The organism is Actinomycetota bacterium (genome assembly GCA_030776625.1).
GTDB lineage: Bacteria > Actinomycetota > CADDZG01 > CADDZG01 > WHSQ01 > MB1-2.
In genome coordinates this window covers 59,234-107,631 of the sequence record JALYHL010000010.1, presented here as the reverse complement: position 1 = coordinate 107,631, position 48,398 = coordinate 59,234, and the positions used below count along the sequence as shown (strand labels likewise).

General features: G+C 65.8%; 59 protein-coding genes, 1 tRNA gene and 2 pseudogenes. 24 read left to right on the top strand and 38 right to left on the bottom strand.

Annotation, left to right across the window (positions count from 1 at the left end):
- Together M3N53_14310 and M3N53_14305 are read right to left on the bottom strand one after the other, a co-directional pair.
- On the bottom strand, window positions 1–416 hold a 416-nt coding region (locus M3N53_14310; protein ID MDP9069498.1), incomplete at its 3' end, for a hypothetical protein.
- A 216-nt stretch (window positions 417–632) separates the two neighbouring features.
- Window positions 633–1,580: a carbon-nitrogen hydrolase family protein gene (locus M3N53_14305; protein MDP9069497.1), complete on the bottom strand. Its 948-nt coding sequence runs from the start codon at window positions 1,578–1,580 to the stop codon at window positions 633–635.
- A 114-nt stretch (window positions 1,581–1,694) separates the two neighbouring features.
- Here M3N53_14305 and M3N53_14300 point away from each other — a divergent pair, with 114 nt between their 5' ends.
- The 4 genes from M3N53_14300 to M3N53_14285 all read left to right on the top strand — a co-directional run bounded on the left by M3N53_14300 (window position 1,695) and on the right by M3N53_14285 (window position 4,190).
- Window positions 1,695–1,901 carry a rhodanese-like domain-containing protein gene (locus M3N53_14300; GenBank protein MDP9069496.1) on the top strand — a complete coding sequence of 69 codons (207 nt, stop codon included), beginning with the start codon at window positions 1,695–1,697 and terminating at the stop codon, window positions 1,899–1,901.
- 3 nt (window positions 1,902–1,904) lie between these two features.
- Complete coding sequence (locus tag M3N53_14295; GenBank protein MDP9069495.1) at window positions 1,905–2,402, top strand: CBS domain-containing protein; 498 nt, start codon at window positions 1,905–1,907, stop codon at window positions 2,400–2,402.
- 163 nt (window positions 2,403–2,565) lie between these two features.
- Window positions 2,566–3,438, top strand: a complete 873-nt coding sequence (locus M3N53_14290; protein MDP9069494.1) for a hypothetical protein — start codon at window positions 2,566–2,568, stop codon at window positions 3,436–3,438.
- Complete coding sequence (locus tag M3N53_14285) at window positions 3,435–4,190, top strand: hypothetical protein (protein ID MDP9069493.1); 756 nt, start codon at window positions 3,435–3,437, stop codon at window positions 4,188–4,190. Before M3N53_14290 ends, M3N53_14285 begins: the two co-directional genes overlap by 4 nt.
- A 71-nt stretch (window positions 4,191–4,261) precedes the next feature.
- Here the strand turns inward: M3N53_14285 and M3N53_14280 are convergent, their stop codons facing one another.
- Window positions 4,262–4,711 carry a hypothetical protein gene (locus tag M3N53_14280; GenBank protein ID MDP9069492.1) on the bottom strand — a complete coding sequence of 150 codons (450 nt, stop codon included), beginning with the start codon at window positions 4,709–4,711 and terminating at the stop codon, window positions 4,262–4,264.
- On the bottom strand, window positions 4,712–5,044 hold the full coding sequence (locus tag M3N53_14275) for an AAA family ATPase (GenBank protein ID MDP9069491.1): 333 nt from the start codon (window positions 5,042–5,044) through the stop codon (window positions 4,712–4,714). It abuts the gene before it with no gap.
- 54 nt (window positions 5,045–5,098) lie between these two features.
- Between M3N53_14275 and M3N53_14270 the strand changes: the two genes are divergently transcribed.
- The 3 genes from M3N53_14270 to M3N53_14260 are packed head-to-tail and all read left to right on the top strand — an operon-like array spanning window position 5,099 to window position 6,627.
- Window positions 5,099–5,896 carry a hypothetical protein gene (locus M3N53_14270; protein MDP9069490.1) on the top strand — a complete coding sequence of 266 codons (798 nt, stop codon included), beginning with the start codon at window positions 5,099–5,101 and terminating at the stop codon, window positions 5,894–5,896.
- The gene (locus M3N53_14265) at window positions 5,893–6,204 is read left to right on the top strand and encodes an AAA family ATPase (protein MDP9069489.1); all 312 of its coding nucleotides are present in this window, start codon (window positions 5,893–5,895) and stop codon (window positions 6,202–6,204) included. Before M3N53_14270 ends, M3N53_14265 begins: the two co-directional genes overlap by 4 nt.
- A gap of 27 nt (window positions 6,205–6,231) precedes the next feature.
- The gene (locus M3N53_14260) at window positions 6,232–6,627 is read left to right on the top strand and encodes a hypothetical protein (GenBank protein MDP9069488.1); all 396 of its coding nucleotides are present in this window, start codon (window positions 6,232–6,234) and stop codon (window positions 6,625–6,627) included.
- On the opposite strand, the gene M3N53_14255 is transcribed toward M3N53_14260, so the two are convergent.
- Together M3N53_14255 and M3N53_14250 are read right to left on the bottom strand one after the other, a co-directional pair.
- A complete protein-coding gene (locus tag M3N53_14255) occupies window positions 6,624–7,013 on the bottom strand; it encodes a helix-turn-helix transcriptional regulator (protein ID MDP9069487.1) in 390 nt (129 codons plus the stop codon). The genes M3N53_14260 and M3N53_14255 overlap by 4 nt on opposite strands.
- A 9-nt stretch (window positions 7,014–7,022) precedes the next feature.
- Window positions 7,023–7,421 carry a hypothetical protein gene (locus M3N53_14250; protein ID MDP9069486.1) on the bottom strand — a complete coding sequence of 133 codons (399 nt, stop codon included), beginning with the start codon at window positions 7,419–7,421 and terminating at the stop codon, window positions 7,023–7,025.
- A gap of 81 nt (window positions 7,422–7,502) precedes the next feature.
- On the opposite strand from M3N53_14250, the gene M3N53_14245 reads away from it, so the two are divergent.
- From M3N53_14245 to M3N53_14230, 4 genes are all read left to right on the top strand, one after another.
- Window positions 7,503–8,018 carry a NifU family protein gene (locus tag M3N53_14245; GenBank protein ID MDP9069485.1) on the top strand — a complete coding sequence of 172 codons (516 nt, stop codon included), beginning with the start codon at window positions 7,503–7,505 and terminating at the stop codon, window positions 8,016–8,018.
- Window positions 8,019–8,049: 31 nt separating this feature from the next.
- Window positions 8,050–8,358, top strand: coding sequence for a hypothetical protein (locus M3N53_14240; protein ID MDP9069484.1), 309 nt, complete (start codon window positions 8,050–8,052; stop codon window positions 8,356–8,358).
- A gap of 9 nt (window positions 8,359–8,367) precedes the next feature.
- Window positions 8,368–8,619 carry a hypothetical protein gene (locus tag M3N53_14235; GenBank protein ID MDP9069483.1) on the top strand — a complete coding sequence of 84 codons (252 nt, stop codon included), beginning with the start codon at window positions 8,368–8,370 and terminating at the stop codon, window positions 8,617–8,619.
- A 77-nt stretch (window positions 8,620–8,696) separates the two neighbouring features.
- Window positions 8,697–8,825 carry a hypothetical protein gene (locus M3N53_14230; protein ID MDP9069482.1) on the top strand — a complete coding sequence of 43 codons (129 nt, stop codon included), beginning with the start codon at window positions 8,697–8,699 and terminating at the stop codon, window positions 8,823–8,825.
- A 10-nt stretch (window positions 8,826–8,835) separates the two neighbouring features.
- On the opposite strand, the gene M3N53_14225 is transcribed toward M3N53_14230, so the two are convergent.
- On the bottom strand, window positions 8,836–9,339 hold the full coding sequence (locus M3N53_14225) for a hydrogenase maturation protease (protein MDP9069481.1): 504 nt from the start codon (window positions 9,337–9,339) through the stop codon (window positions 8,836–8,838).
- 17 nt (window positions 9,340–9,356) lie between these two features.
- Between M3N53_14225 and M3N53_14220 the strand changes: the two genes are divergently transcribed.
- Window positions 9,357–10,592 (top strand): tetratricopeptide repeat protein, encoded by a 1,236-nt coding sequence (locus M3N53_14220; protein ID MDP9069480.1) that lies wholly within the window; start codon window positions 9,357–9,359, stop codon window positions 10,590–10,592.
- Entirely contained in the window at window positions 10,583–11,338 is a 756-nt protein-coding gene (locus M3N53_14215) for a hypothetical protein (protein MDP9069479.1), read from the top strand. Before M3N53_14220 ends, M3N53_14215 begins: the two co-directional genes overlap by 10 nt.
- Here M3N53_14215 and M3N53_14210 read toward each other — a convergent pair.
- Genes M3N53_14210 through M3N53_14200 form a run of 3 tightly spaced genes read right to left on the bottom strand, consistent with a single transcriptional unit; the run spans window position 11,308 to window position 15,289 of the window.
- A complete protein-coding gene (locus M3N53_14210) occupies window positions 11,308–12,069 on the bottom strand; it encodes a hypothetical protein (protein ID MDP9069478.1) in 762 nt (253 codons plus the stop codon). The genes M3N53_14215 and M3N53_14210 overlap by 31 nt on opposite strands.
- A gap of 16 nt (window positions 12,070–12,085) precedes the next feature.
- Window positions 12,086–13,987 (bottom strand): nickel-dependent hydrogenase large subunit, encoded by a 1,902-nt coding sequence (locus M3N53_14205; protein ID MDP9069477.1) that lies wholly within the window; start codon window positions 13,985–13,987, stop codon window positions 12,086–12,088.
- A complete protein-coding gene (locus tag M3N53_14200) occupies window positions 13,988–15,289 on the bottom strand; it encodes a hydrogenase expression protein HypE (GenBank protein MDP9069476.1) in 1,302 nt (433 codons plus the stop codon).
- 258 nt (window positions 15,290–15,547) lie between these two features.
- Between M3N53_14200 and M3N53_14195 the strand changes: the two genes are divergently transcribed.
- The 3 genes from M3N53_14195 to M3N53_14185 are packed head-to-tail and all read left to right on the top strand — an operon-like array spanning window position 15,548 to window position 16,481.
- On the top strand, window positions 15,548–15,943 hold the full coding sequence (locus tag M3N53_14195; GenBank protein ID MDP9069475.1) for a hypothetical protein: 396 nt from the start codon (window positions 15,548–15,550) through the stop codon (window positions 15,941–15,943).
- Window positions 15,940–16,221 (top strand): hypothetical protein, encoded by a 282-nt coding sequence (locus M3N53_14190; GenBank protein MDP9069474.1) that lies wholly within the window; start codon window positions 15,940–15,942, stop codon window positions 16,219–16,221. The genes M3N53_14195 and M3N53_14190 overlap by 4 nt, the downstream gene beginning before the upstream one ends.
- A complete protein-coding gene (locus M3N53_14185; protein MDP9069473.1) occupies window positions 16,218–16,481 on the top strand; it encodes a hypothetical protein in 264 nt (87 codons plus the stop codon). Before M3N53_14190 ends, M3N53_14185 begins: the two co-directional genes overlap by 4 nt.
- Here the strand turns inward: M3N53_14185 and M3N53_14180 are convergent.
- The 13 genes and pseudogenes from M3N53_14180 to M3N53_14120 all read right to left on the bottom strand — a co-directional run bounded on the left by M3N53_14180 (window position 16,478) and on the right by M3N53_14120 (window position 29,442).
- Window positions 16,478–17,740 (bottom strand): SIS domain-containing protein, encoded by a 1,263-nt coding sequence (locus M3N53_14180; GenBank protein ID MDP9069472.1) that lies wholly within the window; start codon window positions 17,738–17,740, stop codon window positions 16,478–16,480. The two genes, M3N53_14185 and M3N53_14180, sit on opposite strands and share 4 nt — an antisense overlap.
- Window positions 17,741–17,745: 5 nt before the next feature.
- Window positions 17,746–18,738, bottom strand: coding sequence for a hydrogenase expression/formation protein HypE (gene hypE / locus M3N53_14175; GenBank protein MDP9069471.1), 993 nt, complete (start codon window positions 18,736–18,738; stop codon window positions 17,746–17,748).
- Window positions 18,739–18,830: 92 nt separating this feature from the next.
- The gene (gene hypD, locus M3N53_14170) at window positions 18,831–19,952 is read right to left on the bottom strand and encodes a hydrogenase formation protein HypD (GenBank protein ID MDP9069470.1); all 1,122 of its coding nucleotides are present in this window, start codon (window positions 19,950–19,952) and stop codon (window positions 18,831–18,833) included.
- On the bottom strand, window positions 19,949–20,209 hold the full coding sequence (locus M3N53_14165) for a HypC/HybG/HupF family hydrogenase formation chaperone (protein ID MDP9069469.1): 261 nt from the start codon (window positions 20,207–20,209) through the stop codon (window positions 19,949–19,951). The genes hypD and M3N53_14165 overlap by 4 nt, the downstream gene beginning before the upstream one ends.
- A complete protein-coding gene (locus tag M3N53_14160) occupies window positions 20,206–20,481 on the bottom strand; it encodes a HypC/HybG/HupF family hydrogenase formation chaperone (GenBank protein ID MDP9069468.1) in 276 nt (91 codons plus the stop codon). The genes M3N53_14165 and M3N53_14160 overlap by 4 nt, the downstream gene beginning before the upstream one ends.
- Before the next feature lie 54 nt (window positions 20,482–20,535).
- Complete coding sequence (gene hypF, locus M3N53_14155) at window positions 20,536–22,848, bottom strand: carbamoyltransferase HypF (GenBank protein ID MDP9069467.1); 2,313 nt, start codon at window positions 22,846–22,848, stop codon at window positions 20,536–20,538.
- Window positions 22,849–22,962: 114 nt separating this feature from the next.
- Window positions 22,963–23,112 (bottom strand): hypothetical protein, encoded by a 150-nt coding sequence (locus tag M3N53_14150; protein MDP9069466.1) that lies wholly within the window; start codon window positions 23,110–23,112, stop codon window positions 22,963–22,965.
- Between the two features lie 137 nt (window positions 23,113–23,249).
- On the bottom strand, window positions 23,250–23,522 hold the full coding sequence (locus M3N53_14145) for a metal-sensitive transcriptional regulator (protein MDP9069465.1): 273 nt from the start codon (window positions 23,520–23,522) through the stop codon (window positions 23,250–23,252).
- Between the two features lie 51 nt (window positions 23,523–23,573).
- The gene (locus tag M3N53_14140; GenBank protein MDP9069464.1) at window positions 23,574–25,979 is read right to left on the bottom strand and encodes a heavy metal translocating P-type ATPase; all 2,406 of its coding nucleotides are present in this window, start codon (window positions 25,977–25,979) and stop codon (window positions 23,574–23,576) included.
- A gap of 338 nt (window positions 25,980–26,317) precedes the next feature.
- On the bottom strand, window positions 26,318–27,091 hold the full coding sequence (locus tag M3N53_14135; protein ID MDP9069463.1) for a hypothetical protein: 774 nt from the start codon (window positions 27,089–27,091) through the stop codon (window positions 26,318–26,320).
- A gap of 435 nt (window positions 27,092–27,526) precedes the next feature.
- Window positions 27,527–27,703, bottom strand: a pseudogene (locus tag M3N53_14130) (calcium-binding protein).
- A 1-nt stretch (window position 27,704) separates the two neighbouring features.
- Window positions 27,705–27,877 (bottom strand): annotated as a pseudogene (locus tag M3N53_14125) (hypothetical protein).
- Window positions 27,878–28,113: 236 nt separating this feature from the next.
- Window positions 28,114–29,442: a hypothetical protein gene (locus M3N53_14120; GenBank protein MDP9069462.1), complete on the bottom strand. Its 1,329-nt coding sequence runs from the start codon at window positions 29,440–29,442 to the stop codon at window positions 28,114–28,116.
- Window positions 29,443–29,567: 125 nt separating this feature from the next.
- On the opposite strand from M3N53_14120, the gene M3N53_14115 reads away from it, so the two are divergent.
- Entirely contained in the window at window positions 29,568–30,488 is a 921-nt protein-coding gene (locus M3N53_14115) for a hypothetical protein (GenBank protein ID MDP9069461.1), read from the top strand.
- A 20-nt stretch (window positions 30,489–30,508) separates the two neighbouring features.
- On the opposite strand, the gene M3N53_14110 is transcribed toward M3N53_14115, so the two are convergent.
- Genes M3N53_14110 through M3N53_14100 form a run of 3 tightly spaced genes read right to left on the bottom strand, consistent with a single transcriptional unit; the run spans window position 30,509 to window position 34,131 of the window.
- The gene (locus M3N53_14110; protein ID MDP9069460.1) at window positions 30,509–33,148 is read right to left on the bottom strand and encodes a penicillin acylase family protein; all 2,640 of its coding nucleotides are present in this window, start codon (window positions 33,146–33,148) and stop codon (window positions 30,509–30,511) included.
- A gap of 54 nt (window positions 33,149–33,202) precedes the next feature.
- On the bottom strand, window positions 33,203–33,649 hold the full coding sequence (locus tag M3N53_14105; GenBank protein MDP9069459.1) for a hypothetical protein: 447 nt from the start codon (window positions 33,647–33,649) through the stop codon (window positions 33,203–33,205).
- A 50-nt stretch (window positions 33,650–33,699) separates the two neighbouring features.
- Window positions 33,700–34,131, bottom strand: a complete 432-nt coding sequence (locus M3N53_14100; GenBank protein MDP9069458.1) for an ATP-binding protein — start codon at window positions 34,129–34,131, stop codon at window positions 33,700–33,702.
- A gap of 115 nt (window positions 34,132–34,246) precedes the next feature.
- Here M3N53_14100 and M3N53_14095 point away from each other — a divergent pair.
- Window positions 34,247–34,330: transfer RNA gene (locus M3N53_14095), tRNA-Leu, on the top strand.
- Window positions 34,331–34,402: 72 nt separating this feature from the next.
- Here M3N53_14095 and M3N53_14090 read toward each other — a convergent pair.
- A complete protein-coding gene (locus M3N53_14090; protein ID MDP9069457.1) occupies window positions 34,403–34,786 on the bottom strand; it encodes a PPOX class F420-dependent oxidoreductase in 384 nt (127 codons plus the stop codon).
- 142 nt (window positions 34,787–34,928) lie between these two features.
- Between M3N53_14090 and M3N53_14085 the strand changes: the two genes are divergently transcribed.
- Complete coding sequence (locus M3N53_14085; GenBank protein ID MDP9069456.1) at window positions 34,929–35,720, top strand: histidinol phosphatase; 792 nt, start codon at window positions 34,929–34,931, stop codon at window positions 35,718–35,720.
- Here M3N53_14085 and M3N53_14080 read toward each other — a convergent pair.
- The 8 genes from M3N53_14080 to selD all read right to left on the bottom strand — a co-directional run bounded on the left by M3N53_14080 (window position 35,717) and on the right by selD (window position 41,373).
- The gene (locus M3N53_14080; GenBank protein MDP9069455.1) at window positions 35,717–36,244 is read right to left on the bottom strand and encodes a non-canonical purine NTP pyrophosphatase; all 528 of its coding nucleotides are present in this window, start codon (window positions 36,242–36,244) and stop codon (window positions 35,717–35,719) included. The genes M3N53_14085 and M3N53_14080 overlap by 4 nt on opposite strands.
- Window positions 36,245–36,291: 47 nt before the next feature.
- Complete coding sequence (gene rph, locus M3N53_14075) at window positions 36,292–36,960, bottom strand: ribonuclease PH (protein MDP9069454.1); 669 nt, start codon at window positions 36,958–36,960, stop codon at window positions 36,292–36,294.
- A 59-nt stretch (window positions 36,961–37,019) separates the two neighbouring features.
- Complete coding sequence (locus tag M3N53_14070) at window positions 37,020–37,799, bottom strand: MBL fold metallo-hydrolase (protein MDP9069453.1); 780 nt, start codon at window positions 37,797–37,799, stop codon at window positions 37,020–37,022.
- A complete protein-coding gene (gene murI / locus M3N53_14065) occupies window positions 37,763–38,599 on the bottom strand; it encodes a glutamate racemase (protein ID MDP9069452.1) in 837 nt (278 codons plus the stop codon). The genes M3N53_14070 and murI overlap by 37 nt, the downstream gene beginning before the upstream one ends.
- Complete coding sequence (locus M3N53_14060; protein ID MDP9069451.1) at window positions 38,590–39,534, bottom strand: cysteine synthase; 945 nt, start codon at window positions 39,532–39,534, stop codon at window positions 38,590–38,592. Before M3N53_14060 ends, murI begins: the two co-directional genes overlap by 10 nt.
- 11 nt (window positions 39,535–39,545) lie before the next feature.
- Window positions 39,546–39,821, bottom strand: coding sequence for a MoaD family protein (locus M3N53_14055; protein ID MDP9069450.1), 276 nt, complete (start codon window positions 39,819–39,821; stop codon window positions 39,546–39,548).
- 95 nt (window positions 39,822–39,916) lie between these two features.
- Window positions 39,917–40,339, bottom strand: coding sequence for a M67 family metallopeptidase (locus M3N53_14050; protein MDP9069449.1), 423 nt, complete (start codon window positions 40,337–40,339; stop codon window positions 39,917–39,919).
- The gene (gene selD / locus M3N53_14045; protein MDP9069448.1) at window positions 40,336–41,373 is read right to left on the bottom strand and encodes a selenide, water dikinase SelD; all 1,038 of its coding nucleotides are present in this window, start codon (window positions 41,371–41,373) and stop codon (window positions 40,336–40,338) included. Before selD ends, M3N53_14050 begins: the two co-directional genes overlap by 4 nt.
- 97 nt (window positions 41,374–41,470) lie before the next feature.
- Here selD and M3N53_14040 point away from each other — a divergent pair, with 97 nt between their 5' ends.
- Window positions 41,471–42,754, top strand: coding sequence for a GAF domain-containing protein (locus tag M3N53_14040; protein MDP9069447.1), 1,284 nt, complete (start codon window positions 41,471–41,473; stop codon window positions 42,752–42,754).
- Between the two features lie 15 nt (window positions 42,755–42,769).
- Here M3N53_14040 and M3N53_14035 read toward each other — a convergent pair whose 3' ends face one another.
- A complete protein-coding gene (locus tag M3N53_14035; protein ID MDP9069446.1) occupies window positions 42,770–43,159 on the bottom strand; it encodes a plastocyanin/azurin family copper-binding protein in 390 nt (129 codons plus the stop codon).
- Window positions 43,156–44,199, bottom strand: coding sequence for a DUF2330 domain-containing protein (locus M3N53_14030; GenBank protein MDP9069445.1), 1,044 nt, complete (start codon window positions 44,197–44,199; stop codon window positions 43,156–43,158). Before M3N53_14030 ends, M3N53_14035 begins: the two co-directional genes overlap by 4 nt.
- A 70-nt stretch (window positions 44,200–44,269) precedes the next feature.
- On the opposite strand from M3N53_14030, the gene M3N53_14025 reads away from it, so the two are divergent.
- The 3 genes from M3N53_14025 (at window position 44,270) to M3N53_14015 (ending at window position 45,913) form a co-directional block, all read left to right on the top strand.
- Window positions 44,270–44,449 (top strand): hypothetical protein, encoded by a 180-nt coding sequence (locus tag M3N53_14025; protein ID MDP9069444.1) that lies wholly within the window; start codon window positions 44,270–44,272, stop codon window positions 44,447–44,449.
- Between the two features lie 90 nt (window positions 44,450–44,539).
- Complete coding sequence (locus M3N53_14020) at window positions 44,540–45,418, top strand: YihY/virulence factor BrkB family protein (GenBank protein MDP9069443.1); 879 nt, start codon at window positions 44,540–44,542, stop codon at window positions 45,416–45,418.
- A 33-nt stretch (window positions 45,419–45,451) separates the two neighbouring features.
- On the top strand, window positions 45,452–45,913 hold the full coding sequence (locus M3N53_14015) for a hypothetical protein (GenBank protein MDP9069442.1): 462 nt from the start codon (window positions 45,452–45,454) through the stop codon (window positions 45,911–45,913).
- A gap of 10 nt (window positions 45,914–45,923) precedes the next feature.
- Here the strand turns inward: M3N53_14015 and M3N53_14010 are convergent, their stop codons facing one another.
- The gene (locus M3N53_14010; GenBank protein ID MDP9069441.1) at window positions 45,924–47,144 is read right to left on the bottom strand and encodes an HNH endonuclease; all 1,221 of its coding nucleotides are present in this window, start codon (window positions 47,142–47,144) and stop codon (window positions 45,924–45,926) included.
- 223 nt (window positions 47,145–47,367) lie between these two features.
- On the opposite strand from M3N53_14010, the gene M3N53_14005 reads away from it, so the two are divergent.
- Window positions 47,368–48,321 carry a hypothetical protein gene (locus tag M3N53_14005; GenBank protein ID MDP9069440.1) on the top strand — a complete coding sequence of 318 codons (954 nt, stop codon included), beginning with the start codon at window positions 47,368–47,370 and terminating at the stop codon, window positions 48,319–48,321.
- Window positions 48,322–48,398: the final 77 nt, after the last annotated feature.

Genomic DNA, 48,398 nt, shown 5'->3' with positions numbered 1-48,398 from the left:
CTCGAGCCGTTGCTCCCCTGGCCCTCACTGTGGTTGTTCGACTGGTTCGAGTTGTCGTTGTTTCCCTGGCTGCCGTGACCCTTACTCATGTGGCGCTTGTGCATGTTGCCCTTGTTGCCGTGGCCCTTGTTGCCGTGGCCCTTGTTGCCGTGGCCCTTGTTGCCGTGGCCCTTGTTGCCGTGGCCCTTCTTCATGTGGCGCTTGTTCATGATGCCCTTGTTGCCGTGGCCCTTCTTCATGTGGTCCTTGTCCATGTCTCCAGCTTCGGAGCCCTCGCTCATAGAGCCGCTGCCCTGGCTCGTCATCCCTTGCTGCTCTGCCTCGTTGCCGGCCGCGCTGCTCAGAACCGGGAACGACAATGCTGCTATAAGCCCCATCACGAACAGCACCGACGAAACGGCGCTCGTCTTCTTCACTAACAACCTCCCTGGATCGACGTCTATGAACGACTCAGGGCTACGGTGCCCACCGATCCGGTGCCAATCCCGGACATTTGGCTTCAAATGTGCCGTGGCGCGCTTGAGCGCGTTCCGAAAGGCGATAGGAGACGAACCCTTTACTCCGGACGCTGATCGCGCGGCACGACCCGGACGGGGGTTCGAAGGGTCGGCGCGTAGCCTGCAGAGCCGCGATCAGTCGCTGAAGACGGCGGGGTCGCGGCGGCGCCGGTCGATGCGGACGTCGAAAACGTCCGGGCGGCTGTAGTGGCCGGTGGGGTCGAAGCTCTGTCGCTCCCGTCGAACCAGAGCCAGATCTATGTCTGCCACGATCAGCCGTTCTTCGTTCTCGACCGGCTCCACGACCCAGGTCCCGTCGGGGGCGGCGATGGCCGAACCGCCGTTGTAGTAGAGGTTGTTGTCTTGTTCCTCCAGTAGGTCCCGAAGGGGGAAGTCGGTGGGGACGTCCTCGAGCGCCAGCACGCCGCACGCAGCCAGCGAATAGACGCGGCCCTCCAGCGCGATGAATCTGGCGATGTCACGAGTTAAACGTGTGGCGCCCGGCCACACGCTCACGTGCAGGTCCTCGCCGCCGGCGTACAGCGCATGACGAGCCTGCGGCATCCAGTTCTCCCAGCAGTTCAGCCCGCCGACCTTCCCGCCTGCGAGGTCGTGGACCCGGAGTCCGTAGCCGTCACCATGCCCCCAGACCAGCCTTTCTTCATACGTCGGGACCAGCTTTCGATGGCGTGACACGATCCCGCGACTGGGATCTATGGCGAGAAGGGTGCAGAACACGGTCCCGTGGGCTGCTCCGCTACCTCTCTCGGTGATCCCGAGGTAGGTGAAAACTCCGAGATCGGCTACAGCTTCGGTGATCTCGACGATCTCCGGCCCGTCGATCTCGACCGCAGCGTCCAGGTAGTAGGCGTACGCGGCCTTTTGCCGGTCATCGTTGAAACGAGCGCCGTCGGTCTTCTCGACCCAGAACGGGTATCCGGACAAGAAGGTCTCGGGGAAGGCCAGGAGCTCTATCTCTTCGGCGGCCGCTTCCTGCAGGAACGACAAGACCTTCTTCGAAGTCGCGGCGGCGTCTAGCCATACCGGGTGAGCTTGCGCCGCGGCGACCCTCATCACGGACATGGCGTCCGATTACCCGCGACAGCGTCATGCGAATCCCGTCGCGACGAAACGTTGACAGGTCAACCGCGCGCCGCAAGACCTACGTCTAACTGACTCAGGAGGCAGAATGAGCCGATGCCAAAGGACGCGACGCTCAACGACGTACTGACGCTCATCCGCGAACGAGACGCTCAACTTGTCGAGGTTCTTCCGGAGCAGGAGTTCAAGGAAGAACACCTACCCGGCGCGATCAACATCTCTTTGAAGAAGTTGAGCCGACAGACGGCTTCGGTACTCGATCCTGACCGCCCGATCATCACGTACTGCTGGGACGACCTCTGAGACATGAGCCCGCGGGCTGCGTGGCAGCTCGAAGCGATGGGATTCAAGGAGGTCTACGACTTCGTCGAGAGCAAGGTCGAGTGGATCGTTAACGGGCTTCCACTGGAGGGAACGGGACCGCATTACCCGCTCGCGGGCGAGGTCGTGAACCGCGGCGCGGTGGCCCTCCCTCCGACAGCGTCGGCTCGCGACGCGGTCGAACTGATGGAGGCGCGGGGACAGTCGTACGCGGTAGTCGTGAACGATGCAGGGATCATCCTCGGCCGCGTCCGCGCCAACAAGATCGACCCCTCCGATCGGCCGGTGTTCGACGTGATGACGCCGGGGCCGACCACGGTGAGAACCGTAGAGCCGCTCGAACCTCTAGTCGAACGCATGCAGAAGGCCGGAGTCCGAACGATGCTCGTAAGCAACAAGCACGGACGTCTGGTTGGAGTCCTAGACCGCGACGAAGCTGAGCGATTCATCCAGCGGAAGGACGACCGCCTCAGCCATCCTTGATAACGCGTGGACATCCAGGACTTCGTCACCAGCGGCGGCGGTTCGCCCACCGTCGCCACCGGTCCCTTGACACCGGACCCGGTAAATGCGCGATGCATTTAGCGCGCGCTGCGTTCACTTCCTGTCCTAAGCTCTCGCAGGTCCGACAGAAGAGAGGGGGCTCATGCGCCGCAAGATCTTGCTGATCATGAGTTCGGTAGTGGTCGTACTCATCCTGATAGCAGCACCCGCGCAGGCGTGTGAGTCGGGGTCGTGGATCACGTCGGACCCGGGCAGTGGCGACAGCGGCACCGTCGTAACGGTTGAAGGAGGCGGATTCGAAGCCGGCAGTGTCACCTTGCGGTGGGACGCCTCCGCCGAGTCGGGTGGCGCGGTCCTGGGTCAGGCTCCAGTGGGACCCGACGGCAGCATCCGGACCGAAGTAACGATCCCAGAAGCATCGCCGGGGGAGCACAAGATCGTCGCCGAGCACGACCAGGCCGGCGGTCAGGTCACTCATCCCGAGTCGTGGGAGTACTTCACCATTCCCGGTGCCCCTCCCGCGCCCGCTGACGAGCGGCCGAACGAACAGCAACGACCTCAGCGGGCGGAACGTCCAGAGAAGCCCTCAGGCACCGAGGAGGAACCTGGGTCGGGAAAGCACGTGACGAGCCGCACCGGCATCCAGACACAGACGGTGGCGGAGCCGGCCGTCGTAACTCCTGTGGAGACCGGCATCATCGCGAACGAGCACCGGCACGAGACCAAAGTCGCGCGCCCCCTAGGACCTGTGGTTGAGAAAACGGTGCCGACGACGCCGTTTGATCGCCCGTTGCGGGAACCAGACATGGTGGCCGTGCCGGTGACGGAGGCCGCCCCCGCGGCGCGCGAGCCAGGAGGGAGTGACCGGAGTCTCCCCTGGTGGTTAGCCGCTGCCGTAGCCACGCTTCTTCTGCCTCTGATCGCTCGTCGCATGCGGTCGTCGCGCCCGGACGAAGCCGATGTACTCGCGATGCCGGTGCCAGGACCGAGACAGGAGGAAAGGGACGTCGCATGAACATGTTGAAGAGCAAGGGAAGGATCGCGGGGCGGCCAGTTCTCGTAGGTCTCGTGGTGATGGCGCTGCTGGGTGGAGCTCTGTCGGCAACAGCACGGATGACAAGTAACAAGGCGCCGCGAGGGTTCTCGGGAACCTTCAGCCTGTTGGCGATGGTTCACACGACCGAGTACAACAACGAAGGCCTGGAATCTGAGCAGCCCATCCCCTGGGACGGGACTCGGCGGCCCGGGGGGCCATTCGTCTACGCCTCGATCCCCTGTAACGGGAACGCGCCGCTCAACAACATCTCGACCGACCTGACCACCTACAACACGAGGCTCCCCGGCAGCCGTTCGCCCGCATCGACCCGAAACCACCCGTTGAAGTTCCATGTCGTGAAGAACCGCGACGGAAAGCTCCGCCTGCGGGGGCGTGTCGTCCTGACGGTTTGCCAACTGAAGCCTGGCGTAACACCTACACCCGACCCCGTTCCGGATGCGGAGAAAGAGAAGGTGTACTTCCGCTGGAACGCGAAGTTCAAGCGGACCTCACCGGAGGAGGTTCGCTGGATCGGAAAGTTCAGGCTCACCGGAGGAACCGGTACCTACCAGGACCTCACGGGTGAAGGCGACATCGCGGGCTACTTCTTCTGTTTCGCGGCTGAGGGATGCGCGACGCTCGGCGAGTTCCGCGACGCCCAGTACACGATGTCGGGGACGTACCACGACCCGACCATCCCCCAGCCGGAGCCGAGCTCAAGTCCCAGTTAGCCCGCGTAGAGCAAACGGCACAAAAGAGGCTGCCCCTCGGGGCAGCCTCTTTCTTTTCGGGACGATCTACATCAAGCGCTGGACGCGTTGACTCTCCCGATCATCTTCTCGGCGATCTCTTCCACGGCCTTCACTACGTCTGAGCTCGGATCGAATTCCAGTGGCGCGACGCCTGCTCGCTCAGCGCGCCCAAGAGTCGCGTCGAACGGGATGATCGCGAACAGCTCCATATCGCGCTGCTCACAGAACTCGGCGATCGCATCCTCGTCGGCTTGCGTTCGCACCTTGTTCGCCACAACGACGACGTTCGGGATGCCAAGCTCCTTCCCTAGCTTCGAGTAGCGCCGCGCCGTCTCCAGAGACTTGAAGTAGGGCTCGGCCACGACCAGTTGCAGGTCGGCGGCCTCGACCGTGGCGCGGCTGAGGTGCTCGGGCGACGCCTCGGCATCGACGAGCACGAAAAGGTCCTGCTCGGGTAGCTCGTGTAGGAGGCCACGGACCGTGGCGTGGGAGGAGCACATTCAGCCGGTGCCCGCGCCTCGCACCTCCCCCACCATCATCAGGTGGACGTTGTCGGGCCCCTCTAGGGAGAACTCCTCGGTGACCTGCGCGACCGGCCGCGACAAGCTCAGCCGCGTTTCACCGTTCACCCTCTTGTGCTCCATCAGGCCGTGCGGCAGCGGCACGAGGCGCTCGAACGCGTCCGGCCCCATCCCGAGAGTCAATGCGAGGTTCGGGTTCGTATCCGCATCTATCGCGAGCACCCGCAACCCGCTTCGACCGACGATGCGCGCGAGCGTGCCGGAGAGGGTGGTCTTTCCCGATCCGCCTTTACCCGATACGACGACCTTCATGAGCGGAGGATAGAACGGCGGAGCCAGGAGCCGGAACATCGTTAGGGTCACTTCGTGCGGGTGGCGGTGGTCGGCAAAGGCGGAAGCGGCAAATCCATGGTCGCCGGGACGATGGCGCGCCTTCTCGCGCGACGCGGACACCGGGTTCTCGCTCTCGACTCCGACCCCATGCCGGGGCTTGCGATCAATCTCGGGCTCGGCCCCCTCGACACGCCGATGCTCATCGACGCAGTCGAGAAGAACGAACAAGGTCGGTGGCAGCTGAAGAAAGGCATAGGTGCGGCCCGAGCGGTCCAGCGCTACGCGGTCACAGCACCGGACGGGGTGAAACTGCTGCAGTACGGAAAGGCGACCGAGGAGGGGCTGGGGCCGATCCTTGGCTCGATCAATGCGTTTAACGCGGTGGCTAGCCGCCTTGGACAGAGCAACGTCCTGCGAGGTTGGACCATCGTAGGAGATCTGCCTGCAGGTCCGCGGCAGACGGCGTTCGGCTGGGCGCCGTATGCAGACGCCGTGTTGGTGGTCGTGGAACCGACTTGGCAGTCGATCCTGACGGCCCGGCGTGTCGCTCGGATAGCTCGTCAGCGTGGAGAGGTAGAGGCGCTCTTCATTTTGAACAAGGTGTGCGACGAACAGGACGTGCTCACCATTCGGGAACGATTGGGCGAATCAGCTTTCGCTGCCGTCCCGCTTGACGACGCAGCTCGCGAGGCTGACCGTCGCGGCCTCGCGCTCTTGGATGTTGCTCCGCAGTCATGCGCCGTGCGAGCGATAGAGCTTCTCGTCGATCGACTCGAGGAGCGTAGTGTCGAGCGCTGCAAAAGAAGTGAGAGGCGGGTGAAGCGGCATTGAAGATCGTCGTAGCTGGCAAAGGTGGATCGGGCAAGACGACCATCTCAGGAACCCTCGCGCGCGCGTTCGCCCGACGCCAACACGCAGTAGTTGCTGTCGACTGCGACACCAACCCGATGCTCGGCGTGTCGCTCGGGGTCGGAGCGGAGGAGACGGACCGTCTCGTGGCCGCGCGTCAGGCCGTCGAGGAGGGAGCGGCCGAGCACCAGCCAACCATCGGCGGCATCGTTAGAACGTTCGGCACCGACGCCCCGGACGGGGTCCGGCTCGTGGTTGTCTCCCGGATCGACCAACCCGACCCTGGCTGACCCTGATGTGGCGTCTCGCCTGAGCAGTTGCTTAGGGAGCTAGAGGTAGATAGCGGGGTCGTCGTTTCCGACCTGGAAGCCGGCGTCGGCACGTTGGTACGGATGTCACCGGGCGTTGCGGACCTAGCCATCGTGGTCGCGGAGCCCACGGTCCGGTCGATCGAAACAGCGCGGCGCGCCGGGGTCATCGCCGCCAACCGCGCAGACGTCGTTGTGGTGGCGAACCGGATCACCTCCGAGTCCGACGCCGAGATGATCCGATCTCAGCTCGGCGACTACGAGATCTTCGTCGTCCCGGACGACCCCGCGATATCGCGAGCAGATAGAGAGGGGCTAGCGCCGATCGACTTTGCGCCAGACTCCCCCGGAGTGCGCGCCATAGCGGACTTGGCTCACAGGATCGTCGATGTCGAGGAGACCTAACTACGTGAGCGCGTCTTCTCCTCCATCTTCGCAAGAGACTCGTACCGCCCGATGAATCCCCGGATGACGCGCGCCGTCTCCCGGAGCGTCCCCGCCCACGCGTGTAACCACTCCACGCCTTCTTCTGTAGTTCGATAGGTCCGGCGCGAAGGACCAAGCTCAGACGGCTCCCAGTTCGACGCCACCAGGCCCTCTTGCTCCATCGCCCGTAGCGCGCGGTACAGCCCCCCCGGATCGATCGCGTTGAGCCCGAGCTCGCCCAATCGCTCGAGCAGGTCGTAACCATGCGACGGACGCTCCGAAAGCAGCAGTAACAGACACGGCCGGATGAAGTTCTTCGGCAGCCCTATGGAGAGCTCGTCCATCTCGCGGTTCCTTCGAGTCATCCCGCTTTCCTAATGCTCGTGATGGCGGTGAACCGCGGCCCGGGTTTCGACGCAGGCCTCGGCCTCTTCGGGCGAGGCGTGGCACCAGCAATCGGCGCCACATTCGCCGTGCCCCGGCTGCGTCAGATCGGCGAACTCCTGTGCGAAGACCCGGCCCCCGTGCTCGCGCCCGGCATCGGTGAGCTCGAAGCTGCGGTCACCGGTGACCTGCAGCAGTCCCTCGTCTACGAGCTTGCCGAGATATCGCAGGCCTACCTCAGCATCGACGCCGAGGAACCGTTCGAGCAGCTCCGGCGTCACCGTCTCGCCCAGCCCCTCGCCCTGGATCCAGAACATCACCTGCAGGATCTCGTCGCGCCAGAACAGGGCGCGCAGAGCCTCCGACTTCGGGATGTGCAGCTTCTCCATCGGGCCGTCCTCGTGAGTTGGTGTGGCGAGAAGTCTAGCGCCGGTAAGGGCGTCGCACACATACCGTCGTATCGTGTCGGCGTGGAATTCGACAACGTGCTGGATCGTCTGGAAGAGCTTCTCCATGAGGTCGAGCAGCTGGACGAACCGGTGCGTGACCGTGTCTTTGAGTTGCTCGACGGTATCGACCTGCTCCACCGCACCGCGCTCGGACGCCTGGCCGAGCATCTGCCCGCCGAGACCCTGCACACCCTGCGCGAGGACCCGACCATCGCGTGGATGCTGGACGCGTACGGCGTCGGTGTAGACGAGAAGGCAGCGGCGGAGGCAGCACTGCAAGAGATCCGCCCCTACATCGCCTCCCACGGTGGCAGCGTCGAGGTCCTCGATGCCAGTGGAGGGATAGTCCGGGTCAAGCTCGCAGGCGCATGCTCTGGCTGCACCGCATCCGCGGTCACGCTGACGGAAGGGATCGAAGCCGCTCTGCGCGACAACTTCCCCGCGTTCGTAGCGATGGAAGTCGAAGATGACGATGCCCCGGCACACCCTCCTCCCGGGGCGACGCTTCTCCAGATCCAGCTGGGACCGCCCGCGTAACGCTGCACTAGATGCGGCGCTCATATAGGATGTGTCGATCTGCCGAGCTGCCGATCGGAGGGTAGACCTGGACGCAACGTCTGGTGCCGCAGCGGTGTGGTGGTCGATCGGGATAGGTGCACTCCTTCTGGTTGTCATACCTCTGGTTGCCTTCCTCGCCCATCGCATGCTCGGTCACATCGCGGAGATCAAGCGCTACGCCGATGACGTCCTCGAACACGGCGTGGGCGTCACGAAGAACCTCGCGCCGGTGCCCGCACTGCTGGACACGCGGGAACTCGTCAAGAACGTCGGCGCGGGCTTGGGCACTTACGCGGGCTCCGTTGACGGGATGCTCTAGGAGGGCGAGATGAACATCTACGGCATCCTCACGCTCGTCGGCGTCGCTCTGTTGATCGCCGCCCTCGCCGCTTACCTCCTCGCGGCCCTTTACCTGCTACGCAAGACGCTGTTCACTCTCGGCACGATCAACGTAGGTCTGCGCTCGATAGCGCTGCGGGTCGAGCCCCTGGAGCCGGTGCTGAGCGAGATCAACTCCGATCTAAGCGGAGTCCGCGACGCCCTGACGGAGGTTGTGACGAAAGAAAGGACGCCGGCCTAATGCCTTACGAATTCGTCTGAAAAGACGCGGGGGCCATCAGTTGCGGTGGCCATATCAAAACCGACAGCGAAGAGGACATGAAGGCCCAGCTGCTCGACCACGTCGCCAAGAAGCACGGCGTAACGGAGGCGAACGACACCTTGGTCGATTACCTGTTGACGAAGGTGAGCACCGGCGAAGGCGGCAAGAAAGACCTCAAGTTCTAGAGCGGGCATCTCACGATCCAGACCACTCGATCCCGGCGCCGCGAGCGATAGCGAGGACCTCTGCAACGGCTGAGCCTACGGCGGCTTCTACCTCAGGAGACAACTGCTCGCCCAGCCAGTCCACCTCTCTCGGCTGGCAACCGACCACCCATAGCGCTCCGGGCAGTGCACCCAGCGCCTGTGCCAGCATGAACGCGCGCTCTGGCGTGGCGTAGTGCATGTCGGCTAGCTCCTCCCGCCGTTCCCAGTCCGACAGCGAGAAGACGTCACGGACGTCCGGGCGGATGACGAGCACGGTTCCCGGCGGTCGCCCGAGATCCACGGCGTCAACCACGACCAGGTGGTCGACCGGCTCTCGGAGTAGCTCTTGAACCATGTGGATCCCGCCGATCCCGACATCCATCACCGTCACCCCGTCCGGCAGTGGCGCCGCTTGCAGGCGTTGAGCGACCCTCACGCCGAAGCCGTCATCGGCCCGCAGCGTGTTTCCCACGCCCGCAACGAAGAACCTCACGCTCGTAGGATGACACCGTGCAGCGCGAGCACATAGACGAGGCACTCGAGGAGCTCGAACGCCGGCTCCAGATCTATCGGACCGACCGCTATCCCGTACAGCACGCGACCGCCCAGTTCCACAGAGGCGTCCTCCTCCTGCAGCTGGATGAAGCCGAGCCGGCGCGAGATGCCCTGGCATCGGCAACGTCGCTCTTCGACCCCACCAAGCTGCCCGTCGAACACGCGAAGGCGACCAACATGCTCGGAGTCGCCTTCCGCGGGCTCGGCGAGGCTGAACAGGCCTCTACTTGCTTCGAAGCTGCCGCGTCGGCATTCAACGCGGCGGGCCTCGAGCTCGAGGAGGGCGCAGCCTTGTTCAATCTGGGCCTAGCGCGGCGAGAGCAGGGTGACCTAGACGGTTCGGCCACGGCTTTGCGCGGTGCTCACGCCCTGCTAGACAAAGAACGCGTCCCGGGTCAAGCTGCTGCCGCGGCGCGCGAACTAGGCGCCACGCTGCTGGGAGCGGGGGACGCCACAGCGGCGGTCCCCTTGTTGCGAGAGGCCGTCTCTCTGTCTGGTCGCGCTAACGATGAAGCGGGCGTCGGAGCGGCGTCGAACATCCTGGGCCTGGCGCACCTGGCGAATGGTCATCCGGAAGCGGCGCTCGAAGCACTGCGCGATGCGGTTGCGGCCGAGCCTCGCACCCTGCGACCGCGGACCCACGCGGTCGCGAAGTCGAACCTCGCGCTCGCATTCGAGGCCGCGGGGAACCCCGCCCGCGCCCGGCTCGCAGCGCAACAGGCAGCCGCCGTACCGGAGGCTCCCGAGCCTGCGGGTCGACAGGCGGAGGCGGTGCTCGAACGTCTCGCTTCTGACGCGCCTGCGGTGATCCTCGTGCTCGAGGAAGAACTCGCTGCTCGGTGGCCGCGCATCCTCCACGAGGAGCTGTTGCGGTGGCTCGACCTGGACCCTGAGGCTCGGGTAGCGGAGGCGAACGCTTTCGTGCAGGCACTCGTCGAGCGCGAGGACGCGGCAGAGAAGGTGGCGGAGGCATGGCTGACGGCGCTACTGGAGCTGCCACCCGCCGAGATGCACCGGATCATCCACGCGTCGCTGGAAGCGGCCGACACACTTTCGTCTGAGGACGCGGGCAGGTGGCGCCACCACACGGGCCGGGCGATGGTGCGGTTTCCGGTCCCCCAGTGGGACAGGTTGCGGTCGACCTTCAACAGCGTCGCCGCGTCGTTGGGGCAAGAGCCCGCGTGGAGCTGAACGAGGACCTGTCGCTCGCGGCTCTGGCGCCGGTGTTGCCCGGGCGCGAGATCCGCTCGTATCGCGCGCTGTTGTCGACGGAGGCGGACGCACTGGCGTGGGCGCGGCAGGGCGCGAGCGCGGGTGCGCTCGTCGTCGCCGATTACCAGGCCTCACCCCGCGGTCGCGCCGGGTTCGAATGGACTGTCACGCCCGGAAACACGCTGGCGTTTTCGCTGGTGGTGCGTCCAACGATGAAGCACGAGCGGGAGGGCTGGCTCTACACCGCCGCGACCACCGCGCTCGGCGACGTGATCGGCGAGGCCGCCACGATCGAGTGGCCCGACCGCGTCTACCTGGACGACGAGCTGGCGGGAAGCGTCGGCGTCCACGCCGAGCTCGGGCCAGCCGTCGTGCTGTGGGCGGTCGTCAACGTGCTGATCCCGCATGCGGAGCCGCCCCGAGGACCCTTGTTGGCGCGGTTGGTCGAGGCCATCGAGGGCCGTATCGCTGCTCCGACCGACGAAGTTCTGCGCGACTACCTGCCGAGGCTACAGACGGTAGGTCGTGGCGTCCGCGCGCGGATGATCCCGATGGGTCCCGCGGGGCCACAGGTCACCGGCACCGCAGTCGGGTCGCTCATGGACGGGGCGCTCCTACTCGAGACGCCGAGGGGCAACAAGGTCGCCATCCGCCCGCAGAACCTCGGGATCCTCGAGGAGTGGAACGGCAACGATCAGGATGCGGCGCCGACCTCCGCCCCCTGAAGCCGGTCGAGCTCCTCGATCAGTGCCCACCACAGCCCCCAGTCGAGGTGGTTCATGCCCTCTCCGGTCTCGCCTGCGGCGATCGCCATCCGCAGCCGGTCGCGTCGTGCGAATGTCGCGCCCCATGTCCCGTTGAGCTCGGCCGAGCGCAAGTCGATCAACAGGTCCTCGAGCGCGGACAGTGCCGGTGACGGAACTAGGCGTTGCTCTGCCAGCATCTCTCTCAGACGGTCCGTGAGCTCGAACAATGGGACGCGCCCGATCTCCAACCGGACGAGCTCGATGACCGTCGAGAGCGCGGCGCGAGCCTCTTCGCTCAGTTCCTCCGACGGCTCGGTACGGGCCGGCTCTACCTCGATAACCACCGTCCGTTGTGGCAGTGCCCCGAATCCTCGGACCACGTCTGTTGTCAGCTCCAGGTCCACGTATCCCACGACGGCGTCGCCTACCGACCGCTGAACCGCGTCGACGTCGACGTCGCCGGACGAAGGCTCCAGCCGGCGACGCTCCACCGTTCCCGCAGGGCGCCCGCGCTCTTGGGTGCCGACAAGGATCAGCATGTCCGGGCGAACTTCCTCCAAGAGCTGCACGACTGCAACGGCGCCGTAGTAAAGGTCCTCGACCAACACGTCTGGACCGAGCTCCTGCGCGCGCAGCATCTCGACGGCTAGACGGCCGAGGTCGTGGTCACCCTGGTAGAGCTGGCTCACGCCCCCGACCAGGATCGTCATCCCGCTAGAGCGACGGCTAGTCGGCTCCGCAAGAGCAGGTATTGACCTCCCGCACGACCGTCCCCGCGCCCGTGTGAACGTGCGTCGTGCACGGCATGCACGGGTCGAAGCTTCGGATCGTCCTCAGCATGTCGATCCCGGTGAACCGAGACGGATCCGAGACATCTTCGATGATCGGCGTGTTCATCACCGCTTCCTCGTACGGCCCGGGCTGTCCCCATGGATCGCGAGGCGAGGCGTTGATCGTCGACGGGGTCGTGATCTGGTAGTTCGTGAGCTTTCCGCGATCCATCGAGAGATGGTGAACCAGCCAGCCTCTGCCCGCACCCCACCAGCCGATCCCCCGGCGCTCGTCCTTCGGGATCGCCCGCTCCAGCTCACCCGGAGTCATGGCGGAGACCCGGTGCTCGCCCTGTTTGAAGAGCTTGTAAGCCTCCATCAAGCTCGCGAGCCCAACCAGCTGCGACATCAGGTAGTGGTAGGCGCGGCCACGGTTGCGCTCCAACGCGTTCCACTGCTCGGGGATCCGCCACTCGACCTCGCTCTCCGGCGTTAGCCCCTTCGGCACGTGCATCCTGATGCCGTTGCCCGTCGCCTCGATGAAGTCGTTGCGCGGCTGCTTCTGCGCCATCGCAGTCGCCTGGAGACGGACGTAGCACCCGGCCTCGACGACGTGTCGGTCCCAGCGCGGCGCGGTCGCCCACGTGTACTTCTCTTTCCAGTTGCGCCCCTGAGGCTTGGGCAGAGTCTGCTTGTTCCACGGGTGGTACGGGCTGAGCGGGTTCCCGTTTGGATCCGTGGGGTAACGGTCGCCCTGCCACTGCTCGTAATACGAGTGCTCGACGAACTCCTCGAAGCCCATATTGATCTGCGTGAAGTTGGTGGTGACGAGCTCGCCATCGATGATCACCGCGGGCGTCGACCAGCGGCGCTGCCCCCACGCGTCGCAGTTCTGGTAGGTCGCGTCGTACGCGTAAGGATCGTCCCAGTAACCGGAGTCGATCATGTTCGTCGGCCGGGCGCCCACCTGCTTGTAGCGCTCGTCCGCCGCGTAGAAGAAGTCGACGATCTCGTCCCAGACCCCCATCATCCGCTGCGCGTAGTCGAAGATGCGTCCGAGCTTCGAGTGGTACTCGTTCAACGACTGCATCGTGAGCGTCGTCGACATCCCGCCGGGGATCACGGTCTGTGGGTGGGGGTACTTGCCCCACAGGATCACGCACATCTCGCGCGACAGCCTGGTGAACTCAAGCCCCTCGCGGTAGAGCGCCCCGGTCAGAGGATTCAGCGCCGACATCAGATCCGCCATCGTCTTGAAGCCGTGGCTCTCCTGGTGCTGGCACGTCCATGCCTCCGCCTTCGGCCACAGCTCGGGGTTGGATTGGCGGATGATCGCTTCGGAGTAATCGGGGCCGGCAAGCAGGTAGAGGTGCAACGGGTTGTCGTAGCCCATCTCGGCCGCCTCCCCCATGTTCCGAACGACGGTGCCGAGCGGAGGCGGACAGATGCCCATCGCCATCTCGATCGCGTATGCAGATGCGTGGGCGTGCACGCCGCCGCAGACGCCACAGGCCCGCGACGAGATGTTGGTCGCGTCGCGGGGGTCACGCCCCATGAGGATCACCTCGTATCCGCGGAACAGCGTCGCCTGCGAGTGCGCCTGCACGTAGCGGCCGCTCTCGAGGTCAGCGGTCATGTGAACCGCAAGCGCGCCGGCGATGCGGGTGACCGGGTCCATGTTGATGTCTTTGATGTGGCCGTTGCGCGCCATGAGTCGCTGGATCTCGGCTTCTCGTTCGGCGTCGCTCTGAGCCACGTCCGGCTTCGCCGTCTGCAGCGACCAGGGATCGGCCACTCCCTCTCTTAGGGAAGCATTCCCGCGCTCGTCGAACTCAAGGGGCAGGTTCTTGAAGCACATCTAACGATCCCCCTTATCGTCGGCAGCCGCCACCGCGGTCGCGGCGCGCGCCTCTGCTTCGAATCTCTCCTCTGAATCCGGATTGCGCGCATACGTCCACTCGTCGCGCTTGCCCCACACCTCGCCCGGGTTCTTGCTGGTGTCCGTCGAGCGACGGAGCCGGTCGTAGAACTTGTGCACGGTGTTCTGAACCGCGTTCGGCTCGTTCTTCTCTCGCGCCCAACCGCTAGGGACGTTCTCGTGAAGGTCCCAGCGCACCTCGCGGTTGAGGTGTGCATTCGTGTTCCGGCGCAGAGGCCGGACGACGCTGCCGAGCAGCCGCGCCGCGGCGGTCGAGGCAAGCGATCCAGGCGGCCTCTTGTAGAAGGGGGTGAACTTGTCGGGGAAGCCCGGCATGGTGCACCCGATACAGGCGCCGCCGCTGTTCATGCAGCCCCCGACGTGGTTGATCATCCCGCGCGACGTGATGTTGCAGTTGACCACGGGACCCCAGCACCCGATCTCCACCAGGCACTCTGGATCCCCGAACGTCTCGGCGTACGTTCCCTCTTCGTAGTAAGCGCCACGAACACAGTGGCGGTGGACGGTCTCGCCGAAGAGCCACGCGGGACGCCCCAGCTCGTCGAACTCTGGCAGGGGGCCGAACCCTTGGAGGAAATACAGGACGGCGGCGACGGTCTCGGTGAAGTTGTCGCCGATCGGCGGACACCCCGGCACGTTGACGACCGGGACGCCGAACGCGCTGCGGTAGTCCTTGCCGAGGAAGTCCATCAGGCTCATCGCGCCGGTGGGGTTCCCGTTCGCCGACGGGATGCCGCCCCAGGTCGCGCACGTGCCGATCGCGATAGACGCGGCGGCACCCGGAGCGAGGCGAGCGATCCACTCGTCGGCCGTGACGTGGCGCATCTCGCCGTCGCGGCCCCACGGCTCTTCGCCCTGGGCGGCCCAATAGCCGTGGCCGCGGCCTTCGTCGGAGCCGCCCTGCAGCATCGCGGCGACCTCGTCGCTGATCGATCCCTCGAGGACGATCGCGTAAGGCGCGTCGAGCGTCCCGCGGATGGCATCCTCCTGCGCCTTCACGTACCACGGTCCGGCTTCGACGTTCAGCACCGGGTGATGGAGGATCACCCGCGGTAATCCCGGGTGCGCACCAAGCAACAGACTTTCGACCGAAGGCGCCTGCGCGCCCGTCACCGCAACGGAACAACCATCGCAACTCATGCCGGCGAACCAGAACACGTGGAGCTTCTCGAGGGGGCCGAGTCGGCTCGTGCGGCCGGCGGTGGCGGTCGGTGCGAGCATGTCCTCCATCACCGCGCGGCTTGGCAACCCCATATGCCCGATCTCGTCGAAGTCGTGCCAACGATCTACGGGACCCAGAACATCGAGGAGCCGCTGAGCCGGTGTCTTCACGGTTTCGGTTTGTGCCATCCCACTCCCCCCGGGCTATGTGACGAGCGCACCTAGGGTACTTGGTTTCGCCTCCGTACGGGGGCCATCGGACTCGTGGCGGCGATCGGGCCATGTGTATGCTTCGGACATCTAGCGCAAGGGGGTCCCGTGGTCTCGGCTGCAACCGATATGACCGGCTGGTGGGTGGGCTACGGCATCGGCGCGCTCGTTGTCGTCATCGTGGTTGTGGTCGTGGTAGCGATCATCGCGACCGCCCGGAAGATCGCGGACGTCGCCGAAGACGGCACGCGTTCGCTGATCCTCGCTCGGGATCGCACCGAGGTGCTGTGGCAGGTGGCCACCACGAACACCGTCGCGAACGACCTCCTTCAAGGTGCGATGAAGGCACGCGAGGCGCTCGGCGGTGGCAGCAGCAACGGCGAGCCCGCGCCCACGATCGATCCCACCACCGCGATCGGCACACCGAGGGGGCTCGGCGGGGCCGCATCCGGGCTCGCGGGACACGACCCTCCACAACATCCTTCAGGAGAGGAGCGTCGATGAATCTCGCTGCACTTCCATCCGACGTGCAGACGATGTGGTGGATAACCCTTGGCGTCGGCCTGGTGATTGCGCTCGTGGTGGTGTTCTTGCTCCACACGCTTCTGCGTGAGGTTCGCCGCATCGACAGCAACGTGAAGACCCTCTGGAGCACGGCGACGATGGTGGCCCGCAATACCGCTACGACATGGCTGCTCAACGACACCGCCGACGAGCTCGAGGCGATCAAGGCCGAGGCGCTTCGTCATGACGAGCTCTTGAACAAGGTGACGTCGTCGTGACCACGCTGCTGGTGATCCTCACCGTCGTCGAGATCGCGCTCGTCGTCGTCGTACTGGCCGCCTACGTCATCGCCCTCACGCGAGAGCTCAGGAGCATCTCGACGACCTTGGGAAAGGTCGCCTTCGGGGTTCGCGCGGTGGAGTCTCAGACCGGCGCCATTGGTCCCTCGGTGTTGCGGATCAACAAGACGCTGGGCGAGATCGAAGCGGCGCTCGGTCCGATCGCCGAGAAGGCAGCGCGAGCAGCAGCGTCGCGCTAAGCGTCTCCTTCACGAGCAACAACAGCCGCGTCGATCAGACGACGAAGCACGTGGTATTGCGACGCCTGGGCCTCCTGGATGCGCGGGATGTAGTCGCCGGTGATCGAGTGGGTGCGGTCGCACACCTCCGCGAGCCGGCCGCCGCCGTAGCCCGCGAGACCAACCGTCAGCAGCCCCCGCCGCTTCGCCTCTTCGACCGCAGCGACGACGTTGCGGGACCCGCCGCTCGTAGAGATCGCGATCGCGACGTCTGACTGGTGCGCATGAGCGATGACCTGTCGCACGAAGACGTTCTCGAAGCCCACGTCATTACCCAACGCGGTCATGACCGCTTCGTCATTCGTCAGTGATACCGCCGGGACGGGCTTCATCCCCCGCGGTGGGCCCACCAAGTCGCCCACGAGGTCTTGGGCATCGGTGGCGGAGCCGCCGTTACCGAACGCGAGGACTTTGCCGCCTGCCGACACGCGCTCCGCGATCAGCCTCGCCGTCTCCGTCAGAGCCTCCGGCTCGATCGAAGAGGCCCGCATGGCACAGACGTCGGAAGCCTTGTCCACGACGGACCGCTCGAGCTGTGTCAACACTGTATCCAGACCTTTCTCCTGCTCTGCGAGGAACGGGTACAGGAAACTGGAGCGCCCGGTGTGATGCGTGCTGCGTTCGTCACGATCGTCCAGCAGGCCCTTGTGCTCGAAGAAGACGTGAACGAGTTCCCACACCAGGTGGTACAGCGTCTCCTGGACCTCCTGAACGATGAAACGGTCTCGCGAGGGGACCTCGAAGACGTGATCCGCGGCGGCAGCGGTGTCGGAGGCGCCAAGGGAGAGCGTCAACATCCCCAACGCCGATGCTTGTTTGAGCGCGGCAGCAACGGCTTCCCGGCCTGGGTCTTCAGCGCCGTGGACGATCCCGACGGCGACGTCCTGCTCCCGAGCCATCAGCTCCAGACGGCGCGCGAAGAAACCCGAGGCGTCGGTCAACGCCGCGCCAAGCGCGGACACGTCGTTGACCAGAGCGAGGGCGGGAAGAGCTCGTTTCCCGACGATGACCGGGTGAACGAACTCGACCGAAAGATGCTGGGCGTCGGTAGCGGCGGCACCAGCACCGAACGCGATGAGGCGTCCTCCTCGTGCGAATCGGCGCGCCATGTCGTGACATAGCAGCGCGACAGCCGCAGCTTCCGCCGAAAAGAAGGACCTCACCAGGTCGTCCCGGAGCGCGTATTGCTTCCGCACGAACTCCGGGGCCGACTTCGACATGCGGTTCAGCAGATCCTGGGGAGAGGGTCCCCGATCAGCATGTCCATGATGCGTGTTCCGCCGAACCCGGTCCGGACGAGCACCATCCCCTCGGGTTGCTCCGCAATCTCACCGATGATCGCCGCGGCTGTCCCCAGCGGCCGCCTCCGCAGTGCAGCAAGGGCGACATCCGCGGCATCAGCCGCGACCACCGCGAGGACCTTCCCCTCGTTCGCGACGTACATAGGATCGATACCGAGGATCTCGCACGCCCCCTTCACCGCCGGCTGCAGCGGAACCGCATCCTCGTCGAGGATGACGCCGACGTCCGCATCGTGGGCGAGCTCGTTCAACACCGTTGCCACTCCCCCGCGCGTGGGGTCCCTCATCACTCTCAACGACGGACCTACGGACTCCATCAATGCGTCGGCAAGCTCCCATACCGGCGCGCTGTCGGACGAGATATCCGCATCCAACTCCAGGTCGCCTCGCGCCAGCATCACAGCGGTCCCGTGGTCGCCGATCGTCCCCGAGCACAAGATGCGGTCACCCGGACGGATCGACGTCGCGGACAACCGGCTCCTGCGGTCCTTGACGCCGACTCCCGCGGTCGTGATGTACATCCCATCTGCCTTGCCGCGCTCGACCACCTTTGTGTCACCCGTTGCTATGGGCACGCGGGCGCGTTCGGCCGCGGCCGCCATCGCCGCCACCTCGGCGCGCAGGATGTCTGCGTCGAGCCCCTCCTCGATGATGAAAGCCGCGGACAGGGCGACCGGCCGCGCACCGCTGACGGCGAGGTCGTTCAGCGTCCCGTTGACCGCGAGCTCGCCGATCGAGCTTCCCGGGAAGGACAGCGGCTTCACGACATAGGAGTCGGTCGTGAAGGCGATGCCGACCCCTTCCACGTTGAGGGTGGCAGCATCGGCAAGCTCCGCCAAGGCTTCGTTCGCGAAGCTGGGCTCGAACAGACCCGACACCAGCGTCTGCGTAGCCTTCATCCCCGCGCCGTGCGCCATCGTGATCCGCTCCTCGCGGAACCGCGGCTTGAGCTTGCGCTGCCGCTCGATCCGGGCCAGGACCTCTTGCTCGAGATCCGCCACCGCGTCGCCTAGGCTCCCGTGCGCTCTTTGGACCGCGCGAACCGGCCGAAGTTGTAGTACGCCGCGCAAGCTCCTTCGGAGGACACCATGCACGTCCCGATCGGAGTCTCCGGTGTGCACGCAGTTCCGAATACCTTGCACTCCCACGGCTTGATGACCCCCTTCAGCACCTCGCCGCACTGGCAGGCCTTCGGGTCCGCGACGCGGACCCCCGGCACGTCGAACCTCAGCTCCGCGTCGAACTCTGCGAAGTCGTCCGACAACCTGAGCGCGCTCTGAGAGATGAAGCCCAACCCCCGCCATTCGAAGTAAGGCCGCAGCTCGAACACCTCCTGCAGCACCTCCAGCGCTCGCACGTTCCCGTCCCAAACCACGGCTCTTGCGTATTGGTTCTCGACCTCGGCCCTGCCGTCCGCCAGCTGCTTCATGATCATGTAGATCGACTGCAACAGGTCTAGAGGCTCGAAACCTGCAACGACCACGGGTTGGCCGTAGTCCGCGGGAATGAACTCGTAGGGCCTGCAACCGACGACGGTGGAGACGTGGCCCGGCCCGATGAAGGCGTCGAGACGCAGGTCGGGAGACTCCAACAACGCCTTGAGCGGCGGAACGATCGTGACGTGGTTGCACATCACCGAGAAGTTCTTGATGCCTTCCTTCCGTGCGCGCAGCAACGTGAGTGCCGTCGAGGGAGCAGTGGTCTCGAAGCCGATCGCGAAGAAAACAACCTCCTTGTCGGGGCTACACCGGGCGATCTTCAACGCGTCCAGGGGCGAATAGACGAAGCGCACGTCGGCGCCTTCGGCCTTAGCGTCCAGCAGAGAACCGGCGCCGCCCGGAACGCGCATCATGTCGCCGAAGCACGTGAAGATCACATCCGGGCGACGCGCGATCGCCATCCCGTCGTCGACGCGCCCCATCGGGATGACGCAGACGGGGCAGCCGGGCCCGTGGACGAGCTCCACGGTCTCCGGAAGATGGTCCTCGATCCCATGTTTGTAGATCGTGTGCGTGTGGCCGCCACAGACCTCCATGATCTTGTAGTGACGTCCGGGCTCGGCCAGAGCGGCGATCTGCGTCGACAGGCTGCGGGCCAGCTGCGGGTCGCGGAACTCGTCGAGGTATCTCATCTCGCGTCATCCTCCAACCGCGCGATGGCAACGCCGCCATGTACCAGCAACCGATCTCCGACGGCGATCGGAGCAACGAGCTCCACCCCGACCTTGCCTTCCGACCCGTGGTCGTCACGACAAAGCGCATCGGGCTCGGTCGCGGTAACAACAGTCACCGGGACCGCAACATCTCCGCAGGTGAGACATCCGTCCACCACAGCGCACACCGCTCCGTACGACTGTGGATCGACGAGCGGCAACGACGCATCAGTCATGCGATGTCCGTCGTCTTCAGCTGGTCGAGCTCGTCTTCGTAGTCCTGCCCCAGGCCCTCGAGAAAATCCAGCGTCGATGCAGCCTCGTCCGCGTCCATCTTGGACATTGCGAACCCCACGTGGACCAGGACCCAGTCGCCAACGCGAACGGCGTCGGTTCCTTGGAGCAGACCGATGTTTACGTTGCGCTTCACCCCGCCCACGTCGATCTTCGCGATGTCGTTGTCCGGATCGACGATCTCAACGATCTCACCCGGGATGCCGAGGCACACGCTTATCCCCCCAAGCCGCTATATGTCCCGAACATCTTCGCGCACGTGGAGCATCTACCGGGTGCTCGGGGAGGGCTGTCGAAACCTGCCACGATCCTCGCTAGCCAGCCGCGCGTTGGCCACCACCGTCTGACCCAGGCTGATGCCGCCGTCGTTGGGCGGAACCTGCCGGTGCACTAGCACCTCGAACCCTTCGGCCTCGAGATAGGCGCGAGTGCGACTAAGCAGCAGCAGGTTCTGGAAGGAACCACCCGAAAGCACGGCGGTTGCGATCCCGTGCTCCACCCGGACCTCGGACGCCGCCGCCGCGACCACCCGCGCGAGACCGTTGTGGAACCGCGCCGAGACGATCTCCCCCGGCTGTCCCCGCAGTAGGTCTTCCACTACGGCCGCCACGAGATCACTCCCGTGGATCTGGCCTCCAGAGAGGGTGCAGGGATAGGAGTCGCTCACGCTGGCGTCGGCCATCTGCTCCAGCGCCGCGGCCGCCTGCCCCTCGTACGAAACGGTATGGCGCCCGGCCACGATCGCGGCGACGGCATCGAACAGTCTGCCCGCGCTCGACGCCAGTGGTGAGTTGATGTGGTTCGACGCCATCTTCAAGATCGGTTCCCACGATGAGGCCGTCGTCCTCACGACGTCGAGGCCGAGCTCCTGCGCGCGGCCCCCGAAGAGACGATCGAGGTAGACAGCTGCCATCCGCCACGGCTCCTTGATCGCCGCCTCTCCGCCGGGAACGGGGACGTACTCGAGATGGGCATGGCGCGAGTACGCCGCGAGGTCGCACACGAGCAGCTCGCAACCCCACAGGGCGCCGTCGTCCCCGAGACCCGTACCGTCAAGAGCGAGCCCGATCACGTGACCCGATCGTCCGTTGTCCGCCAAGCAGGACGCGATGTGCGCGTGATGATGCTGAACCGCCACCAGCCGCGCTGAGTCCTGTCTCGATGCCCACTTCGTCGACAGGTAGTCGGGGTGCAGGTCATGAGCAATGACTTCAGGAATGATCCCGAACAGGGTCGTGAAGTGATCTAACGCGTCTTCGAAAGCGACCATGGCCTCGTAACTCTGGAGGTCCCCGATGTGCTGCGACACGATCGCCCGGTCCTGCGTGCCGAGGCAGAAGGTGTGCTTCAGCTGAGCCCCGGCCCCCAGAACAGCGGCCTTGAAGGGCGGATCCACATACACCGGCGCGGGGACGAGGCCCCTGCTTCTCCGGATCGGATAGATACCCCCGTCCACCACACGGACGACCGAATCGTCGCATCGCATCCGGATAGGGCGATCGTGTGAGAGAACGGCGTCAGCGACAGGACCTAGGCGCTCACGAGCGTCGTCGTCGGCGTAAACGATGGGCTCCTCGGCGGTGTTGGCCGAGGTCATCACGACCGGTCCCCCCACCTCCGCCAACAACAGGTGGTGCAGCGGCGTATAGGACAGCATCACTCCTACGTAGCGATCTCTGGGCGAGACCGAATGCGCAAGGCCCGAGCCGGCGCGCTTCTCGACCAGGACGATCGGGCGCCGGTCCGACGACAGCACCTCCACCTCCTGAGGCGAAAGGTCGGCGAGCGCTTCTGCGTCTCCGATCGTGGCGACCATCACTGCCAGCGGTTTTTGCTCGCGGCCCTTGCGCCGGCGCAACTCGGACACAGCCGTCTCGTTCACGGCATCGCAAGCGAGGTGGTAGCCGCCCAACCCCTTGACCGCGATCAACGAACCCTCTCGGATCATCCGAGCCGCCTCGGAAAGTGCGGGATCGCCGACGACGACGTCGGCCGAAGCGAGGAGCGTCAGCCGCGGGCCGCACTGCGGGCACCCGATTGGCTGAGCGTGGAAGCGGCGATCGGCTGGAGATGTGTATTCGGCCGCGCATGCAGCGCACATGTCGAACGAGCTCATCGTCGTGCTGGGTCTGTCGTAAGGAACCGAGGCGACGATAGTGAAACGCGGGCCGCAATTCGTGCAGTTGATGAACGGGTAGCGAAAGCGCCGATTGCTCGGATCGGTCATCTCCGACAAACACTCGTCACAGGTAGCTATGTCGGGCGAGATGGGCGCAGCCGCGGACCCGCTCGCATCGCTGGCTCTGATCGTGAACCCGTGTCCGTCGCCGGGCGCAACGTCCTGGGACGTCACGGAAACGACCACAGCTAACGGTGGTGCATCGTGCGTGAGTGAGGCGTAGAACCGTTCGACAGCCTCGGCCTCTCCCTGCACCTCCGCCACTACACCGCCGCCGTCGTTCAAGACGAAGCCCGCGAGATCCAATCCCGTGGCGAGCCTGTAAACGAAGGGTCTGAACCCGACCCCTTGAACGGTTCCGCGAACGCGGAACCGTTTCCTGACGAGAGACTCAGGACGCATCCGGTCATCGTCGCGCCCCGGAACGCTTCGACGGATCAGCCACGGCGCCGTTCGCGCAGATGCTCCCGTCGATCGCGGGATCGCAGCCGCAGATCGCGGCCCCCGCGATGTCTTCTAGTTACCCGCCACGCGGCAGGGCGAGCAAACGCCCTCGCTCATCGCGAAGCCGTCCCGACGAGAGAGCGGCTCCTGGCAGCGGCGGCAGTCTCGCCCCGTCTCGATGCCCGCCATCGAGCGCATCACGTTCCATACGGTTAGTTCCATACCTGTCTCCGATCCACGCCGAGCACGGTGGGAGGCTTGTTCCTCCGTCGCTCCTGCTCGGTCCCACACTTCGCGCAACCAGGCTCGGCCTCGAATATTCCGGGCGGAGGATCCTGCCCCTAGTCCTCGCAGCGTCGCTACGACTTGACCAGTCGTTCGATCGCAGCCGTCGCCTCCGCGACCATGTCGTCCTTGCCGCCGTGCCCACCCGCTACGCAGTGCCTGATGTGGTCGTCGAGCAGTGCGATCGCCGTCTTCTTGAGCGCGTTGTTGGCGGCGCTGATCTGCGTCAGGATGTCGATGCAGTAGGTGTCTTCCTGCACCATCCGCTGAAGGCCCCGCACCTGGCCTTCGATACGCCGCAGACGGGCGAGGACATCTTCCTTGTGGCCGTAGTAACCATGCTCCATCTCGTTCTCCTTCGGATCGGCTGCTGAGTCAGATCGCGTCGCCAGAAGGCCTCACCTCGTAAATCGCTTGAGCCGCAGCGAGTTGGTCACGACGCTCACGCTCGAGAACGCCATAGCTGCGCCTGCCAGGATCGGGTTGAGCAAGCCCAGCGCTGCGGCGGGGATCGCGGCGACGTTGTAGCCGAAGGCCCAGAAGAGGTTCTGCACGATGGTGCGATAGGTGCGACGGGACAGCGCGATGGCCGTGACCACCTTGCGCGGATCGCCGGTCATCAACGTCAGGTCACTCGCCTCGATCGCGACGTCGGTGCCTGTTCCCATCGCGATGCCGAGATCTGCCTGAACCAGCGCCGGGGCGTCGTTCACGCCGTCGCCAACCATGGCGACGACCTCGCCCGCATCTTGGAGCTGGCGCACCTCGTTCACCTTGTCCTGCGGAAGGACCTCGGACAGCACCCGCTCGATGCCGAGCGTGTTCGCTATCGCCTCAGCCGTGCGCGAGTTGTCGCCGGTGATCATCACGACGGAGAGCCCGAGGCCACGCAGATCCGCTACCGCCTCGGCCGCACCATCCTTCGTCGTGTCGGCGACAGCGATGACCCCACGCACTTCGCCGCTCCACCCCGCGAAGACCGCGGTCTTGCCCTCCGACTCGAACGTTTCCGCGGCGTCCTCCAGTGAGCTCGGAACAACGAATCCCGCTTCCGCCATCAGCTTCCGGCGCCCGACCCAGACCTCGAGGTCGTGCTCTACACGCCCGCGGACGCCATATCCCGCGACGGCTTCGAAGGAGGTGACCGATGGGAGCTCACTCACTTCCCTCGCGCGGTCGCGGATGGCGGCCCCGATCGGGTGCTCGCTGTGAGCCTCGACGCCGCCGGCGAAGGCCAGAAGCCGCGACTCGTCATCAACCGCCACGACGTCGGTGACCGACATCTCGCCGCGCGTCAGCGTGCCCGTCTTGTCGAAGACCACCATCGTTATGTCGCGCGTCCTCTCCAGAACCTCGGTGCTCTTGATCAGCACTCCGAGGTCGGCGCCGCGCCCGGTTCCGACCATGATCGCCGTCGGCGTTGCAAGGCCCAGCGCGCACGGGCAAGCGATGATCAACACGGCCACCGCCGATAGCAGCCCCTTGGTCGGATCGCCGCCGATCGTGGCCCAACCCAGGAAGGTGGCGGCTGCGATCGCGAACACGATCGGGACGAAGATCCCAGAGATGCGGTCGGCGAGGCGCTGGATCGCGGCCTTCCCCGTCTGCGCTTCCTCGACCAGTTTGACGATCTGTGCGAGGGCGGAGTCGGCCCCTACCGCGGTGGCGCGGAGCGTCAGCACCCCAGAGGCGTTCACCGTCGCGCCCACGACCTTGTCACCGCTCGTCTTCTCGACCGGAACGCTCTCCCCCGTCAGCATCGACTCGTCGACCGCGCTGGCGCCGTCCACCACCTCGCCGTCGACCGGCACCTTCTCGCCCGGCCGTACGCGCACGAGGTCTCCGCGCTTTACCTCCTCAACCGGCACCATCTGCTCGTGGTCGCCGACCACGAGGCGCGCTTCCTTCGCGCCCAGCTCGAGCAGCGCCCGGATCGCCCTTCCCGCACGCCCCTTGGCGCGTGCTTCGAAGAACCGGCCGAGCGACAGGAAGGCGATGATCAGAACGGCCGTCTCGAAGTAGAGGTCCATCCCGCCGCTCAACAGCTGGTAGACGCTGAACCCGAACGCCGCGAGCGTCCCCACGGAGATCAGCGTGTCCATGTTTGCGGTCAACCTGCGCGCACGACGTGCCGCCTCCCGCAGGAACGGCCAGCCCACCCAGAACTGAACCGGGACGGCCACCGCGAACATCGTCCAGCGCAGCGTCTCGTTCGCCATCGCGTCGTGGCCCATCAGCATCGTGACCGCCATGAACAGCGCTGCCGGAGCGACCGCGAGCAAGCGGATCGACCACATCCGCTGGTGCTTTTCGTTCTCGTCCAAGACGCCGTCACCGACATCGGATCGGGCGGGTGAACCCGCACGGACCAACCGATAGCCAACGCGGTCCACTGCGGCGACGAGAGCATCGGGATCCACCGCCGCCTCCGTCGTCACACGAGCCTTGGCGGTCGCGAAGTTCACCTCAGCGTCCGCGACGCCCTCCTGCTCGGCGAGCGTCCGCTGGACGCGTGCGGCGCAGGATCCACACGTCATGCCCTCGACATCGAAGTCCAGCGTTCTCGGCGCCGGGGGGGCGGCATCTTTAACCGAGTACCCCACCCGGTCCACCGCCTTGGCGAGCTCGTCCGGCTGAACGCTTCCGCTCATGTAGATGCGTGCCTTGCCGGTCGCGAAGTTCACGTCCGCCCGTTCGACGCCGTCGGTCTTCTCTAGAGCCCGTTGGACCCGAGCGGCGCAGGAGCCGCAAGTCATCCCCTCGACCGCCAGGTCCAACGACTTCATCTCGGTATGTCCGCTCATGTGCCACCCCTTCGGCGCTGCTCGTGATCTTGGAGAATCCAAGATACCCTAGGGGGGTAGGGTTGTCAAGCCTCTACACAAGGCGCCGGTGTCAAGGCAGCTGCGGCGCAGGGGCGACGCGCGCGGTCAGATCGGCCCAAAGGAGCAGCTTCCAGTACGACGAGGACGTCGGCCGCTCGTTCCGGACCGGCCGGAAGAGCTTCGGTCGTACGTACGTCACCGAGGACGGCTAGGCCTTCAGCACCAGCCTCCATGAGGGCCGGTACATCTACGTCGTCGGATCGGACATCGCTTCCAGGTCTTCAAGATCCCGTCGCGCTGACGAAACCCGGGCTCCTTCACTCACATCTGACCACCGTCTCGCCTTCGGTGCAGGCGTCCGTCCCGCCGCGGCCGTCGAGCACGTCGTTCCCGTCTCCGCCATTGAGGACGTCGTCGCTGTAGCCACCCAGCAACACATCGTCTCCACCGCGGCCGGCGAGCTCCCCCGCGGCCACTATCCGGTTGGGTCCGTCGTCGCCTGCCACGGCCGCCAAGCATCCCCCCACTGACACGTTCTCCACCTCGATCAGCGTGTTGCCGATGCTGTCGGTTCCGGCCTGCAGGTCGACCTGGAGCGCGATCCCGGATCCAGAGCACTGGTACTGGGCGGTGTCGCTGCCCGCGCCGCCCTCCACGGCGTCAGCCTCCGGCCCACCTACGACGAGAGCGTCGTTACCTCCGGCGCCGCGGAGCGTGTCGGCGCCGCGGCCGCCGTCGAGGACGTTGTCGCCCTCATCGCCGGTGAGCACGTCGTCGAACTGGCTCCCACGCACGATCTCGATCCATCGCAGGGAGTCCGAACCTTCACCAGATGCCTGGCCCGATCCGAGGTCCACGGTCACTCCGGAGGGCGAGTGGAAGAATCCGGCGGTGTCTTCGCCGGGACCGCCGACGTAGTGGTCGTCGCCGCCGAGGCCCCACAGCGAGTCGTCTCCACGGTCACCCACAAGCGTGTCGTTGCCGGCCTCTCCCGTAGGAGTGAGGTAGAAGCAGCCTTCGAACTGCTTCACGGGATCGCCGACCAGACAGTCATCCGCCTCCCCACCCGCCAGCACGTCGTTGCCCGCCATCCCGTAGAGGTACTCGGCGGTGGGACGGAGGTTGCCGGCGATGCAGCACTCGAGGCCGCCTCCGCTGATCGTGTCGTCGAAGGGGGTCCCGATGACGACCTCGACGTCGTCGATCTCGTCGTTGCCCTCGCCCGATGCGGTGCCCGCGCCTAGGTCGACGTCGATCGGGCCGGGAGCTTCGCTGAGGTCGAGATAGTCGCGCGCGGTGTCGGGAGGCACCGGAGTAGCGTCGCCCTTCCGACGAACGACGTGCGCTCCATCGACCTGATCGTTCCCCGGTCCCGGTATGAGGAATGACAGCTCTCTGCCCTGCTTGAGCACGTCGTCGCCGGGTCCGCCGTTGAGCAAGTCTTCGTAGGTCCGATTGCTGTCGAAGGCGCGCAGCGTGTCGTTGCCGCGACCGCCGTACATGGTCTCGCCGTCGGCCGCCTTGCTTCCGAGCAACAGGTCGTTTCCGCCGCCGCCATACAGGTCGGATCCCCGCCCAGATGGATCGCCCACCCCGGCGTGCAGGCGGTCGCGGCCCCCGCCGCCCCTGATGTCGTCTTCGCCGTAGCCGCCGCAGATCCGGTCGTTGCCCCCGCGCCCTTCGATCCGGTCGTCTCCGCTTCCGCCGACGATGACGTCGTTGCCGCGCGTCCCGATGAGACGATCGTCGTCGCCGGTGCCGAGAATCGTCGCCTGACGCCCGAAACAATTCGGGTTCGAGGCCTGTGCAACCGCGGTCGGAAAGAGTCCCGCCACGACTAGCGCCACCAGCGCCGGGACCAGCTGTCGCACTCGCATGTCTTTCTCCTTACGGGGGTGAGGTCACCTCTGCGTCCGCCACTTCTCAGCTAAGACACCCATCTACCCACGAACGCTGCTTGTCTTCCTTTCACGGACGGGACCCTCTGCGTACCGGGGAGTCTTCAGCATCTGGAGTTCCGCGAACGCTGGTTCTTCTCTCGTCGCGCGGAGAGCGTCGTGTACCCGTCGGCTCCTCCGTAACCCACGCGACTCCCTCAGCTGAGCCGGGCGCGTCAGCAGTAGATGTACGGATCCTCCGAATTGCCGAAGCTCTCCCCCAAGGCCGCGGCCCGGTCCCAGTACGCGTGGCGCGCCTCGATCTGTGCGGTCATGAACGAGCACACCTGCGAACCCTTCGTGCGCTTCGGCTTCCCGCCGAGCCCTAGGTGCGCGAGAGTCTCTTTGACCACGGCGTGCTCCGTGTCGGGAGTGATCATCCCCCAGCCGGTGATCAACCACGGCGCCGCGTCCAGCACGGGGACCGAGGTCGCGCCAAACAGACCTCCGCCGGGCTTGTAGTCGCTCGTGCGCGGGTAGTAAGCACCCTCCTCGAGCGCCCGCCGCATCTCCCAGTTGGTCAACGACATCTCGCCCGCCACCATCAGCGGCGTCTTCACGCCTTGCGTCACGATCCCGCCGCTGTGTCCGGCTGCACGGCGCGCCTCGAGCAGCACCTTCGAGAAGGTCCCCGCGCTCCTCGGCGTGGCGAAGCTCGTCCCACTGACGGACCTCACGGTGTCCTCACAGTTTCGGCAGTACGGCAGCTCTTGGGTGAAGTCGCCGACGAAGTCACTGAAGCTGCCGGACACCAGCTGCCGCCCCTCGGTGCTGCCCTCTTCAAAGCCCGCGATCCCGACGCTCCACCACGGTCCTGCGGTCTCGTCGAAGGCGGCCAAGGTTGGGTCGTTCGCGGCCGCTCCGAAGTGCATCTTTCCGTTCTTCACGACGCCGCTGTAGCTGTGACTCAGGTGGTTCAGCGTCGGAATGCTGGTAATGGGGCCGTAGCTGGTGCTGACCAGGTCGACCGCCGGATGGGTGAACGCCCATTCCTCGGAGTCATCGCTGAACCCGTCGACGCTGACGACGATCGCATCGGGGTTGGCAGCCAGAACAGCCGCCGTCGTGCCGACGCCATGCGCGGTGTCTTTTCCGTCGGGCCGCAGCCGTCGTCCCTCCGGTTCGAAGGAGATCCCGATCAGGTTCGTCCCCTTGAACCAGTAGGGCTCGCCCTTCTCGATCGCGTCGAACTGCGTCTTGTCCTTCGCAAAGTCCTCAGCAAAGTTGCCCGTTCGGGTGAGACGGATGATGTGATCCTTGTCGATGCCGAACTCCCGCAGCACCTGGGGCGTGACGCTGGACGGTCTGGACTTCCCGTAAAGCTGCCCGCGGGCGTGGAAGAACTCGTGGTACGGGTTCGTCGCGGAGTCAACGACGGCCACCACGACCCGCGCTGGGGTGCTCGGCTTGTCGACGGGAAGCCTCGCGGACGCGCCGACGGTCGGGAGCAGCGTCGACAAGATCAGGGCGAGCAAGAAAACCCTGAGTGCGCGCAACATGAACATCGACCTCTTCTGCTTGGTTTGGGAGGGATACCTGTGATGTCTGGTTCTACAAGCGCGCGTTCATCCCTGCTGATCGATCTCGGAGGGCGCTTTTGCCGGAGCGCAGATCTGGGCATCACCTACGGATGATCCCCGTCCGCAAGATCCGGGACCTGACGCTGGAGAGCGCCCAGGGGGACGAGCGGTCGGCCAACGTCTCGGCCGCCAGCGCTCTCGTGCACCTCGGCAGCACCTTGTTCGTGATCGCCGACGACGAGAAGCAGCTGAGCATCTTTCCCGACGAGGCCCGCGTCCCGGGGTTCCAGATCCAGATCCTGTCCGGGCCGACGCCGCAGTCGGATGAGGAGCGAGACAAAATCAAGCCAGACCTCGAGAGCCTCGAGGTCCTGCCGGGGTGGCCGGCGGCCCCCTCGGGCGCTCTTATCGCGCTCGCCTCCGGCACCAAGCACCGCGATCGCGCCGTATTGATCCGGCTCGGAGACGACCGGATGCCGACGGGTGACAACGAGGAGTTGGATCTCGGCCCCCTGTACGACGACCTCCGGTCGAGGATCGACGGGTTCAACATCGAAGGCTGCGCCGTTCGCGGTGAGACCTTGCACCTCTTCCAGCGCGGGAACGCGGGCGGATCCAAGAACGCGCGCATCGACCTGTCGCTCCCGGCGGTGCAGGAGGCGCTGGCGAACTCTCGCCCGATATCAGCCGAAGACGTCACCGGCATCACCAACTACGACCTGGGCCAACTGCAGGGAGTGAAGCTCGCCTTCTCAGACGCGTCGCCGCTTCGCGACGGCCGGTTGATCTTCACGTGTTCGGCCGAGACCTCCGGAGGACCCGGAGACGACGGCCGCATCGCGGGGTCCGCGATCGGGATCATCGAGCCCGACGGTGACATCTCGATGATCGAGCCGGTCGATCTCGAAGTGAAGATAGAGGGGATGACCGCGATGCTGGCCGACGACGGGATCAGAGTGCTGCTGGTGACGGATGGCGACGATCCCGCCAGCCCGTCACCGCTGATGGAGGCGATGCTGCAACAGCCGTAACGAGTGGTGCCGACAACCACTTATAGCCGCGCTGGCCCGAACTCCAACACCTGCTGGAACGTCGGCCTGTTCTGCCACTGCATGTTCGGCTGGTCCTGGAGGCCGATCGGGGTGAAGTTGATCGACTCGGCTTGCTCGTCGACGTCCCAGGTCGCGGGATCGCCCCCGTACTCCTCCTCCAGCGCCTTCACGGCCGCGTCGAAACTCGCTAAGAGGTCCTTGCGGCATCTCTGCAACGATCCGCGCCCGCAGTAGACCCGCGACGCCTCACCGCGCACCTTCAGCCCCAGAACGGTTCGAAGGTCCTTGTTGATGTGACTGTAGAAGCCGCTCTGGAAGGCGCTCCCCTGCGCCCGCGGCGCGTCGTGGTGCCCCATAGGAAGGACCTCGTACGCCTTGCCCAGCGTCGGCTTGAAGATGGCCTGAGCCGCCGGCTCCCACCACTCGTCCATCAACGCGACGGCGGGCGAATGCTCGTAGGCACCGTCGGAGTCCTTGTCCCGGCGGTGCGCGCCGGAGCGATGCCATTTCGCCAGCAGGCTCTCCGCCTGCTTCAAGCGATCGGTGGCGGGCCGGATGACCTTCAACATGAAGGGCAGAACGCGGGTGCCGCGCAGGTCGGTCGTTGCCGCGTCCCCCATGATGTTGACGAGGTCGACCAGGCTGAGCTTGCCCTGGCGCTTCTTGTAGCTGACGATGCGGTCGTTGAGCATCTGCACCCGTTGAACCGGCCCGAAGCTGAAGTTCGAGTCGTTGGCGCGGAACCCTGGAGCTTGTTTGTTGTTCCACGATGTCATCCAGCCACGACGCGGGTTGACCTCTTTAGGTGTGTCGGCGAACGAGAGCATCCCGCGCCAGTTCCATCTGCCGCTCCCCCACACGGGAAGGTCGGGATCGATGTGTCGGGCGCGAAGCGGGTGCCTGCCGCCGAGCTGGAACGCGATGTCTTCGTCGTCCAGATAGAACCAGTTGAAGGTGAACGTGAAGCGCGCGAACGCGCGCTGGAAGTCTGCCGGACCGTTGATGTGCTCTGGATCCGAGATCTCGACGTAGGTCACCGCCGAGTCCACTTCCTTCTTGAACGACGCTCTCTGCGCGGTGAACGCGACCGGCTTGCCTTTCACGGTGCCGCGCGCCTGGACGATCCCGTTGTCCGTCCGCTGGGTCGTCATCTCGACGAAGACGGTCTTAGGCGGGAATCCTCCGGCGGTTGGCTTGGCCTCCCAGCTGTCGGTGCGGGAGTACATCTCGACGCACTTCCCGTTCTTGATGTACCCGTTGCTGTCGACCGTCGGCTTCCCCCCGCCCGGCTCGCAGAGCCTTTCGGCGAACGTATCGACCTGGTCACCCCCCGCCGACGTCGCGCTCCAGGCATAGTCCGCGCCCCGGCCCAACAACACGTACAGAGAGATCCCGGGGAAGCCGACGCCGCGGGCATCGATCCCCGGCCCGTGGAGATCGAGCTCCATCAGGATCTCCGGCGACCAGTACGCGACCTGCGGCCCGGAGACCGAGACGGGGCGTCCCGACGCCGACAGGTCCTTACCCACGAGGAGGGCGTTGCTCTGAGCGTTCGGGAACGTCAGCGGGATCTCGCCCCAGGGCGCATCGACATGGTCGGGCACGGTTGCCGCCCGCATCTGTCGTGCCACCGCGGCGGCATCGTCCGGCAGCGCACGTGAGGACTTGTCCACCTTTCCGAGATCGTTGTTCCACGGGAATGGCTTGGTGGTGGTGACGGGAGACTCCGGATCGTTCGGGAAGTTGAAGTCCCTGAGGACGCGACGGGCGTCGCGGTAGTTGAAGCCCTCCTTCTGCAGAGCCTCGATGAAGTGGGCGTTCTGAAGCTCGCCTCCGCCACCAACTCCCAGGCGCGAGCCGATGAGGCTCGCGACCGCAGCCGTATCCGTGGCCTTCCAGTCTTCCGGCAGCACCTGCAGCGCCTCGTACTCCGCCGGAAGCTTGTTGGGGTCTCTCCGGGCTTCGTCGATGTACTGGTTGACCCCGTCGACGTATGCAGCCAGGTCGGCGAAGGCGGTGTCACCAAGCTCGCCTCCAAGCTTCTTCAGACGATCCACCATCGCCTGAAGCTCCTCCTCGCTGTATCCGGAGGAGCGATAGGTGGCGCGGTCGCTCGCGAGGTTGGATTCGGAAGCTCCAAGGAACTCGCTGAGGCGGCCGCGTCCGACATGGCGCAACGTGTCCATCATGAAGAGGCGGTCCTCGGCGGAGACGTACCCCGCGCCAAAGAGCGTGTCGGCGCGCGTCGTGCCGTAGACATGAGGTACCCCGAAGCTCTTGTCGCGCAGAACAACGACGCCCTCGCGCGGCGAGTACTCCCGCTCGATGTCGTCCGGCTTGACGCCGAAGGTCGCGTCTTTGAAGTACTTGGCGAGCTCGTCCTCGGTGATGTCCGGAGCCCCCTGCACCATCCGCTCGTACATCTCGATCTGATCGTGGTTGTGCGGGCTCTGTTGACGCGTCGCCTGCTCGGGCCCGCTCTGGTAGCGGCCTTGGCCTGGAGGCAAAACGTTCAAAGCTGTGATCGCGCCATCGCGGGCGCCGTACGGCTGGACCGGCGTCTCCGCCGCGCCGTGGGCGGCAGCGGACAATCCCAGCGTGACGAGCGCGGCCACGATGACCCTCGAGATCGATCTCACTCGTCTACTTCCTCTCGGCTATGGGTTCGACAGACTACGTGGCCTGCGCCTAGATCAACGTCGGGAAAAGGTTGCCGTGATCGTTCCCGAAGTCGCGACGCCGTAGGTGTGGTTCAGACAGAAACCCGAATAAACCGACACCTCGACAGGAGCGCCGCTCGTGAGACGGATCGCCGGGTGCTTCTTGGAACAGAAGGTGACGCTCACGCCGTGGTCATGATGGCCGTTGCCCGCCTGGGTGACGTGCACCATCACCGGGCGCTCAGTGAGATCCTGAACCGCGACCTCCAGCAGCCGTTCGCCGGCTTCGGGTTTGAAGGTCACCGGGGCGACGAGCGGGAGCGCGCCGAGGTTGCCGTGATCCTCGTCCCCGTGTCCCTCGATCCAGATCCCGTGCGGCGTGGAGTAGGTCTCGGTCGAGGAGCGGGAGGAGGGAGCGCTCGAAGACGCCGGTGCGGCTCCGCCAGCGAGAACGGCCGCGGCAACCAAGACTGCTGACAAAAGTCGCATAACCCCTATTTCGCCGGTGGGCGCCCCGGCACCTGCTCGGGCTAGACGTCCGGGATGGGGACGGCGGTCGACCGAGGAAGCTCGACATGGCGTTTCATCTGGATCACCGTGCCGCGTGGCGTGGCGTCGATCTGGACCTCGTCCATGAGCTCCCTGACCAGATACAGGCCGCGGCCCCCCTGCGACCTCCAGCTGGGCAGGCGGTGCATCTCGATCGTCGACGGGTCGAACCCGCTGCCCTCGTCCGCGATGGCCACGACCACGCAGCCACCTTCGGTAGAGCACCGGAGCCGAACGATGCCTCCCCGTTCGGACCGGCCGTGCGCGACCGCGTTCGCCGCGGCCTCGTCCGTCGCCAGGAGGATGTCGTAGGTGGTGGATGGATCGACGCGGAGACCGGAAAGGAAGTCTCTGACGTGCTTGCGCAGCTGCGGCACGCACGCCGGCTCGTTCTGAGCGACGAACTCCAGCATCTTCTCCCCTGAATGTCCTGATTGTCCTAACGGGGTACCCGATGTTGCCGCCGCCCACACACGAAGCAAGCTAAACGTAGCCGAACTGAGTCCCCACTACCATGGGGTTTCCTCGGCGAGAGTGGTGGAATTGGCAGACACGCCGGCTTTAGGTGCCGGTGCTCGAAAGAGCTTGGGGGTTCGAGTCCCCCCTCTCGCACGGTGGTTCTCGGGCCACGCGGGCCCACCCACCGCGGCCAGGGGGCCCGCTTTGCGATTACTCCTGTCGTGCTCAGGCTCGCTGGCGCTCCGGAACGATCTTCAGGATCACGCGCTCGGTCTGGATCGCGTTCGGGTCGTATGGCTTGCCGGTGTACTTCACGCTCAGGTCGTCGATGTGGCGGCGGGCTTCGTCGCCGGTGACGGTCTCGACCACGCGGCCGCGGACCTCGGCGTACTCGTACGGGTTGTCCTTGTTCCACACCACGACCGACACCCTCGGGTCGCGCTGAACGTTGCGGAACTTGGCCCTGCCGGTCTCGGTATTGATGAGGATGTGCTCGTGATCCGCGTCCACCCACATGACATGTGTGGCGGGAGAACCGTCGCGCATGAGGGTCGTGATGCTCCCGAAGTTGTCTTGCTGGGCGAGCTTCCTGATCTTCTCGTCGATCACTTTCCACCTCGTTCCTCGTGGGGTCCTCTTTGTCACAACCGCCCGAGGGCACCGCTGTTCCCGATAACCGGCAACAGCTCTCTACGACCTAGCACCTCCCTACCCACGGCCGCACCAGCGTGAATCAAACTAGGGTGCGGCGATGGAAGACCTCGACCAGGCTCTGGAGTTCGCGCTCGAGGCCGCGGAGCAAAGCGCGTGCATCGCTATGCGCTACTACCAGAAGGACCTCCAGCTGCAGCGCAAGCCCGACGGAACCTGGGTCACCGAAGCAGACGTCGCCGTCGAGAAGGAGTTCCGGGCCGCTGTTGCCAAAGCATGGCCCGGCCACAACGTCTGGGGCGAGGAGGAGGGTTTCTCCGCGGCCTCCGGCGCCTCCCCGCGAGAAGACGCGCCCACTTGGATCGTGGACCCCATCGACGGAACCCACAACTACATGGCGGGGATCCCGATCTGGGGCAGCCTCGTCGGCCTTCGAACCACCGACGGCTTCGTCGTCGGGGTCTGCCACGCGCCCGCTCTCGGCGAGGTCTACGAAGCGGCGCTGGGCTCCGGGGCGCGCATGAACGGCAGCGCGATCAAAGCGGACGATGCCGGTTCTCTGGGTGAAGCGACGACCTTGTTCGGTGATCCGCAGGCATTCGTCGACGATGGTCTCGGGCCATTCCTGGACGAGCTCGTATCGCGGTCGTGGCGCATCCGCGGGTTCGGCGACTTCTGGGGTCACATGCTTGTCGCCCGCGGCGCCGCGCACGTCATGGTCGAGCCCGAGCTGAGCATCTGGGACACCGCGGCGCTGATCCCGATCGTGAGGGAGGCCGGCGCCGTGATCACGCACCTGGATGGCTCGCCCTGGGCCGGGAAAGGCTCCTGCCTGACCTCGACCCGGCGACTACACCCCCAGATAGTCGCGATGGCCGAGGCCTCGCGCTAGAGCCCGAGCTTGTGCGCCAGGCCGCGGAACGCGCGGCCGCGATGGCTGAACCCCAGCTTCTCGTTCAGAGGTATCTCCGCCATCGTGCGCGAGTCGCCCACCGGGATGAAGTGCGGGTCGTAGCCGAAGCCCTGCGTTCCACGCGGCTCCAAGGTGACGTGGCCCTCGCACGCGCCGTCCGCGATGACCTCGCGCGCGTCGGGCGTGACCAGGACGGCGACGCACCTGTATCTGCATGTCCTGGCGGCTTCCGGCACGTATTCGAGCTCTTGGACCAGCTTCAGGTTGTTGTCGCGGTCGGTCGCGCCGTCTCCGGCATAGCGCGCCGACCGCACGCCGGGCGCCCCTCCGAGCGCGTCCACCTCGATCCCCGAGTCATCGGCGATCGCGGGCAGGCCGGTGGCCACGACGACAGCACGGGCCTTTGCGAGCGCGTTCTCCTGAAAGGTGTCGAAGGGCTCTTCCAGAACGAGGTCCGGCGCCACCTCATCGAGCGGCACCAGCTCAAGGGAGCTGAGGATCATCCGAACCTGCTCGGCCTTGTGGCGGTTCCGCGACGCGAAAACGACCCTCACTCGACGACAGGTGCTCCGAGCGCGGCCTCTTGATGGCGGCTGAGCTGCAGGATCCCTTCTGTCGCCAGATCCAGCAGGTGGTCGAGCTCGGCGCGCTCGAAGGCGCCTTGCTCGGCGGTTCCTTGCACCTCGACCAGCTTGCCGGTCCCGGTCATCACGACGTTCATGTCGACCTGGGCCGTCGAATCCTCCGCGTAGTTGAGGTCGAGGCACGGCGTCCGCTCGACGATGCCGACGCTGACCGCAGAGACCGAGTCGATCAGGGGCGAGCCCGAGATGCCGCCGCTCTCCTCTAATGCGGCGAAAGCTTGCGCGAGTGCCACGAACGCTCCGGTGATCGATGCGGTTCGGGTACCACCGTCGGCTTGAAGCACGTCGCAGTCGACCCACACCGTCCGCTCGCCGAGCGACTTCATGTCGGTCACCGCTCGGAGCGAGCGGCCGATCAGCCGCTGGATCTCCTGTGTCCGTCCAGATGGGCGGCCCTTGTTCACCTCCCGCGGGACCCGCTCGCTCGTAGAGCGAGGAAGCATCGAGTACTCCGCGGTGACCCACCCGACGCCCCTGCCCTGCATCCACCGCGGCACGCTCGGCTCGACCGTCGCGGTGCAGATGACCTTGGTGCTGCCCATCGAAACGAGACAGCTTCCCTCCGCATTCGGCATGAAGCCGAGCACGATGTCGACCGGACGCAGCTCTTCAGGGGAACGGCCGTCGACGCGAGTCACAAGCCGATCTCCAACCTGAGCCCGTCGGCGGCAAGCTGGACCTTGCTATCACCGCTCGTCTTGTGCGCCTCGGTGAGGGACAGCCCCGCGTCGCGACCCGGCGGCAGGTGTGTGAGCACGAGCCTTTGCACCTGCGCATCCGCGGCGGCCGCGCCCGCCTGCGAGGCCTTCATGTGGCCTTCCCATTCCTCGTCGGAGTCCTGAAGCGTCGCCTCGCACAGGAAGACATCCGCGCCGGTCGCGAGCCCGCCGAGGTCGCCCTCCGGTCCGGTGTCGGAAGAGTAGGCGAGTACCGCCCCATCCTGCTCGACCCGCACGCCCACCGTGTCGGGTGGGTGAGCCATCGGAAAGAAGCTGAAGCGCGCGTCGCCGTGGTGGATCACGTCGCCGGCAGTGACCGAGCGCAACGTGAAGGCCTGATCCAGCTCCTTGGCGAAGCTGCACAGGCGCTCGAGCGTCTCCGCCGGCGCCCACAACGGGATCTCCGGAAGCGGTTCTTTCTCTCCGTAGCGGCGGGCGTGGAACAGCTGGAACAAGTCGGTCACGTGGTCGGGGTGCCGGTGCGACAGGATCACGCCGGTGAGGGCGCGGTAGTCGAGCTGCTCCAAGAGGTTCCGCCACGTCCCACCGCCGCAGTCGATCAGGATCCTGCCGTCGTCCACCTCGAGCAGATAACCGGCGCAGGCGCGCTGCGGGGTCCCGAACATGCCGGAAGAGCCGAGGACGGTCACGGCGAAGCTCACGACGCGGCTCGGCTCTCGCCCGCGCTGCGCCACGGACGCTGCTCGGCCCTCTCGAACTCCGGCCCTAGGAAACGTCGTCCCAGCTCCCCGAACAGCTCGTCGCCTCCAGACGTGATGAACCGGCGGCGCCCGTCGCTCTGCGACCTCTTCAACAGATCCAGGTCGAGCAACCGCACGTAGACCTCGTTGGCGGTGGCCTCGGCTGAAGAGATCAGAACCACGTCGTCCCCCAAGATGTATCGGATGGCGCCGGACAGCAGAGGGTAGTGCGTGCAGCCGAGGATCACCGTGTCCACTCTCCCCCGGAGCGGCCCGAGATACTCCTCCGCAGCGGCGAGCACGACGTCCGAGGTCGTGTCGCCGGCCTCGACGAAGTCGACGAAGCGCGGACACGCCCGGGACTCCAACGTGACCTCGGCGCCGGCCGCGACCACGGCGCGATCGTAGGCACCGGAAGCGACGGTGGCCTCCGTTCCGATGAGACCGATGCGACCGCTGCGCGTCGCCGCGATCGCGGCTTTCACGCCGGGCTCGATGACGCTCACGATCGGCACGTCGTAGCGCCCCGTCGCCTCGTAGAACGCCGTCGATTCGGCCGAGTTGCAGGCCACTACGACGAGCTTCACGCCCTCGGCCACCAACAGGTCGGTGATCTCGAGCGCGAACCCCCGGACCTCCTCCGGCGGCCGCGGCCCGTAGGGGCAGCGCGCCGTATCTCCGAAGTACACGATGTCTTCGTGAGGCAGGAGGTCGATGACCGCGCGGGCGACGGTCAATCCGCCCAGTCCCGAGTCGAAGATCCCGATCGGGAGGTCGGGCGCTGCTACCACCACAAGACCTCTTCCACCTGAGCCTCTGCGGTGTCTATGTCCTGCGTCCACGCCTCGGTGGAGAGGTACTTCCAGCCTCCGTCGGGCAACAGGCAAACGACGTCGCCGCCCGAGCTCTCGCGCGCCAACCTCTCGGCCACGCGCTGAGCGACCCAGATCACGGCGCCGGATGAGATGCCCGAGAAGATCCCCTCCTTCTGCAACAGCTCGCGGGTCCACAAGATCGAGTCGCGCGCCTTCACCTTCACCTTGCCGTCCAACAGATCGGGGTCGAACAGCGGAGGGATGTAACCCTCGTCCAACGAGCGGAGCCCGTAGACGAGCTCTCCCAACTCCGGCTCCGCCGCGACGACCTTGATGTTGGGGTCGTGTTCCTTCAGGCGACGCGAGTTCCCCATCAAGGTGCCCCCGGTCCCGAGACCGGCGACGAAGGCCTTGATGTCGGGGAGATCGTCGAGGATCTCGCGCGCCGTTCCGTTGTAGTGGGCATCCGCGTTCGCTTGGTTGCCGTATTGGAAGGGCATGAAATAGCGATCGTCTTGCGCCAGGTCTTGAGCCAGCACGACGGAGCCATTGGTCCCCTTCGCGCCCTCCGAGAAGATGATCTCGGCGCCGAACGCCTTGAGCAGCTGGACGCGCTCGGCGCTCGCGTTGTCCGGCATCACTGCGGTGAATCTGTAGCCGCGGATCTTGGTCACCATCGCGAGGGCGATCCCGGTGTTGCCGGAGGTCGGCTCGAGCAGGATCTTGTCCCTCGTCAGCTCACCAGAGGCCTCGGCCGCCTCGACCATCGCGAGGGCCACCCGATCCTTGACCGACCCCGTCGGGTTCTCGCCCTCGAGCTTCACCCACAGGCGCACTTCCTCGACCGGAGACAGACGGGGTATCTCGACGAGCGGGGTGTTACCGATCGTGTCGAGGATCGACTTGTACTTCATCGCGAGAAGCCCTAGCCCCCCGCGACCGACGGCAGCAAGGACACGGTGTCGCCGTCGGCGACCTTCGTGTCGAGCTTCTCGAGGTAGCGCGCATCCTCGTCGTTCACGTAGACGTTGACGAACCGGTGCAGCTGACCCTCACTCGTCAGCAGTTGCTCGCGCATCCCCGGGTATCTCGCCTCCAGCTGATCCACCAGATCCGCGATCGTTCCCGGCTCGAGCTCGACGTTCGAGCTCCCGTCGGTGAACTTGCGGAACACGGTCGGTATACGGACTTCGACGGCCACGTCTCCTCCTTCTATCTGCATCTCCACCGCGGACCTCTAGATCAGCGGCGAAGGCGCCGCATCCTCGGCGGGAGCGGCCACAAGGGTCATCGTAGTCAACCCTCCAAAGAGACCGCTATTTCCTGGATCTCACCGTCGGCGTCCGTCCAGCTCTCCTTCACGATCCGGAACGCCTTTATGGAAGGGGGCTCGGCCGCGAGCGAAACGATCACGTAAGGCACGTCCTCAGTGGCCATCCGGACGTCCGTCGGCGAGGGATAGGCCTCTGTATGGGTGTGCGAATGGAAGACCCCGCCGAGCTCCCATCCCTCGTCGTCGATCTTCTTGTAGACCGCGAACTGTTCTTTCGGATCGAGCGAGTAGCGGACGGGGCTCCCGGAAGCATTCGTCATCCGGAAGACGTGCACGACGCGCCCGTCGCGCGCTGCGAGGAGGCCGCATGCCTCCTGTGGCCTCCCCTCGACGCAATGTTCGACCATGTCATCCGCGAGCGCCTTGCTCAGCCGGAGCTCGGTCACGACAGCACCTCGACGCGACCGTCGCCGTCGATCAGGTGGCCGATCTCGGCGGCGTCCGCTACTTCCCCGTCGGCGACGGCTCGCAGCAGGTCCGGAGCCGAAGCCTCGTCTATGGCGATCAACAACCCGCCCGACGTCTGGGCGTCGAACAACAGCGCGGCCTCGGCGTCATCGAGGCGCGCAGCGTCGACGTAGCGCGCCTGGGCGTCGCGGTTTCGCCTGCTGCCTCCAGGAAAGATGCCGGAGCGGGAGAGCTCGAGCGCGCCTTCGACGACGGGGATGCTGGAGAACGACAGCCGCGCCGAGATGGATCCGTCGAGCATCTGAAGAAGGTGACCGATGAGCCCAAATCCGGTCACGTCGGTTGCAGCGGTAGCCCCGGCCGCGACCATCGCTTCGGCCGCGACGCGGTTGAGCGACGACATGACCTCGGTCGCGCGGCGCACCGTCTCTGGCTGCGCCGCGCCTTCTTTGATGGCGCTGGAGATGATGCCCATGCCGAGTGGCTTCGTCAGGATCAGTCGCTGCCCCGCACGGCCGCCGGTCTTGCGTACGACCCGCTGTGGATCGACGAGGCCGGTGACGGAGAGGCCGAACTTTGGCTCCGGGTCGTCTACGGAGTGACCACCGACGATCGACACATCGGCCTCGGCGCACGTGTCCCCGGCCCCCTCGAGAACCCGGCCCAGCAGCGCGAAGTCCAGAGACCTGGGCCACCCGACGAGGTTGAGAGCCGTGACGGGACGGGCGCCCATCGCGTAGATGTCCGACAGCGAGTTGGCCGCGGCGATCCGGCCCCAGGCGTACGGGTCGTCGACCACGGGCGTGAAGAAGTCCACCGTCTGCACCACGGCGAGATCGGGCGCGACCTGATAGACCGCGGCGTCGTCGGGGCTCTCGAGCCCCACCAACAGCGCGGCGTCGCTAGAGGTGGTTTTCACGTGGCGCAGGACCTGCGCCAGCTCGTCGGTGCCGAGCTTGCAGGCTCAGCCTCCGCCGTGTGAGTAAGAAGTCAATCGCACGTCCTCCGGCACTTCATCACCTCCCTTCAGCTATCGACTCGTCATCCTTCCAGAGCAGACGCGTCTAGGGCGACGTCCGGCGACGTGCATGTCGGGATAGCGTTGAGGGGTGGGCAGACACGAGAACGCGGAGCAGATCGAGTCTCTGAAGGAGCGACAGAGGCTCCTCGAACGACTGACGAAGATCCAGCGCTCCGTCTCACACCGCGCCCCTCTCCAGCAGGTGATGGATGCCATCACGCAAGGTGCGGCCGACCTGCTGGGAGACGAGATCGCCGGGATCCGTCTCATCGACCCCGAAGACCCGTCGTACGTGAACCTCGTCTCGGTCGTCGGCGTCACCCCCGAGCAGTTCGAGGTCTTGAAACGCGGCCCTGTGGGTGAGGGCGCTGGGGGCCGGGCTATCGCGGAGAACCGGCTGGTGATCATCAACGACTATCAGAGCGCGGCGACCGCGATCCCGGCCCTGGCGGTCGACAGGTTGCAGAGTGCGATGGCGGCCCCAGTGCGGGAGGCCGGCAAGGTCGTCGGGAGCCTCGTGGTCGCGACGCACCGCTCCGGTCGCTCCTACAGCATCGAGGAACAGGAAGCGCTGCTGTCGCTCGCCGATCACGCCAGTCTCGCTGTAACGGACGCTAAGTCTGTGGAGGCGATGCGCGAGGCGCAGCACGCGAAGGACATGTTCCTGGCGATGGTCTCGCACGAGCTGAAGACCCCGCTCACGGTGATCATGGGCACGTTGAAGACATTGGACAAGCACGCCGACACCATGAAGCCGGCGCTGCGAAGTGAGATGTTGAACAGCGCCTTCGACAGGGGCCGCGAGCTGGAGCGGTTGATCGATCGGCTCCTACAGGGATCGCGGGCGGAGCTGGCGGGCTTCAAGCAGCATCTGTTCCTGCCGGATCTGATAGCGGAGTCGATCCGCGGCTTCGACCACATGAGCAGGGTCAAGGTGGGGTCGATCCCCGAGATCTTCATCTACACCGACTCAGTCGCGGTTCAGAAGATCATCGGTGTGTTGCTCGAGAACGCGGTGTCTCACTCGCCCAAAGACAGCGACATCTCGCTGGTCAGTCAGGTGGTCGACGCCGAGCTGAATGTGACGGTCAGGAACCTCGGATCACTGCCCGAGGGACTCGACCACGCCACCCTGTTCCTGCCGTTCAACCGGGGGCCGGACGCGCAGTCGACGGGGGTGGGACTCGGGCTCTACATCGCCTCCCGGCTGGCGCTGTCTACCGACGGCAAGATGACTGCGACCTCTGCCGCCGGCACCGTCAGTTTCACGTTGACGCTGCCACTCCCGACCGCGGAGCAGCAGGCCCACGCAGACAGGGCCGAGCCCGCCGCAGAACGGCATGCGGCCGCCCCGGCCGCGGATCTGCTGTAGGCGAGCAGAACCTGCTCACCCGTCGACCCTGATCGTCCCCCTCATGCCGTAGCGGTAGTGGCGCGGTAGGTGGCAGCCGAACAGCAGCGTCCCCGGCTCGCTGAACGTGTACGTCGTCTCCGCCGTCGCCCCCGCCGCCACGCTCACCTCGCCCGGCCGGGCATCGTGGTGCGTCTCCGTCCCGCTCTCGTGCAGTTGCTGCACCGCGGCGTCCCCGATGATCAGCTCGTGGTCGATCGGGTCGCCGTTGCGCAAGACGAAACGAACCATCTCGCCCTTGTGGAACGTCAGATGATCGCGGCCGAACGACGAGTGCTCGATGTTCAGCACGACCGTGCGCTCCGATCCGGAAGCAGGGGCGCAGGAGAAGGTGAACAACGCCAGCAGCAAGGCGATGCTTCTCACGCGCGGTCCCACACATACTTCGAGACCGCGAGCGCCCCGGCCCCCACCATGAGGGCGATCACCCACGGCATGAGTGAACCGTCCCCATCGAGGTCGGGCAGCCTGACCGGCGGTTCGAGACCCGCGGCCACCGGGGACGGAGCGCTCCGGCCGGTGACATCGATGGCCAGGTCGTGGTCCAGCTGGCCCGCCGTGGTGTCGATCCGTAGGTACGTGAACCACATGTCCGAAGTCGGGATCCAGCTCATCCCTTTGTCAGAGCGTAGATCTGCCAACAACGATCTCGGCGCCTCTTCGTCGCGCTCGAGCAGCAGTCCGTCGCGGTCACCCGGTTGCGCGGGCCGCGGCAGCATCTCGGGGATCCCGTCCGTCAGCAGGAACACGTCGGCCTCCACCGACGCGTCGGGACCGAGACCGAGCCCCAGGATGCGTAGCGGGACCCATGGGTTCGGAGTCGGGATCGTCAGATGGACCGGCGTCCCGTCCCCCACCTCCTGGTTCGCGCCCGCGGCCGCGGCCGGGTCGAATCGCGCCGCCATGAACACCGGGCTCCGCGCCGCGTAGAAGTCCAACACCTCCGGCGCGTCCGGCGTGAGCACGAACCCGTTCTCCTTCGCCCACCGTCCTACCTCGTCGCCGCCGCCCTTCAAGATCGTGATGTCCAGAGCGTCGATACGGGTCTCGAGCAGAACCTCGGCTCGGCTACCGGAGATCGCGGCGCCCGCTGCGTCCGCGCTCTCCAGCGTTACCTGTGGCTGCACCTCTTGCACCAGGCGCTGCAACGTCCAGTCCCCGGCACGCTCAACCTTCGATGGCACCCCCGGCAGAGGCACGATCGACCCGAACTCTGCGCCGCCTCCCGCGAACTCGAAAGAGGTGACGTAGTGCTCGACGCCGTCGACGTAACCGACCATCGTCGTCGTGCGAACGAGGCTGACTGTCCCGTTCGGGTTGACGAGTCCTCCACATGCCCACGCCGGCACCGTAAGCACGACCACCAACGCCACCGCCACGATCCCGATCCAGCTCGCACGCCTCATCCTCGTCCCTCGCTTCCGCTCGCACGACGGGTGTCGGTTCTAGGACGAGGCCGCCCGTAGGATGGTTCCCATGGATGTCATGCAATGCCCGGTGTGCGCGCTGCGGTTTCGCTTCTCGTCGGAGCTAGAAGAGCATCTGTCGCTGGAGCACCCGAAGTTCAAGGCGACCCCCCGCTCGGGAGACGAGGAAGCCCTGTCGGAGGCTCGCCGCACCCGGCAGATCCGGAGGGAAGCGCCGCCGGAGGAGTGAGTCGGTCGTCGACCTCTCACTTGAAGTCCGAGCAGGGCCAGCACGATCGCTGTCGGCGAACCATCGCGCTCCTCGTGTTCTCCTAGGGACGTGGAGATCCCTTTCGGTCGTTACCTGCCGATCGCGAAAGAGCTGCAGCGGGAGGTCACAGAAGACCGCGTCACGGGACTGGCGGCCGAGATCGCCTTCTTCGGTGTGCTCAGCATCTTTCCGGGCCTGCTGATGGTGGTTGCCGCGATCGGTTCTGTGGACGCGTTCGTCGGAAGCGACCTGGCCGCGCTGTCGAAACGACAGATCGTCGACTTCCTGAACCTGATCCTGACGAACGAGGCGTCCGGAGCGATCGACGCGGTCGAAGACCTGTTCCAGGGGGGGAGCGAGGGGCTCCTTACGTTCGCGACAGTGGCCGCGCTCGTTGGACTCTCGCGCGCGTTCGCGGTTGTAGCAGGGGCCTTGAACCTGGCTTACGACGCCGACGAGCGGAGGCCCTGGCTCAAGCGGCGCTTGCTCGGCCTCGGGCTTTCGATCGGGACCGTCCTGATGACCGTGTTCATGCTCGTGATGATCGTGGTGGGCCCTCTGTTCGGGGCGGGGGCCGAGCTCGCCGACCTGCTCGGCCTCGGCGATGCCTTCACGTTCGTCTGGAACGTTCTCAGGTGGCCCGCCGCGTTCGCGCTGCTGGTGGCGTGGGCGACCACGCTCTTCCATCTCGCGCCCTGCCGTCCGCGGCCACACTGGCGGGTGGACCTTCCGGGCGCGCTGCTCACGGCGGTGCTGTGGCTCGTCGTGTCGTTGGGCCTGAACCTGTACCTGCAGATCGCGGGTGGCTCCAATCCCGTCTTCAGCGTGCTCGGAGGCGGGCTGATCCTGCTGGTGTGGCTGTATCTGCTGAGCCTGTCGCTGCTGATAGGCGGCGAGCTCAACCCGATCCTCGACCGCCATCGAGCAGCCGCGGAAACACCCCCGTAGTCGGGCCACGCTGGTGAGCTGCAACTCCGCCCCTTGACCCAGGAAGTGAAGCTGGTTCAACGTGAAGAGATGGTGCTGCCGCAGGTCGACAAGAAGGGTTTCCTCGCCACCCTCCTGGGTGGGGTGGTGGGAGGGTCGATCGGCCTGGCCGTGGGGGGGACCTTGGGCTTCGCTGTGATCGAAGGTGGTCTCGATGACCTCTACGGGGTCTTCATCCTCGCCGCGATCGGCGCCTGGCTGGGCGGCGTAGCCGGTGCATACCTCGGCCTCCTGCTCGTAAAGGCGGACGCGATCCGCAGAACCACGGCCTGGGTGGCGTTGCTTGCACCTCCCATCGTCGGGGGCGGCGCATGGGTCGCCGTATCCGCAACGGACTCAGACGACTTCGGCTCGAACTGGCTCCCCTACCTTTTATTCGGCCTTTGCGTCGTGACCACGGCGTACCTGGCTCGCCGCCTGGCTGTAGCGGAAACCGCCGGGGTGCAGCACGGCTGAGGCGGCGCGGCTACAGAGACGCCGGCGCGACTGGACGTAGCCCCGTGCGGCCCAGCCGAGATTCAAGGCATCGTGAATCGGTGTTGGCCGGAAGCTCGTCGAGCTCCCCCTTGCCCCACGCCTCCAGCTCGTCCCAGGTGAGGCCTAGCGGAACCGGTTCCGGCTCCGGCTCCGGTCTCGGTTGACCGGGCTCGTAGCGCGTTCCGTCGGGTCGATACCACTCGGCCCGCTGATCCCGATCGAGCTGGACCCGCCAGCCACCTTCATGCACGAGCTTGTGGTGGAAGTGACAGAGACAGGTGAGGTTGCCCAGCGTGTGCGGCCCTCCGAGCTCGCGCGGCCACACGTGATGTCCGTCGACGAACGCCCTGGTCCCGCAGCCGGGGAAGGTGCAGCCGCCGTCTCGCCTCAGCATCTCGCGGCGCATGTGGCCCGGGATCGTGCGGGTCGCGGGGGTGATGTGAAGCGGCAGACCACGCTCGTCTCGCACCACCATCTGGACGCGCGAGTCACACCAGATCCTCCTCACCGTCTCTGGATGGATCACGCCGTAGCCCTCGACCTCGCCGAGCTTGTCTCCCGATACGAGCGCCGAGAGCTCGGTCGAGATCACGACGGTGGCCCTGGCGGCATCGGCATCTGCGGCGATGTGCTGGGACGCGAGCGCGAACAATGCGTCGGCACAGCGCTGCTCCATGGTGGTGGCGCCGTCGGGGTCCTCGGCCAAGCGTTCCGCGACCCGGGTGAGCGCCTTGGTCACGGTCGCTCCCTGTTCTGCCGGAAGAAGCGCGTGGAGATAGATCGAGCCGATGTGGTCACAGGTCCACCACGTGACCGAGCGTGCCTCGTGGGCGGCTCGAACGTCTTCGACCTCAGGCGCCCGCTCCGAGAGCTCGGCCTTGCGCCGGACCGCATTGAGGCTCGTGCGCTTGGCCCACTTGATCAGCATGACCTCGGTCTCGGGTGTGGCGAAGCGAGCGAGGTGGCACACCTTGTCGAGACACAGCGTCGCTTCCTGCAATGCCCGGGCGAGCGCGGGCAGCTTCTCCAGCGCGTGGGCGGTATCGGTCCAGCGGCGTCCTTGAGAGACCGACATCCCGAAGTGGCCGGCCAGCCACTGGCCCATGTCGCGACAGCCGTCTTCGTGCCACAGCTCGCGCGAATCGAAGTCGCGCACGAAGCGCAGAAGTTCCCAGTGGGTAGACGAGATGACGCCGTGCAGATGCGCCATGCCGTCGACAAGCTGTTGCCTGCTACAGACTGCTGGTTGTTTCACGGGCCATCACCCGGGCCCAGGAGCGCGACCTCCACCAGGGACTATATCGAACATATGTTCGCTAGTCAAGCGCCGGCCCGGGTGAGCTGGCCGGGAATCGAACCCGGGTGCGAGCCGCGCAACGTTGTCCCCCTGTCATGCGTCTTGTGGACAAAACCTAGCTAGCCGAAGGTTCGCTGTGAGGAAGAGCTTCCACGTCTCCATAGCTGTGATCGTCACAAGCGTGTCCCTATCAGCAGGTGCGGGGGTCGCTGAGGCGACCACGCCCGGGCGCCCTGGGCGTATCGCCTACACCCGTCCGGTCGGAAACGAGGGGTTTCAGATCTTCACGCGACGAACCGACGGCTCCGGGGTACGCAGGTTGACCCGGAGCGGCCGCGAGCACCGGCACCCCTCCTGGTCGCCCGATGGGAAAAGGATCGCGTGGACCTGCCGGCGAGGAAAGGGCTCGTCGGTCAACCTCGACATCTGCGTCATGAACAGAGACGGAAGCGGCAAGATCCGCTTCAAGACCGAGGCGAACGAGGCGCACCCGGCGTTTTCTCCCTCAGGGGACGAAGTTGCCTTCGTGACCACCGGGCCGGATCTGGGCTTCGTCTACCCGCAAGATCACATCTTCATCAGGAACCTGAAGACGCACGCGATCACCCAGGTCACTCACAACACGGATGTATCGGAGCGAGAGCTGGCGTGGGCTCCAGATGGAGGGTCGATCGCCTTCGTCGGCCTCGACTCCGACCGATCCTTCGATCTCTTTCTGGTCGAGGTAGACGACGGTGAAGAGCACAAGCTCGTCGACCCGGACAGTGGAGTCGTGTCCGGTGTCGACTGGTCGCCCGATGGAAGCGAGCTCGTCTATACGCAACGCATCAGAGACTCTGACGATGAGATCTTCGTGATAAGGCCGGACGGGACGAATGGTCGACAGCTGACCCGTAATGCTCGCGTGCCAGTGAGTCATCCAGTGTGGTCACCGAACGGAAAGGAGATCGTTTTCCTCTATGGAGAAGGAGACGCCGCGGCGTGCTTCTTCTCGGCCACCACCACCGTTGACCTCTCGGAGTTCCCATTGGATATGCGCTGTATCCGAGGGGAGCATTTCGATCTCAGCTGGCAGCCTCGCCCCGTTTGAGTCTGGCCACAGCGTCAGAGCCGGGCCTGGCAGGGCAGCGGAACGGAAGACGCCGCCGAAGGCGGCGTCTGTAGTGG

Coding starts and splice junctions, on each gene's coding strand:
- M3N53_14305 (MDP9069497.1), bottom strand. CDS start 1,580: ATGTCCGTGATGAGGGTCGCCGCGGCGCAAGCTCACCCGGTATGGCTA.
- M3N53_14300 (MDP9069496.1), top strand. CDS start 1,695: ATGCCAAAGGACGCGACGCTCAACGACGTACTGACGCTCATCCGCGAA.
- M3N53_14295 (MDP9069495.1), top strand. CDS start 1,905: ATGAGCCCGCGGGCTGCGTGGCAGCTCGAAGCGATGGGATTCAAGGAG.
- M3N53_14290 (MDP9069494.1), top strand. CDS start 2,566: ATGCGCCGCAAGATCTTGCTGATCATGAGTTCGGTAGTGGTCGTACTC.
- M3N53_14285 (MDP9069493.1), top strand. CDS start 3,435: ATGAACATGTTGAAGAGCAAGGGAAGGATCGCGGGGCGGCCAGTTCTC.
- M3N53_14280 (MDP9069492.1), bottom strand. CDS start 4,711: ATGTGCTCCTCCCACGCCACGGTCCGTGGCCTCCTACACGAGCTACCC.
- M3N53_14275 (MDP9069491.1), bottom strand. CDS start 5,044: ATGAAGGTCGTCGTATCGGGTAAAGGCGGATCGGGAAAGACCACCCTC.
- M3N53_14255 (MDP9069487.1), bottom strand. CDS start 7,013: ATGACTCGAAGGAACCGCGAGATGGACGAGCTCTCCATAGGGCTGCCG.
- M3N53_14250 (MDP9069486.1), bottom strand. CDS start 7,421: ATGGAGAAGCTGCACATCCCGAAGTCGGAGGCTCTGCGCGCCCTGTTC.
- M3N53_14235 (MDP9069483.1), top strand. CDS start 8,368: ATGAACATCTACGGCATCCTCACGCTCGTCGGCGTCGCTCTGTTGATC.
- M3N53_14230 (MDP9069482.1), top strand. CDS start 8,697: ATGAAGGCCCAGCTGCTCGACCACGTCGCCAAGAAGCACGGCGTAACG.
- M3N53_14210 (MDP9069478.1), bottom strand. CDS start 12,069: ATGACGATCCTGGTCGGGGGCGTGAGCCAGCTCTACCAGGGTGACCAC.
- M3N53_14205 (MDP9069477.1), bottom strand. CDS start 13,987: ATGTGCTTCAAGAACCTGCCCCTTGAGTTCGACGAGCGCGGGAATGCT.
- M3N53_14200 (MDP9069476.1), bottom strand. CDS start 15,289: ATGCTCGCACCGACCGCCACCGCCGGCCGCACGAGCCGACTCGGCCCC.
- M3N53_14190 (MDP9069474.1), top strand. CDS start 15,940: ATGAATCTCGCTGCACTTCCATCCGACGTGCAGACGATGTGGTGGATA.
- M3N53_14180 (MDP9069472.1), bottom strand. CDS start 17,740: ATGTCGAAGTCGGCCCCGGAGTTCGTGCGGAAGCAATACGCGCTCCGG.
- hypE (MDP9069471.1), bottom strand. CDS start 18,738: ATGGCGCACGGCGCGGGGATGAAGGCTACGCAGACGCTGGTGTCGGGT.
- hypD (MDP9069470.1), bottom strand. CDS start 19,952: ATGAGATACCTCGACGAGTTCCGCGACCCGCAGCTGGCCCGCAGCCTG.
- M3N53_14165 (MDP9069469.1), bottom strand. CDS start 20,209: ATGACTGATGCGTCGTTGCCGCTCGTCGATCCACAGTCGTACGGAGCG.
- hypF (MDP9069467.1), bottom strand. CDS start 22,848: ATGCGTCCTGAGTCTCTCGTCAGGAAACGGTTCCGCGTTCGCGGAACC.
- M3N53_14150 (MDP9069466.1), bottom strand. CDS start 23,112: ATGGAACTAACCGTATGGAACGTGATGCGCTCGATGGCGGGCATCGAG.
- M3N53_14145 (MDP9069465.1), bottom strand. CDS start 23,522: ATGGAGCATGGTTACTACGGCCACAAGGAAGATGTCCTCGCCCGTCTG.
- M3N53_14140 (MDP9069464.1), bottom strand. CDS start 25,979: ATGAGCGGACATACCGAGATGAAGTCGTTGGACCTGGCGGTCGAGGGG.
- M3N53_14135 (MDP9069463.1), bottom strand. CDS start 27,091: ATGGCGGGCAACGACGTGCTGGCGGGTGGGGAGGCGGATGACTGTCTG.
- M3N53_14120 (MDP9069462.1), bottom strand. CDS start 29,442: ATGTTCATGTTGCGCGCACTCAGGGTTTTCTTGCTCGCCCTGATCTTG.
- M3N53_14115 (MDP9069461.1), top strand. CDS start 29,568: ATGATCCCCGTCCGCAAGATCCGGGACCTGACGCTGGAGAGCGCCCAG.
- M3N53_14100 (MDP9069458.1), bottom strand. CDS start 34,131: ATGCTGGAGTTCGTCGCTCAGAACGAGCCGGCGTGCGTGCCGCAGCTG.
- M3N53_14085 (MDP9069456.1), top strand. CDS start 34,929: ATGGAAGACCTCGACCAGGCTCTGGAGTTCGCGCTCGAGGCCGCGGAG.
- M3N53_14080 (MDP9069455.1), bottom strand. CDS start 36,244: ATGATCCTCAGCTCCCTTGAGCTGGTGCCGCTCGATGAGGTGGCGCCG.
- rph (MDP9069454.1), bottom strand. CDS start 36,960: ATGCCGAATGCGGAGGGAAGCTGTCTCGTTTCGATGGGCAGCACCAAG.
- M3N53_14060 (MDP9069451.1), bottom strand. CDS start 39,534: ATGAAGTACAAGTCGATCCTCGACACGATCGGTAACACCCCGCTCGTC.
- M3N53_14030 (MDP9069445.1), bottom strand. CDS start 44,199: ATGAGGCGTGCGAGCTGGATCGGGATCGTGGCGGTGGCGTTGGTGGTC.
- M3N53_14025 (MDP9069444.1), top strand. CDS start 44,270: ATGGATGTCATGCAATGCCCGGTGTGCGCGCTGCGGTTTCGCTTCTCG.
- M3N53_14010 (MDP9069441.1), bottom strand. CDS start 47,144: ATGGCGCATCTGCACGGCGTCATCTCGTCTACCCACTGGGAACTTCTG.